Source organism: Pseudarthrobacter linnaei (genome assembly GCF_055412825.1).
This window is the reverse complement of record NZ_JBVAYX010000005.1, coordinates 1-55749: the sequence shown is the minus strand read 5'-3', so window position 1 is coordinate 55749 and position 55749 is coordinate 1. Positions and strand designations below refer to the sequence as shown.

Below are 55749 nucleotides of genomic sequence, written 5' to 3'. Positions count from 1 at the left end.
GCTCCCTGATCCGCGAACCCGCGCTGTACCTCTTGGACGAGCCCCTGAGTAATCTCGACGCCAAATTGCGGACGCAGATGAGGGCGGAAATATCCGCGCTGCATGACAGGGTCCAAAAGACCTTTGTGTACGTCACTCATGACCAGGTCGAAGCAATGACCATGGGGACCCGGATCATCGTGCTGAACGACGGCGTCGTTCAGCAATACGGGACGCCCAAAGAAATCTACAACAAGCCGGCCAATACCTTTGTCGCGAAGTTCATCGGTTCACCGCCAATGAACCTCGTTCCAGTAACTTTCACGGACGGCAACGCGGACATGTTCGGTAACGCCTTGCCGTTTGCATCCCCCGAAATTTCTGACGCCGGGGCAGTGCAACTCGGGATTCGTGCCGAAAAGGTCCGCATTCACACGTCCCGCAGGATCGACGGCCTGCCAGACTACCCCGCACGCGTCCTGACTGTGGAACATCTCGGCGCGGAAACGGTAGTGGGCTTCAAATTCGGTGCTGAACCGCACGCAGCCGAGGTCGGAGCAAAAGCGTCAAAGGACCTGTTCTACGCAAAGCTCGTCGGCGATGTAGTACTTGCCCACGGTGAGCGGGTCAGCATCTCGTTCGATCCGGAGGACGTTCTTTGGTACTCCGCGGACAGTGGAATACTCCTCGAACGCGCGCAGATGGCATCGAGTTAGTCGACGAGGACGGGCGTGGGAAATTTCGCATGATCAGAGAAAGAACGGCGGCGACCAAAGTGCCGGCGCTGCTGTGCATTGGGGAAACGATGGTTTTACTCACCCCCGACGAAGGCTCCCTGGAGCAGAACAGGCACGTTGGCATTCATGTCGGAGGAGCCGAAAGCAACTTAGCCGCCGGGCTGGCCCACCTGGGGCACGACGTCGAATGGTTCAGCAAAGTCGGGAACGACCCTTTCGGGAGGATAATCTGCGAGTTCCTGCGGGCGCGCGGTGTTTCTCTCGAGAACGTCGCGGTAGACCGGACACGCCCCACGGGCATCTACTTCAAAGATCGGGACGACAACGACAGCCACGTCTACTATTACCGGTCCGGATCTGCTGCGTCCGCCCTAGGCCCCGCGGACCTACCCCACCTGCGCCTGGAAAGCCGTACGCTCTGCCACGTTTCCGGTATAACGGCGGCCCTTTCGGCCAGCGCGAATGCCCTTATGCAGAGGTTGGTCATCGACCGTAATCCGGGGGACGGGCTGGTCAGTTTTGACGTCAATTACCGGCCCGCCCTCTGGTCGCAAGCCGACGCTGCCCCCCGACTGCTGGAGCTGGCCCGCGGTGCCGACATAGTCGTTGTGGGACGAGATGAAGCCCAGACTCTATGGGGCACGCCACGGGCCGAAGACGTTCGCGAAATTCTTCCCGACGCTGCTCACCTCGTAGTTAAGGATGCAGCTATCGGTGCGACGCATTTCGCTGAAGGTCTCGCAACATTCCAGCCTGCGCTGAAAACCGACGTGGTCGAACCTGTCGGGGCAGGCGACGCTTTCGCCGCCGGGTTCCTTTCAGGGCTCGTGCGCAAATTTGATATTCCGCGATCGCTTCGTCTCGGGCATCTCATGGCTGGGCTTACCCTGCAGCACGTAAGTGATTTGCCCTCGATGCCTGCTGCCGAGGACATCCTTGCAGTCAGCGCCGTGGAAGGTGAAGGTTGGGCGAACATCCGGCTGGGTCCTTCCCATCTCAACAACCTGCATCTGCTCCTACTCAAAGGAATTTCCCATGACGACTGAAGTCACCGACATCATCCATCGGCAGCCGGTAATGGCTATCCTCCGGAACATGGATCCCCATCGATCGGTCGCTCTAGCCACAAGGGCCTGGGATTTGGGAATCGATCTGGTGGAAGTGCCGATTCAATCCCCAGACGCGATCCCCTCTCTTGCCGCCGTCGTCAAAGCCGGCGCGGAGCGGGTCAAGATGGTCGGAGCGGGGACCATTATTTCGTCTGAGCAGGTCCTTAAATGTGTGCAGTTCGACGTTGCCTTTACCGTGGCACCCGGACTCGACGAGGAGATCGTCAAACTATGCAGGGAAGCAGGGCTGCCCCACCTGCCCGGTGTAGCCACGGCTAGTGAAATCCAGGCAGCTGTGCGACTGGGCTGCTCCGTAGTGAAGGCATTTCCGGCATCCGTCCTCGGACCCGCATGGTTCAAGGCGATGCTGGGCCCCTTTCCCGGTGTCTCGTTCGTGGCCACGGGCGGCGTCGACGCGTCGAACGCCACGGCCTTCCTTGACGCTGGAGCGGCAACCGTTGCTGTCGGCTCAGCCTTGGCCGACGAGCGGCAGTTAGACATGGTCGCTGAAATTATCGCTTCAAGGCGCTAACCCGGCGCTGAGTCTGTGGCAGGCCTGCACCAGGGTCCTCAGAGATTGAGTGAACCGTATCGACGTTGTCGGAGAGCTGCTCGATGTCCTCCGTGGTGATGTTGATAGCCAGCTCAACGGCGCCATTGTCGCCTCCGGCGGCTGGTCGACTCATTAAGGCAACGGCGCCCGAGGCTAGCGAAACGTGGACGCAATTTGCGCCTACACCAGCGGCCACGGGTACCGCATGCCGGTGCGGTCGACCGGCAGCACCGCTGCGTTCAGCAGGCGCTGCACACGCTGCTGCAGCGCAGCGACCTCGTCGTCGTCGAGCATCTCGGCCACCTCGGGTGGCACGGCCTCTGCGAGTGGAGCGATGTCCTCGAGCAGAGCATCGGGGATGGGGTTGCCGGCGAAGTCCCAGATCACGGTGCGCAGCTTAAACGCTGCCGAGAAGCACAGCCCGTGGTCGATGCCCCACACCCGTCCGTCAGCACCGCGCAGCACGTGCCCGCTTTTTCTGTCGGTGTTGTTGGCGACGTAATCGAACAGGGCCATGCGGGCCAGCTCGCCGTGGGTCTCGGGGGCGTCCTCGTACAGAGTGAAGTAATGCTCACGGAAGTCGCACTCGATGAACCACTGCAGCGAACCGATCCCCAGGGGCGCGTCCTCGCGGATGACTGTCGGCGGCACGAGTCCCCACTCCAGGGACTCGCTGAGCAGGTAAGCGGCGCGTTCCCGCCGGTGGAGCCCGGGCTCGAAATCGGACAGCGGCCGTTCCCCGGCCTCCGGCTTGTAAACCGCGTCCGCGGAATCGTCCCCGCAGGAGACCCGGACCAGGAACGTCTCGTTGCTGCTGCGCAGGATGCGGCCAAGCAACTCGACGCGGCCCTCGGCGAGCAGCGTCAGTTCCCGCTCGGACACCGTCTATTCCGTTTCACGGGCTGTTCTAACTTGCGCGGTACAAAATTCACGGTGCCCTCAGCCCGCTCAGCGGTTCCGACGTCGAATTCACCATGAGCACGGCGGGGTCCTGGCCCTCCACAAACGAGATGGCCGACACCGAACCCGGGCTGATCACGATCCGCTGGAACAGGTCCAAAGGCGTGCCCAGGGCGTGGGCGACGGCGGCCTTGATGGGATCGGCGTGGGAGAAGCACACAACGACGCCCCCGGCGTGGGCTGTGCGCAGTGCCTCCAGCGATCCGACGATCCGCTCCTGCATCTGCGGAAACCTCTCGCCGTTAGGGAAGCGGAACGCGGACGGGCTGTGCTGCACGGTCTGCCACTCCGGCAGGGCCGCCAGCTCGGCAATCACGGCGCCGGTCCAGTCGCCGAAGTCGCATTCAAGCAGGCCGTCGTCGTGTTTCACCTCCAGCCCCGTCTGGGCCGCCGTGGGCTCCGCCGTCTCGCAGGCGCGCTCCAGCGGCGAAGAATAGAGGGCATCCACCGGCAGGCCAGAGAGTCGCTCAGAAACCCGCTCGGCCTGGACCCGGCCCCGCTCGGACAGATGCAGTCCAGGCGCCCGCCCCGGCAGCACCGTGCCCGTCGTCGGCGTCTCCCCGTGGCGCACCAGAAGAAGGAGCGTGCCTTGCTCTCTGGACGGGGGCCCCAATGGTGCCGGCGACGCCGGCGGGATTGCTGCAGTCATCAGCATCCAGCGTATTCCGCACGGCGGGCCAATGCGCAGGAATCTGAAGAAATTCCTCGATTCCCCGCCGGGTAGAGGTCTACGGTGAAGGGGTGAGTGATCGCCCCGATGTCTTCACTGTTGGTGAACTGCGTGCCTCCGGCCACGTGCACAAGGACCTGCGCCGCGAAATCCGCGACAACCTGCTCTCCGCGCTCGCCGCCGGCCGCGACCCGTGGCCCGGGATGTTCGGGTTCAGCCGGACCGTGCTGCCCCAGCTGGAGCGGGCCCTGCTCGCCGGGCACGACGTCGTGCTGCTCGGCGAACGCGGTCAGGGCAAGACACGGCTCCTGCGTACCCTGGCCGGGCTGCTGGACGAGTGGTCGCCGGTGATCGAGGACTCGGAACTGAACGAACACCCGTATGAGCCGATCACGGAGCACTCCCGCGCCCGGGTCCTCACCGAGGGGGACCGGCTGCGGGTGGCGTGGCGGCACCGTTCGGAACGCTACGTCGAGAAGCTCGCGACGCCGGACACTTCCGTCGCCGACCTGATCGGCGACGTCGACCCGATGCGCGTGGCCGAGGGCCGCCGCCTGGGCGACCCGGAAACCATCCACTACGGCCTGGTCCCGCGCTCCAACCGAGGCATCATCGCCATCAACGAACTCCCCGACCTCGCCGAACGGATCCAGGTCTCGATGCTCAACGTGATGGAGGAACGCGACATCCAGATCCGCGGCTACGTGCTGCGGCTGCCGCTGGACGTCCTCGTCGTCGCGTCCGCCAACCCCGAGGACTACACGAACCGCGGCCGGATCATCACACCCCTGCGGGACCGCTTCGGCGCCGAGATCCGCACCCACTACCCGATCGAGCTCGACGACGAAGTCGCCGTCATCCGGCAGGAGGGGCACCTGGTGGCCGGCGTCCCGCCCGTCATCCTGGAGATCCTGGCCCGCTACACCCGCGCGCTGCGGCAGTCCCCGGCGATCAACCAGACCTCCGGAGTGTCCGCGCGGTTCGCCATCGCCGGTGCCGAAACCGTCGCCGCCGCGGCCCTGCGCCGGGCCAGTGTGCGCGGAGAGAACGAGGCCGTCGCCCGGATCATCGATCTGGACGCCGCCGTGGAAGTTCTCGCCGGGAAGATCGAGTTCGAATCGGGGGAGGAAGGGCGGGAACAGGACATCCTGGACCACCTGCTGCGCATGGCCACCGCGGAAGCCGTCCGGGCGCACTTCCACGGCATCGACATGGGCGCCCTGGTGGCGGCGCTCGACGGGCACACCACGGTGACTACCGGGGAACTGGTCACGGCGCGGGAGTTCCTCGAGAACCTCCCGTCGCTCAACGGATCGCACCTCTACGACGAAATCAGTGAGCGCCTGGGTGCGGAAAACGACGGGCAGCGCGCCGCCGCCGTCGAACTTGCACTGGAGGGTCTCTACCTCGCCCGGCGGATTTCCAAGGACTCCGACGACGAGGCGACCATCTACGGCTAGGCAGTCCTAAGGCCAGGCAGTCCAAAGCAGAGCACAGGAGGGCCCATGAGCGCTCACAACCGGTCCAGGTACGGCCGGTACGCGGGAGGACCGGATCCGCTCGCCCCGCCGGTGGACCTGGCCGAGGCGCTGGACGCCGTCGCCGAGGACGTTATGGCCGGCTACTCGCCCCGGCACGCCCTCCAGGAGTTCCTGCGGCGCGGCGGCCGCAGCCGGGAAGGGCTGGACGACCTCGCCGGCCGCGTCCAGCAGCGGCGCAGTGACCTGCTGGGCCGCCACCGGCTGGACGGCACCCTCAAGGAGGTCCAGAAGCTGTTGGACACGGCGGTGCTGGAGGAGCGCAAACAGCTCGTCCGCGACGTCCGGATGGACGACACCGACCGCGCCTTCCGGGACATGCAGCTGCAGAACCTGCCCAAATCCACGGCGGCGGCGGTCAACGAACTCGCCTCCTACGACTGGCAGTCCAGCACCGCCCGCGAAGCCTACGAACAGATCAAGGACCTGCTGGGCCGCGAAGTCCTGGACCAGCGGTTCGCCGGCATGAAACAGGCCCTCGAGAGCGCCACGGACGAGGACCGCGCGGCCGTGGCCGAGATGCTGCAGGACCTCAACGAGCTCCTCGACAAACACCGGCGCGGCGAGGACACGGACGCGGACTTCCAGGAGTTCATGGCCACGCACGGTCAGTTCTTCCCGGAGAACCCGCAATCAGTCGAGGAGCTGGTGGACACGCTCGCCCAGCGCGCGGCCGCCGCCCAGCGGCTCCTGCAATCCATGTCCGCAGAGCAGCGCGAGGAGCTGATGCGGCTCTCCGCCCAGGCGTTCGGCTCACCCGAACTCATGGCACAGCTGAGCCAAATGGACGCCACCCTCCGCGCCCTGCGCCCCGGCGAGGACTGGGACGGCTCCGAACGCTTCGAGGGGGAGGAAGGGCTCGGGCTCGGCGACGGCACCGGCGTCCTGCAGGATCTCGCCGAACTGGACGAACTCGCCGAGCAGCTCTCCCAGTCCTACGACGGCTCGCACCTGGATGACCTGGACCTGGACGCCCTCGCCCGCCAGCTCGGACAGGACGCCGCCGTGACGGCCCGCACCCTTGCCGAAATCGAGCGGGCCATGCAGGACGGCGGCTACCTCCGGCGCGGCGCCGACGGCGATCTCGGGCTCTCACCGCAGGCCATGCGGCGGCTCGGCAGGTCCTTGCTGCGGGACACCGCCAGGCAACTCTCCGGCCGGCAGGGGCGCCGGGACACCCGGGTGGCCGGGGCGGCCGGGGAGCAGACCGGCTCCAGCCGCCCGTGGGAGTTCGGGGACGCCGAACCGTGGGACGTCACCCGCACCATCACCAACGCGATCCGCCGCACGATTGCCGACGGCGGTGATCCGCGCCGCGGGCTGCGCCTGGCCGTGGACGACATCGAGGTGACGGAGACGGAGGCGCGCACGCAGGCCGCCGTCGCCCTGCTCGTGGACGTGTCCTACTCGATGGCCGCCGAGGGGCGCTGGGTGCCCATGAAGCGCACCGCGCTCGCCGTGCACCACCTCGTCTCCACCCGGTTCCGCGGCGACCGGCTGCAGCTGATCACGTTCGGCCGCTACGCGCAGTCCATGGACATTGGCGAGCTCACGGCCCTGCCCGCCCTGCGGCAGCAGGGCACCAACCTGCACCACGGCTTGCTACTGGCCGGCCGGTTCTTCCGCCAGCACCCGTCGATGCAGCCCGTCCTGCTGGTGGTGACCGACGGCGAACCCACCGCGCACCTGCTGCCCGACGGCGAACCCTGGTTCTCCTGGCCACCGGACCCGGAGACCATCCGCGTGACGGTCGCCGAACTGGACCGCCTCGGGCGGGCCGGCGCGCAGGCCACGTTCTTCCGGCTGGGCGATGACCCGGGCCTGGCGCGGTTCGTGCAGCGGATGGCCCGCCGGATCGACGGCCGCGTCGTGGCGCCCGAGGCTTGGGACCTGGGAGCCGCCGTGGTGGGGGAGTACCTCCGGGCGCACTTCCACGGCCGCCCCTACGACGACGCCGACTGGGCCCAGTAGGCGGTGCCGACCGCTTGTCAGGGCCACGCCCGGCGACGCCTAGGGCTCAACGAGCATCAGCATTGTTTCCGGACGGACACCGTCGAATTTCATCGCTTCGGCTGCCGCCTCGGACTCCATAATCCGCTGGAACGTTTCCATGTCGGGGACTTGAACGATCAGGCCTACACGGTGGCTTTTTGCCGGGTCGATGAACGTCCGCACCGTGATGCCGAGAGGTCCGAATACTTCTTTCCTTTTTGGTGAGCTGAGCCAGTGATCAACGTCGTCGACTTCATGGAAAATCACTAATGTTGGCATAGTTGCCTCTGCTTTCTGGGGTTATGCCAGGAGCCGGGCTGGACAGGGGCCGCGTCGGGACATCCTGATCACGCTGAACGTACCACGGCCTCGAATGCAGCGGTAGCGGGAAAACCGACAGTTCAGCCCCTCACAAAAGGGCCTCCCTCGCCCACCACGCCAATGATCCTTCCCAGTTCACCCACCAGCCACCAACACGCCCTCCAGCGTTTTCCCGCGACCAGCAGTCTTTTCACGCACCCTCTTGCCCGGCACGTCCCCCGGTGCCGGACGGAGAATCCCCTGTATTAAAGGAGTACCCGTGTTCGTGAAAAGCACCCTTGCCGCCGTCGCAGTCCTTGCCTCCCTGGCCGGGGCAGTAGCAGCCCCTGCCCAGGCAGAGGCAAGCAAGCCGGCTCCCGTCGTCGTCGGCCAGCCGCTCGCCCAGGCGCATGCGCACAACGACTATGAGCATGACCGTCCCCTCTTCGATGCGCTGGAGCATGGCTTCACCAGCGTGGAAGTGGACGTGTGGCTGGTGGGCGGCGAGCTGATGGTTGCCCACGACCTGGAGGATGTCCAGCCCGGCATTACGCTCGAGAGCCTCTACCTTGATCCGCTCCAGGACCTGGTCCGCGGCCAGGGCCACAACGTCTTCCCGAAGTGGGATGGCAGCCTGCAGCTTCTGATCGACATTAAGAGCGACGGCGACCCCACCTACGCCGCAATCGAGCAGGAACTGGCCGAGCACCGCAACATCATGAGCCGCTACAGCCATGGCACCACCAAGACCGGCCCGGTCACCGCGGTCATCAGCGGAAACCGCCCGCTGGCCACCATGGAGGCACAGGAGACGCGCTTCAGCTTCTACGATGGCCGCTCCGCAGACCTCACTTCCGGAAAGCCTGCCGACCTGATGCCGCTGGTCAGCGACAACTGGACCAAGCTCTTCACCTGGCAGGGCGTGGGCCCCATGCCCGAGGCCGAGCGCGCCAAGCTTCACGCCTACGTGGCCGAGGCGCACGCCAATGGCTACCGCGTCCGCTTCTGGGCCACCCCGGACATGCCCGGCACCGCACGCGACGCCATCTGGAACGAACTCTTCGACGCCGGTGTGGACCACATCAACACCGACGACCTCGCCGCGCTGCAGCAGTTCCTGGCCGTCCGCGCGGCCTAAGCCGCACGCCTCTTGCCCAACCCCGCAATGAAGAGGAACACCGTTATGCCTACAAAGACCATCAAAACGACGACGGCGGCAGCCGTTTTGGCGTTGGGCCTCATTGCGGCCCAGGCCGCCACCGCCGGCACCGCCGGCACCGCCGCCACCGCCGCCAACACCACCGCCGACACTCAGGCGTTCACGTTCGGCGTGATCGGCGACATCCCCTACGGCGAGGCCGAAATCGCGAAGTTCCCCGCCCGCATCCTGGACATCAACGCCGATAGCGCGCTGAAGTTCGTCGCCCACGTGGGCGACATCAAGAACGGCTCCTCGGTCTGCTCGGACGAGTACTTCGAGAACATCCGCACGCAGTTCGACACTTTCGAGCACCCTCTGGTCTTCACCCCGGGCGACAACGAATGGGTGGACTGCCACCGCACGAACAACGGCGCCTACAACCCGCTGGAACGGCTCGACAAGCTACGGGATGTCTTCTTCGACAAGCCCGGCAAGACCCTGGGCGCCACCATGCCGGTCAAGACCCAGGCGGACCTCGGGCTGCCGGAAAACGTCCGCTTCACCCAGAACCGGGTGGCGTTTTCCGTGCTGAATATCCAGGGCAGCAACAACTCGCTGCAGCCGTGGACCGGCCTGGGCGAAACCACAGCCACGCCCGAGCAGTTGGCCGAAGTTGAGCATCGGACGGACGCCGTCCTGGCCCAGGTCCGCGACACCTTCGCGGACGCCGAACGCCGCAACGACCGTGCCGTTGTCCTGATGACCCAGGCCGACATGTTCGACCCGTCCCTGCTCGACGCCGCAGCCGCCAACCCGGACACCATGTCCGGTTTCCGCGAAATCGTGCAGCTCATCATCGACGAAACCAACAGCTTCGACGCCCCGGTTTACCTCATCAACGGCGACAGCCACGTCTTCGCCGAGAACCAGCCGCTCGCGGAGGGCTCACCCTGGCTGGACATCTACGGCCAGCCCGCCGCCGATGACCTGCAGCGCATCACCGTGGACGGATCCGCCAACGCCACCAACTACGCCAGGTTCACCGTCGCCGGCAACAGCGCCGCTGGCGCGGACGTTCTGACCTGGGAAAGGGTCCCCTTCAGCCAGTAGGCACCAGACGGAAGCGGACGACGGCGGGAGGTCCCGCCGTCGTCCGCTTCCAGGTTCATTCCTGGGCGCTGAGTTTCCAGTGGACTCGGATGGCCTCAGCAAATGGGCCAGCGCTGACGTCGACCCGGAAAGCAACGGGCGCGGTCCCTGTCTCTTCGATGACCGAGTCACGGTACACGCGGCCGCATGAGGGACACAGGGTGTAGAGATCCTCATCCGCTGGCCATTCCGCCAGCCCGGCGGGAACAGGAATCTTGTCTCCGATGTAGACGGGGACGCCTTGTGAGTTGGCCTGAATCAACCCGTCCTGGCTGACGGTGTTGCCGCATATGCAGGTGATGGTGGTGACATCATGATCGATGACATCGGCGGTTTCAGAGTCCATGATGACCTTCCCGGCGCTGGAAGAGACGCTCTGGTATCAGGTTACGCCTGCCGATCCGTGTAGTCGCACTGGAGCGCCTACACGGGGCGGGCGTTGTCGCTGCGGGTGAGCTCTTGAAGCCTGAAGAGGCGAGTGGCCGTCCCGGGCTGTGGGCGTCACCCCCGGGGCAGGGTAGTGCGTGCGCCAGCCCGGCCGATACTAATCCAGTGGCAGTGTTACCGTCACACAGGTTCCTGCGGCGGCGGACGAATCAATGGTCATCTCTCCGCCAGCAAGGCCTACGGCCATTCGCATGAGGCGCAGTCCCATGCCGGAGTGCCGGCCAATCATGGCTGCCGGCACATCGAAACCTCCGCCGTCGTCGGTCACTTTGAGCTGAACGCCGTGGCTCACGCCTTGGGTGACGCAGCCCAGCCGGACCGTGACGGCTGATGCCTGAGCGAATTTGTAGGCATTACTCAGGAGTTCCTGCGCCGCCCGGTACAGAAGAGTTGCGGATTGCCGGTCTACTTCCATCCCGTGGTGCGGTGCTTCCAGGTGCACCAGGGTTCCGCGTTCGCGGAGGGGCCGCGTCAAGCGGTCAATTGCGCCGGCGACTCCAAGAACATGGAGGTCGACCGGGTGCGTATCGGTAAGGACGCCACGTACGGCGACGACTTCATCGCTTAGTAGTGATTTCATGCTCTTACTGTGCGCTTGCGTGGTTGGAGTTTTCTGGTGCCGCGCCGGGTTAGCGCGCCTGGATTCCTTCCGGATTGTGCCGGTGCCAGGAGGCGTCTGTTGAAGGACAGGAACGCCATGGCTGCCTGTGCTTGCTTCCGATCCATCGTGGCAAGCGTCGTCCCGCGTGCGGATACTGACTCGTGGTCGTCCCTGTCCCTTATGTCGGTCACACTTAGCATGTGCGTACTTTTGGTGTTGAGGAAGAATTTTTGATCGTGGATCCCGTCAGCGGGTATCCCCTGCCCCTGGCAGGAGAGATGCTGCGCCTGCACGATCCCGGGCAGGAGGTGGTGAACCACCCGTCACCCCTCCAGATGCTGGCTGCCGAGCTGCAGCAGGAACAGCTGGAAGTTATCACTCACCCGCATGACAGCCTGAGCGGACTCGCGGCCGAGATACGGGCGGGTCGGGCCTATGCCGACTCACTGGCCCGGAACGCGGGCGGGAGGATCGCTGCCCTCGCCACGTCGCCGCTGGCGGCCACACCGCATGCCACCAGGAACGACCGTTATGACGCGTTGATGGAAAAGCACGCGCTGACAGCCCGCGAGCAACTGACCTGCGGATATCATGTCCATGTTTCCGTGGGCTCCGATGAGGAAGGCGTCGCGGTCCTGGACCGGATCAGGTCCTGGCTGCCGCCGCTCATCGCGCTGAGCGCAAATTCCCCGTACTGGAATGGCACTGACAGCGGGTACTCCAGTTTCCGAACCCAGGCATGGAACCGGTGGTCCTCCGCCGGGCCAGCAGATGTCTTCGGCTCGGCGCAGGCCTACCATTCTCTGGTGGAAAAGCTGTCGGACACCGGGGTGGTCACCAGCCCGGATTTTGACGCGCGCCTGTCCAGCCGCCACCCGACCGTCGAGATCCGGGTGGCAGATGTTTGTCTTGACGCCCGCGACGCCACCCTGATTGCCGCATTGGTCCGGGCCCTCGTGGAGACCGCCGCCCGGGAGTGGGCGGCCGGAGAGCAACCGGACACGGTTCCCGCCGCAATCCTGCGTCAGGGAGCCTGGCGCGCCAGCCGCTGGGGTATGGACGGGGAGCTCCTTCACCCGGTACTGCACCGGCCGGCCACCGCGCGAGATGTCTTCGCCGCGCTCTATGGCCATGTCCGCGACGCCCTGGACGAGGCCGGGGATGCCGCCTGCGTCGCGGAGTCACTGCAAAGGATCCTCTCTCAGGGAACGGGTGCCAACCAGCAGCGGCAAGCCTTCGCCCGCCGCGGAAGACTCGCCGACGTCGTCGCCCACGCGACGGGCCTTACCCACCGGCAACCCGTCGATCCCTTCCCCCTCTGCGAACCGTTCCTGGACAGGGATGCGGAAAGCTCCGATTTGGCCGCCGTCGCCGGCTAACCCTGACGCGAGGCGACACCTCCGGCGGCGGAGCGCTTAGTCGAACAGACTCACCACGGCTTGTGCGAACGCCGCCGGATCCTCCTGCGGAACGTTGTGTCCAATACCCGGAAGGACCCTTTGGTGGTAGGGGCCCGTGAAGTAGTCTCTGCCGGCCGCCGCTGCGGGGCCGCCGACGCCGTCGTCCCCGCTTTCGAGCACGACCGTCGGGACGGTGATGCGCGGCTCGAGGGCGATCAGGTCCTCGAACCGCTGGTACCGGGGATCGCCGTCGGCCAGTCCGTAACGGTGGCGGTAGGAGTGGATGACGACGTCGACGAAGTCGGGGTTGTGCAGGCTCGGGGCGCTGGCGGGAAACGCCTGGCGTGCGCCACCCCAGGCGGGCGACCAGGTGCGCCAGAGCAGCTCGCACAGTTCGTCCCGGTTTCGTTCCAGCCCGCGGCGGCCCCGTTCCGAGTGGAAATAGTACTGATACCAGTAGCTTCGCTCCCAGTCCGGGAGGGCGGGCTCGCCGGACCGTGCGAGGTTGTGCATGTTGTAGCCGCCGACGGTGACGAGGCCGGTGACGCGTCCGGGGTCCAGCGCCGCCACGATGCACGCCGCCCGGCCGCCCCAGTCGTAGCCGGCAACGACTGCCTGGTCGATATTGAGGGCGTCCATGAAGTCGAGGAGATCCTGCCCGAGGGCGGCCTGCTGTCCCGAGCGGATTGTCGTGTGGTCGAGGAAGCGGGTCGGGCCGAAGCCGCGAAGGTACGGCGCGAGCACGAAGGCGCCCTGGCCGGCGAGGATCGGAGCGACGTCGTCGAAGGCCCGGACGTCGTACGGGAACCCGTGCAGGAGGATGACCGGGGTTCCGCCCGGATCACCCGCGGACTCGTATCCGATGTCTAGGACGGGGGTCTCGATGCGGCCGAAGGAGGAAAAGCTCATGCACCAATTCTCACCCGGACGGTTCCGGAAGATGGCGGCGCCTGGGGGTGGTTGAACAACAGCTGTAAAAAACAAACGCCAGCCCCTCGCAAAGGGGCTGGCCCTTGCCCGATTGTGCCGGCGTGGGCAACGATGTTCCGGCCGCCAGGTCGGAAGGGGATTACTTCGATGACAGTGCGCGTCGAAGTCCCGGCGCATTGGAGCGTCAACTTCGCCGTACGCGACGCCGACGCCACCGCCACCGCCGAGCATGCTGCCGCTCTAGGTGGCGGCATCGTCATGGCGCCCGCGGACACTCCGGGATTTCGAAGCGCCGTGATCAGTGACCCTCAAGGAGGCATCGTCGCGGTCAGTGCAACCTCCGGACGATAACGGTGTCCCGTCCTCACGGGGACACCCGAGCCATTGTCCGTCTCATCGACCAGCCCTTCACATAGGTAGAACGGGTCTGCCCCCCGGGAGTCCGCCAGCGCAACGCTGGGCAGCAACGCAATGGCAGGAGTCTCTGCGCGAAGGCGCACCGACTCCTGCCATTGGTGGGGTGTGCGGCCGCCTCGGAGAGGCGAGGAAGCGGCGTTGTTCTCAAGCTATCCCTGGGGCTCCAGTTTGAAGCTCACCAGCTTGGGTTCGTCCGTGCCTCCGAAACGGTAGGAAAATGAAACCCGCTTGTCGGCGTCGCATTTGATGAGACCTGCAACGTCGGCAGAGTTAGCGCCGTTGTTCGAGCTGACCTTGACGTCGTTGTAGGTCGGCTTGCAGGTGTCGTTCAGCCTGAGGCCCGCGATGCCACTGACAAATGATTGCTTCGGCATCTTGACGTGAAGTGCGGGGTCCAGATAGCCATAGGCCTCGTCGGTGTCGCCGGAAATGAGGAGCTTGTTGAACGCGTCCGCCCGGCCCGTGGCCTGGCTCGTGGCGCCGCCCACAAGGTTGACCAGGAAGATCACACCGATAATGACCAGGAGCAGTACTCCGCCTACGCTCCCCAAGATGATCCAGAGTTTTTTTCGGCTTTTGACGGGAGGCGGCTGACCGGGGAGGCCGGAAGGGCCCGAGTTGTATCCCGGAGCTGCATAGTAGGCGGCGGCAGGGTTCTGCCCCTGGGCCTGATACTGCCCCTGGTACTGCCCTTGCGGGGAAGGCTGAAATCCGGCGTACTGCGGCTCGGAGGGCAGCACTGGCTGTTGCTGCGGCGCTTCCGGCAGGTGCGGTGAGGGCTGTTGCCCGGCGTCGGGCTGTCCTGGCTGGTGCGGATCCTGCGGAGTGCTCAAGGTGGAGCCTTTCCGGCAGCACACGTTCTCACTGCCTCGTTGCAGGGACCCGCTGATCGTGCCCCCATCGATTCAACTTGGACAGCGTATACCGATATATGCCGGTGCCCGCACGGAACCAGCTAGACCGCCAAACCGGCTTGTGAAACCGCTATTCCGAACTAACAGCCCCAAAGATAACTCGAGCAAGTTCTTCGAAAGAGTGTCATCTCCGAAGTCGCCTGCACGGAATGTCACAAGCCGTCTGCACGCCGTCATTACCGCATGGCGTGACGTGAGGTCCTGCGGGGAGAACCGTTCCGGCGCGCGGCTGCACTCTTCTATCTGCCGGAGGGACGCTGGTCGGAGCGGGCGGCCACGGCCTATGGAATGAGTGCTTCTTCGCCGGAAAGTTGCTGATCCTCTGTCCGCGCGAATCTACGTTGTGCTGAGCGAATACACCGACAGTGACCGGCAGCGGTCGGACCGGCCCGCATTCGGAGGTATCTTTGTCCTGCACCGGTCGTCAGACTAGGTCGTCGGCATTTTCAGGACCCTGGCTGCGGCTCAGCCCGGAATGCTGGCGGCAATCCGCTCGCCGTTGAAGTATTCGAGCTGCCAGCCGTCGACGGTATGGTGGTGGGCCAGGTTGAGGACGGCGTTGTCGATGCTGTGCAGGGTGCGGCCGATCGCTCGGCTGAGGCTCACGCGGAGCAGGGACCCGTGGGCGACCACCAGGACGTGGCGGCCGCGGAACTCCTCGGCGAGGGCTTCCAGCGCGGCCAGCCCGCGGCGGGCCGCCCCGTCCTGGCTTTCTGCGCCACGGAACCCGTCCGGGATGCGCAGCGCGTCCAGTTCGGGGCCGTCCTGCAGGCCCTCGGCGGGGCCGAATCTGCGTTCGGTGAGTTCCGGGACGCGGCGGGCGGGGCCCAGTCCCAGTCCCGCCGCCATGAGGTCTGCGGTTTCCGCGGCACGGCTCAGCGGCGACGACACAATCGCATCCCACTCGTAGCCGGACAGGACGGCGACGGCGTCGCGCGCCTGGGCGCGGCCGACGTCGTTCAGCGGAATGTCGGTGGACCCCTGCAGCCGGCGCTGGGCGTTCCAGTCCGTCTGGCCATGGCGGACAAGGGCGAACGTCGTAAGGGTCATGCGTTCCATTCTCCACTGGATTCCGTTGCCGGCGTTGCTAGGCGGCCCCACCCGGGTACTCATCTCGACGCAAACGGACGACGGCGGGAGGTCCCGCCGTCGTCCGTTCACCGACAGGCCCTACGCCAGGGCCGATGCGCCACAGACCTCAGACGCGGCCCTTGAGGATCAGGTTCCAGTACATGAACGGCAACCCGTAGCGCTTGAGCAGCCACATGTCGCTGCGTTCCTTGGTGGTGTCGATGAAGGGGATGCTGGGGGCGGGCTGGAGGGTGTAGTCAAACTCAGCCAGCAGCATCTTTCCCCGCGCCGTGGTCAGCGGGCAGGAGGCGTAGCCTCCGTACTGGGCCGACGGGGTTTCGCCGTCGAGGGCGGCCAGCAGGTTCTCCACCAGCACCGGGGCCTGCTTGCGGATCGCCGCTCCGGTCTTCGAGTTCGGCGTGGATCCGGCGTCGCCCAGGGCAAAGATTTCCGGGTAGCGCTTGTGCCGCATGGTGTGCTTGTCGACGTCGACGTAGCCCGCGGGGTTGGCCGGATCCGCCAGCGGTGTGCGCTTGAGCCAGTCCGGGGCGGACTGCGGCGGCACAACATGGAGCAGGTCGTAATGCAGTGATTCCTCGGAGCCCGCTGCGTTGTCCCTAATCACTGCCACGCCGGCCGCCGGGTCCACCTGAGTCATTTCGCTGTTGAAGCGGACTTCGATGCCGTATTTTTCCACCACCCGCTCAAGCTCATCGGCGAACACCTTGACCCCGAACATCCCCGGCGTCGGCAGAACCATGACCACCCGGATGTCGTCCAGCACCCCCTGCTTGCGCCAGTAGTCGGCTGCCAGGTAGGCGATTTTCTGCGGGGCCCCGGCACACTTGATCGGGCCCGAGGGCTGGGTGAAAACGGCCGTCCCGGACTTCAGGCTCCTGATCATGTCCCAGGTCTTTGGTGCCAGGTCGTACCGGTAATTGCTGGACGCCGCCGGGGATTCCATGGCTTCGGCCATGCCCGGGATCTTGTCCCAGTCCAGCTGGATGCCGGGACAGACCACCAGATAGTCATACGTGACGGAACCGCCGGACGCGAGGGCGACACTGCGGTGCTCAGGGTCAATGTCCGCCGCGGAGTCCTTGATCCAGGCAACCCCCTGGGGCATGACGGATGCCTGGGGACGGACCGTTTCCTCCTGGCGAGCGACGCCTCCTCCGACCAGGGTCCACAGCGGCTGATAATAGTGCTGCTCGCTCGGCTCGATTACGCCGACATCGGTCCGCCCTGCATTTCGGAGCCGGGCTGCAACACTCAGCCCCGCGTTGCCGCCGCCGATGATCAGGATCTCGTGGTGCATAGTCATAAATATGACGCCTCTCTGGGATCGAGCGTCGCATCAGCGCGGACGCCGGACATGTTGGGGATGGATCGGGCCGGGAAGATCCGCGGAGCCGGTTCTGGCTGCCTCTTTGCCTGCGCGACCGGACCGCGGTGCCTTCATGCTGTTAAACACCGTGGTGATAATCACTCTATACCCCTAGGGGTATTTCTGTATACCACTATGGGTATCTGCTCGACTTCACGCTTCGCAGCTTCCTGCCCCACAGCGGGAGGTCCCGCCGTCGGCGACGGCGTCGGACCCAACGCACGCCCATCCCGTGCAGGACTTGGCCGTGCGTGCCCGATCCAGCCTTTTCACAAGTTGCGCGAGGCACTATCTGAGGAGGATTGAGCAGGCCATGACCTGAAGTAGAAAGGTGAGGAAGCGGCTGGCACGCCGCAGGACGGCTTGATCTCCGCCATTGGGTGCCGATGCGGTGATCCGCAACGGCATGCATCGCTCACCACTGAGGAGAGGTTATGACAACTCGCAGGGAAGTTCTCAAGCTGGGCGGAACGCTAGGGGCATTCAGCCTCGTGGGGATGAAAGGGGCCCCACTCACCGTTCCTCCACCCACCACACCACCCATCACGACGAGCCGGCTCGCGCCTCAAAACACGCCGGTTCCGTATGCCGGTGTCTTCCGGCGGCCGCCGGTGCTGGAGCCTTTCGAAACCGGTTTCGACGGCGGCGACCGCAGCCGCCCGTATGCCAAGTACGCGCTGACGCAGAAGCTCGGACAAGCCCAGTTCTTGCCGGGCCTCACCACCACTCTTGCCGGGTACAACGGCATGTTCCCCGGCCCCACTATCCGGGCTACCCAGGGGACCCGGGCGGAGGTGCGGATCCGCAATGACTTTCCGGCGCTGGGCCTGCTGCATCCGATGGCCTTCCATACCGTCACCCACCTCCACGGCGCGGCGTCGCTCCCGCAGTACGACGGGTACGCCAACGACACGACCCCGCCTGGATTCGTCAAGAACTACCACTACCCCAACTCGCAAACCGGGCGGACGCTCTGGTATCACGACCACAAGCACCACGTGACGGCCCAGAACGTGTACTCCGGGCTGGCCGGCTTTTACTCCCTGTCCGATGAATTCGAGCGTGACCAGCTGCCGCAGGGGGAGTTCGACGTGCCGCTGATGATCTCCGATGCCCTCTTCAATGCCGACGGTTCGTTCGGCTACAACGACAACGACCACGACGGCCTGTGGGGCGACATCATCATGGTCAACGGCGTGCCGTGGCCAACCATGAAGGTGAAGCCGCGCATCTACCGTTTTCGGGTCCTTGTGGCCTCAATCACGCGCTCCTACCGCCCCACGCTCTCCACGGGAGAGCCGGTCTACATCGTGGGCACCGACGGCGGCATGGTTCCGAAGGTCCAGGCAGTTAAGTCCTGGCGGCAGGGCACTGCCGAACGCTATGAGATCCTCATCGACTTCCGGAAGTACAAGCCCGGGCAGAAGATCCAGTTGCGAAATTTGAGCAATAAGAACAATGAAGACTTCGCCAATACGGACAAGATCATGCAGTTCGAGGTTGTGCGCAGCTCCGGCTCAGGGAAAGGGACAATCTCTTCGATTCCCAAGACGCTCGACGACGGCGGCTCGCCGAACGCGGCCCGTGGCGGGTTGCCCGCCATGAGCCTGACACCGGACCTGGTGGTCGCCAAGCGGGACCTGAGAGTGGAACGCCAGAACGGCGAGTGGGTCATCAGCGGCGTCACCTGGGCCGACGTGGAAAATTCAGGATTCACGAAACTGCTCGGTAATCCAGAGCCTTTTGACGTTGAAGAGTGGACCATCACCAACGGTTCCGGCGGCTGGTTCCACCCGGTGCACATCCATCTGGTCGACGCGAAGATCATTGGCCGCAACACCAACGGCGGGCAACCGTTCGCATGGGAGAAAGGGCCCAAGGACGTCTTCTATGCCGGGGAGAACGAGTCCATTACCTTGCTTACCCAGTTCGACACCGGAGCCCACACGGGCGGACGCTATATGGTGCACTGCCACAACCTGGTGCACGAGGACCACGACATGATGGTGCAGTTCTCCGTCGGTGACCTCCGGAACAATGATCCGATCACCTCGGACCCGTCCGTCCCGGACACTCTGCCGGCGAACTACTTCATCCCGAAATACCAGCCGGGCTACCCGGCGGGCACGTGAGATGCAAGCGACCGCTGTCGTCGTCTCGGTCGTGCTGGCCTCGTCCCTGGTGGCCGGCTGCACTGCCGGCGCGCCGCCGGGCTCACCTCCGTCAGGGCAGTCCGCTGCGGTTCTGTCGTCGGGGGCGGGCTCCGACCGGGGGAACAGCCGGCCCCCGGTGAGTTACGACGGTCTCATGGTCCGCCGGCGCATTGTGGTGGCCATCCACCCGGCTGCGGACGCGGACCTGGGCAAGCTCCGCGCAGCTCTCTCCTCGGCTGCGGGCAGCCTTGGCCTGGCCGTGTCGCAGATTTCGCCGGACGTTTTGGGTGCCAGCGTGCTGCAGCACACGGTGCCGGAACTTATCGTTGCCTTGCCCGGTGATGCCACCACCGCCGATGGGGGTGAACTGGTGGACCTTGCATTCGGCCAGGATCAGGCCTTTCAGGGGCTGGACCACGTGCATGTGGCCCAGGTGCTGGTGCACGACCTCCGGTTCACCGTCAGTAGGGCAACCCCGGAGGCCCTGGCCGAGGCCATCGCACTGGAAGGCATCCTCGCCGATGCGCTTGGCAACTATGACACCCGGACCGGCGATGGCGAACTCGAACTGGGCTACACCGGCCCGCTGCTCAGCGACAAGACGGTCGAGGCTGTCCGACGCGGGATTGCCCGCGCCGCAGGGAACGCCGCCGACGACGTCAAAGTGGCTCCTCGGTCGGAAACCGGAACGGGTGTGGACATGGCCAAGGAGCCGGCGGAGGCCGCCGCTGCCGAAGAACCCGTGCACGGCCATTGACCCGGTCGGAACCACTGCACCTTAGATAGAGACCTGGATCGCGACGACGGGCCAGGCCGGCTGAGACAGCATCCCAGCCGGCCTGGCCCTCGCTTATCCCCCCTTCGGGTGTCCCCGGCAGGGTGTGCCCCTGCACACCGGCGCCAGCCACGGCGGGAGGCCCGGCACTTTGAGGTGCCGATATGCACAGCGAAGGGGGTGGCCGATTGGCCACCCCCTTCACTTGCCAGCCTCAACGGCTAGCTGAACTGCTCGACTCCTATCTCGGCGTCGTGCTGCCGGACCGTGCGGATTCCGGTCCGGTGCCCACCGCGTTGATGGCTACCACCACGAAGCGATAGGTGTTGTTGGTGAGGGTCATCTCCAGGGTCCTGGCCGTCGCCGGAAGGACTGCGGAGTCCGTCCGTGAAACCACGGTGGCGTTGACTGCGGCGGAACTCATCCGCAGGGCCGTAACCTTGTAGCCCGTGATCGCGGATCCGCCTGTTGCCGCTGGCGGCGTCCAGTTGATGCTGGCCGTTATTGGTCCGCGCTTGGCTCCCTGCCGTTCCCGTCCGATCACCGGCGCGCCCGGTGTATTCGGCGTAGTGATCGCATTCGACGGTGCAGACCTCGCGCCGGCTCCGGCGGCGTTGACGGCCCGGACCACGAAGGTGTACTGGGTGCCGTTTGCCAGACCGGTAACCACCTGGCTGGTGGCCGCGTTGGCGAAGGAGACGGTGGTGACCACCGTGGTTCCCGTGCGGACCTCGATCTGGGACCCGGTGATCGGGGACCCTCCGTCATTGGCCGGCGCCGTCCAGGTCACGGTTGCCGATGCGACACCCGCAGTTGCCGTGGCCGCGGTCGGTGCACCCGGAGCCGCAGCGGACGGTGTGACCTCGTTGGATGCCGCGGACAGCGGCCCGGCGCCGAACTGGTTCACCGCGCGCACCTGGAAGGTGTACAAGGTGCCGTTGGTCAGTCCGGGGACGGTGGCGCTGGTGGCCGAGGCCTCAATGCCGGTGACCGTCAGAACTGCCGCGCCGCCGGTGGTCACGACGACCTCGAAGCCCGTAATCGCCGAAGAGCCGTTGGTGGCAGGTGCCGTGAATGTCACCGTGGCGGAGCTGTTGCCTGCGGTCGCCGAGCCCATGGCCGGAGCGCCGGGCACCTGCACTGTGACCACCTGGTCGGTGAACTGCAGCCGTTCGATGTTTCGCAGGGTGTCGATCCCATCGCTGGCCTGCTGGCCAACCACATTGGCGCCGGTCTGGGTGACCGTCACCTTGGCCAGCTCGGTTGCCGTTGCAGCCGTAGACACGATGGAGTAGTTCGACAGCGGCCCGGAGAACACTGCCGTGTCGGTGCCACCGGTGCCCGCCAGGATCTCGCGGACTGCGACGATGTTGCCCGGGTTCACGGTTCCTGCGAACACTGCTTCCTGGAGGGTGGTTCCGGTGAGGTTGCCGGCGCCGTCCCGCAGGTACTGCGTGGTCATTCCGGCCGCGCTGCCAATCTCGGTCGCCGCGTTGTTCGCGTCCGTGCGGACGCTGAGCCGGACGCTGAAGTACTTGTCGCCGTCGATGATGTCATCGGCGCCACGTCCTTCGATCAGGTCGCTTCCGCCGCCGCCGAGGAGGATGTTGCCGTCGCCCCAGACGTTGCTGCCGGGGACCAGCAGCGGGCAGTTATTGGATGCCGATGCCGCGATGACCGTGTTAGCGGGAGTGTTGAGCGCAGGTACCAGCGGGTCGAGGCCCGCGATGCGGTCTAGGCCCGCCTGGTCCAGCACGTCGCAGCCGATGAATCCGGCACCGCCGACGGCGCTGGGAACCACGTCGTCGCCCCGAAGGATGTCATCGAGGTTCGCACCGGAGAGCGCCTCAAGTTCGTTGAACTTGTCGCGGACCCCCACCTGCAGGATGTCCAGCGGCGGGATCGGGAGACTCAAATCGGCGTCCTGTGCCTGCGGATCCTGAAGGCCGATTTCCCAGTCATATCCCGAGGCTCCGGCGACCTTCTCGATGCCGGGTCCTGCGAGACCAACGTCGTCGCCGCCCTCCATATCGTAATCGTCGTCACCGCCCTGGCCGATGAGGATGTCATGGCCCGGCTTCTGGGAATCGTCCAGGAAGAACAGGTTGCCGCTGTCCCCTTGGAGGAGGTCCGGCTGATCGCCGCCCTCCTGCCAGTCATCGCCGCTGTCACCAAACACTACGTCTTCTCCCTGCCCGGCGATGATGAAGTCATCACCGGCGCCGGCGAAGGTTTCGTTGATGTTGGCTCCGCCGTTGGAGAAGTCCTTGCCGTCGCCGCCCATCACAATGTCCAGGCCGGGTCCGGCATCGATCGCATCGTTGCCGGGGCCGCCCTTCGGGACATCGTCACCGGCAAGATCGGTGATGATATCGTCACCTTCCCCGCCGAGGGCGATGTCGGCGCCGTCGCCACCTTCGATGACATCGTTGCCGAGGCCGCCCCAGAACGTGTCGCTGTCGTTGCCGCCGTAAATACGGTCGATGCCGGCGGTGCCGTTGTAGACGCTTTGGCCGTTGATCCCGGAGGGGTCCACGGCGTTCCGCGCACGGTACTTGATGGTGCCGTCGGGCATGCGGATCAGAAGGGCTGACTCCTTGCATTCCGACGCCGCGTCATCCGCCACTGTGTTACCGAATGACGTGAAGCCGGTGGTGGTGCCAGCAAGGTTCTTCAGTTCGAACTTGCAGTCCGCCGTGGCGAAGGAATCCGCCTTGAGTGACTTGACGTTGGTGTTCCGCATCATCATCTCAGCGAATGAGTTGCCCTCCAGCTGTGCCCGGAGGTTCATGCCCGGTGTCCGCGCCAGGTAGTAGAGGCGGTCGCCGTTCTGAAGGTCGGTGAGCTGGTTCTCGAAGACGTAGTTGAAGGTGCTGCCCAGCAGTCCACCGAAGACGTTCGTTATCTCGGCAAGGCCACCGACCCAGAGGTCAATGTCGTCGACGCCGGTCACCGACGTGGTGCCGGTGTTGACCCAGTCGCCCGTGCTGTTCATGAACGCGGCAGCGTCAGTCGGAGCAACGTCCCCGGCAAGAACGTCAGGGTTGACCAGGAGCCGTGCGGCTTCCCGCCGGGAGGCCAGGGTTGCCGGAACGTCGTCACCATTGCCCAGGATCTTATCCGGACCAGCACCGGTGATTGACGGGTGCTGGCCGTAGGCCGCCACGAAGTTGATCAGTGACGTCGGGTTCTTGAGGTTCTCGCCGAAGTCGACCCAGTTGATGTAGGGCTTCAGCGCGCTGTCGTTGGTCGCGTTGAAGATCTCCCTGCGGAGTGGGTTGAGGCGGGGGATGCCCTCGGACCGTGCCCTGGTCATGTTGACTGTCGCCAGGTCCAGGGGCAGGCCCAGCAGGTTGTTGCGCAGGGTCTCCGTCACGAATTCGTCCAGCTCGTTGCCGACCTGGTCCGACATGCCGGCGATGATGCTGCCGGCGGCTTCCTCGGACGTCAGCGGGCCGGCCGGGCCGCCGTTGGTGTACTCCGGCGGGTTGAGGAAGCCCTTGAGCAGCGAGATGTCATTCGTGCTCCCGCGGACGTCATCGGACGTGCCGAACACGTCATCGGCGCCGGGCTGGTCCTCGTTCCGGCGGGAGATGGTCTCCGTGAGCATGGAGTGACCGAAGCGGTACACGGCGTGCGCAAACTCGGCCTTGACCGCCGGGTTCAGCTCGGTCTGTGTGAAGGCGAACGGCTGGAAGGGGTTGATGGCCGGCTGGACCTTGCGGGCGAACTCCTCGAACACCAGGTGCTGGTATTCCATCTCGGTGATGAACCGTGCTGCCTGGAAGAGTCGTTCTCCGTTCCAGCCGGCTGCGCCCGTCACGGACTGCCATTCGGCCAAGGCGGCGACCCCGCGGGAGGAGGTGTCGTTCGTGAGGGTTGTCTTGATGTCGCCGACGAGCCGGTCGTGCTCCGAGTGGAACACCTGGTGGATTGCCGTCAGGCCGATGTTCTCGTTGACGCGCCCGTCGCCTGCGGCGAAGTGGGCATCGAGCATCTCGTCGTCGTAGGTCCCCGCCGGCTGGCTGGCGAAGTCGGCCGAGGCCGAGCCATTGTCGTCGGGAGTCAGGCAACCGGCTGGCTGAGGCCCGACACCGATAGCGGAGCGGCAGGCCTTGCTCGGGTCCGCGTTATGGGCGATGTCGGTCAGGAAGGGCGTGTCGAAGTACTTCACGTCGGCGGGCACCGGCTTCGGGGCGGCGAGGTCGCCTTCCTCCAGTCCGTCCGCCGTGACGTACTGCGGCAGTCCGTTGGCGCCAGGGATGAACTTGCCGTAGGCGTCCGCTGCGATCATGGGGATGTTTACCGCGTCCGCGTCCTCGAGCTGGAGGCCGAGAAGCGTTCTTGCCTGCTCCTTGACCGTTGCCCACGTGGCCATGCCGCCGGTGGTGGGACCGGGGTTTCCGTTGCTGTCCAGCGGGCCGCCGAGCAGCTTGCCGGTGGAAACCGGCTTGCCGTCGACGTTGGTCGTGTACTCCCGCAGGAACACCTGGTGGGAGGAATGGGACGTGTACGTCTGGCTCTGGTCGACCAACGGTGAGTCCGTGTTGAGCGCGTCCTGGACGTCGTCGGCGCTTTCGTCGGCAGGTGTCGCGGGGTCGTCTCCGGCGATATTGTCCGGGCCGGGCTGGTTCTTGCCCCGGGTCAGCACCATGAAGCGCGAGTTCACGTTCAGGTCGTCGGTGTTGCCGAAGATGTGGTCCGGGCCCGCGACGAGCGGATCATCGTCCTTGAGGGGAACAAATACGGTTCCGCCGCCCTTGACCGTCTGATCCACGCCGTGGTCAAAGAACTGGCCGAACAAGGTGAAGAGGGAGTTGTAGGGCGGGGAGAGGCCGACGTCTGTGGTGACGTTCGGGATGAACAGGGTTTCCCCCGCGGGGACACAGTCCGCGACCGGGGGAGTCGGCTGTGGAACCGGGCACGGGACGACGCCTTCGTTGCCCTGGGTCCGTACCGGGTTGCCGGCCGCCTCAATCGCCGAAGGATTCGTCGCGGTCTGGTCGACGATCAGGTTGCTGACCGTGCGCGGCTCGGAGTCGAAGACCAAACCCTTCTTTTGAGCATACGAACTGTTACCTGGCGGGCCGAAGCCTGCGGGAACAGCTTCGGCGGCGTTAAATACCGGCGTCGTCAGGCGGGGGAAAACCTGGTCGGCGGCGCCGAACGTTTCCTGGCCGGGCACGAGGTTGTTGCAGGAGCCGTCCACCGTGCGCAGCCCCTGGGAGACCAAGGGGCTCGGCAGCTGGTTGGGGCCGGTGCCGATCAGCGCACCGCAGGGGCCCGTCTCGGACGTTGTGTTGGCGACGTGCGCCTCGGCGATCTTGATCTGCTGCAGGATGAATGCCAGGTCGGCGGGGCTCACGGTGAACCCTTGGCCAACCGGGGCCGTGACGGCGTGGGCTGCAATGGGCAGGCCCATGCCCACGGGCATGGCGATGGCCGCGATGGCCGCGACCATCCGCACGCCCGCGGGCCAGGCTGCTGCTGTGCGAGCGGCGGCGTGCCGGCCGCGCGGGGCGTGGAAACTGCTTTTTTCAGTACTTGGGCGCGGGGACGCCTTACCGCCAGCCGAGCCCAGGGTCAACCAAGTGGAGGGTCTCATGAGATGCCTGCCGTTAGGAGGGATGGAGTGACGCCATAGTGAACCGCGCTCCTTGTAGCAACCTTGTGAAGGTCCGAGCATGACAAAGAGTGGCGTCCTGGGAGGAACCGACGAGTCGTACACAAGTGCATCTGACGGACAAAAGACCAGTAGTCGCTACTCGTGCCCCCTGCTCGCCCAATAGCGACGATTGACCAAAGTTTCGCGACTGATAGCAGGTCTCTCATTGTCCTCAGTAGATTTGGCAGCATCAGACCAACCCTTACCGCCCGTCCTAACGCGGCCAGGCCCTTGCCGACTGGATGCAAGAATCATCGGACCCCTTCGGATCCGGCGCGGAGATGCGGTCCTCGGATACGGGGAGCTGGGCGGCCCAAAGCCACGGCAAATTCTCGAACTCCTTCTGTTGAACCTGGGCGTACCCGTTTCCAAGGACCGCCTCATCGATATCCTCTGGGCCGGGCAGGCGCCGCCTGAGGCGCTCCCCACCCTGGAAAGCTATGTCAGTGTGCTGCGGCGCCATCTACAGCCCGGAATGGGCAAGGATGGCCCGCTGCGGACCGTGACCGGCGGCTACATGCTGGACAGATCGCTGGTGGATCTGGACCTGGACCGCTTCGAGGCCCTGGTGCGACGGGCCGAGTCCGCAGCGCCGCAACGCGCGATTGTGCTCCTCCGGGAGGCTCGTGGCCTGGCTTCGGGTCCGTTGATGGGCGATGAACTGATGCCATCCTGGGCAGAAGCCGAGCGGACGCGCCATGCTGCCCGCGTTTTCCATGCCCGGATGCTGGCGGCGGAGTCTGCCCTGGCGTCGGGCCAAACCCGGCTGGCTGCTATTTGGGCAAGGGAATCCGTAACGAATGATCCTCTCAGCGAGCGGGCCTGGACGGCACTGGTCCTTGGCCTTGAAAAGAGCGGCCAGCCCACGGAGGCATTGCGGGCCTTTGATCAGTGCCGGCGGATCATGGACCGGGAGATGGGCTGCGCCCCAGGTCCCGTTTTGCGGTCCATCCATGCCAGGTTGCTGGAGGCCACGGCCGACACCTCCTTCCCCGTCGCCGGGGCCACGCCGGGCCCACCCAGAATCCGCGTTATGACCATCAACCGCCACCGGACGTTCACGGAACTGCTGGCCGGCGCCTTGGACCGGGAACTGGACTTGCACAGTGTGGGAGCCGCGGACTCAGCACAAGCGGGTGTTGACCTGGTCCGCAAACTGGCACCCGACGTCGTCATCATTGACTACCGTCTGCCTGATGAGGACGGCATAGCTGCAGCGCTGCGTATTCTTGCGGCTGCACCCCAGACCCGCATTGTGATGCTGGCGGGAGCGCCGACGCCGGCAGCCGAACGGCGGGCGGCCGCCGCGGGCATCTGCGCGTTCCTGCCCAAGGACGGTTCACTGGCCACCTTGTTGGACGCCATCAGGCAGAAAACCACTGATGCCCAGATACGCTGATCGCCGCCACGCCGGACCGCAGCCGGATGACCACCAATCAGGGGAGCATTCCGAGGTCCGCACCGCCGTCGTGAAGTTCCTACTGATGGGCGTCCTCGCCCTGGTACTTGTGGCGCTCCCTGTAACGGTCTGGATCCACGCCGCCGCAGAAAAACTTACGCTGCATGATGCGATCGTTGTCACTCAGCGGCTGGCAGACCATACAGCGGGTCCTTTCGTCACTGCTGAACTTCTGGCCGGTGACCCCGCCGCGATTTCGGACCTGGACCTGAACTTTAGGCCGTGGCTGGAAAGTGAGGGTGTAGTGCGGATCAAGGTATGGACCCCTAATGGCAAGCTGGTCTATTCGGACCAGAGTGCCCTGATTGGCCAGGCATTTCAGTTAGCGGACACGGAACGCGTGTTGCTGGAGAGCGGCGAAGCGACGGCCGCCATTGGCCACCAGCAGGAATTCGAGAACCAATTCGAGTCAGCGGCCGGCGAGCTCGTAGAGGTGTATGTCCGTTTCGTCGCCGCAAACGGGACTCCACTGATCTTTGAGGCCTACTACGACGACGAACCACTGCGAGAAGCACAGGAAGAAGTTCTCTTCGGAATGATTCCCCCATTCCTCCTCGCCCTGTTCGCCCTGCAGCTGGCGCAACTGCCAACCGCTGTCGGGCTGGCCCGCAAGATCCAGGCGAACAGGACTACCAGCCATCGCCTGCTCAAGAACGTAGTGGAGGCTTCGGACATGGAGCGCAGGAGAATCGCCAGGGACCTCCATGACGGCGTGATCCAGGACCTTTCCGGCCTGTCCTACGTCCTCGAGTCCGAGCAGTTGCATGGCCAGGGCAAGGTGAAGGTGCTCACCGAAGCGCGCGCCATCGTGGATCACAATGTCAGGAAACTGCGGGAAATGACCACCGAACTGTATCCGCCCGACCTGGAACAGTGTGGTTTGGCGGCCGCGTTGGCGACGCTCGCAGGCGCGGTCCAGGACCGCGGCATCTCACTCCAGCTGGATGTCCCGGCGGAAATCGATCTGGACCGGGACCAGTCAGCCCTGTTATACCGGGTTGCCCGGGAGTTACTGGCGAACGTTGCCAAGCACTCCCATGCAGCCAACGTGCTGGTCAGCCTCAATAGCGACCCCCGCGGGGCCGAGATTTCCGTCTCCGACGACGGCATCGGCTTTGACGAAGCCGACGGATCATCGGAAGGACATAGTGGCCTGCGAATGCTGCGGGACACCTTTAAGGCTACGGGCGGGACCCTGGAGGTCCGGACCGCGCCGGGGGCCGGCACCACTGTCAAAGCATGGCTGGAAAGCCCGTCGGCTGCCCTCCAGTAGGAGCCGCTCGACGCGAGCCAGGAGGCTGCAACCTTTGTGGTGGAGACCCCGCGGCTGCTTTGAATTCCACTCGAAGCGCGCAGGGGCCTTTGGTGTTCCGAGCCATGCCGTCAGGATCCGTTGCAACCCCGTCAGGGAAGAAGTGCTCGATCTCCGGGGGGCTTTCGGCCGAATGCGGGGAAGCCGCGCGTATCATCGGTAAGATCCGTCCCTCTGGAGAGTGGAGCAACACATGCAGCTCGGCGCCTTTTCCATCAGCCTCACGGTCAAGGACATCGCGGCTTCCGCTGCGTTCTACGAGAAGCTCGGTTTCAGTAGATTCGGTGGCGACATCACTCAGAACTGGCTGATCCTGAAGAACGGCGAGACGGTCATCGGCCTCTTCCAGGGCATGTTCGAGAAGAACATGCTCACCTTCAACCCGGGCTGGAACCAGAACGCGGAGGCGGTGGACCCTTTCACCGATGTCCGTGAGCTCCAGCAGGAACTGAAAGCCAAGGGCATCGAGTTTCTCTCCGAGGCAGACGAGGGGACAAAGGGGCCCTCGAGCTTCATCGTCCTGGATCCGGACGGCAACCCGGTACTCGTCGACCAGCACGTCTGACCCGCATGGTGGATAAGTCCGGCTGAGCCTTTCAGGCACGGCGCCGGGCCCGCCGGACGACGGCAGGAAGTTCCGCGCAGCATTCGGGTACAAATCCTCATTGTGGTGTCAGCGTGACTGCGCCACCATGATCGTATGGACGCTACGACACCAGAAACACCCCAGGCGGCGGAACTGAGCCTTCCCCAGGCATTCCTGCTCCTGGCCACGAACGACGACGACGGCAAACCTGCGGTGCCGGTGTTCGCGCTCAGGACCACGGTGGCCGGGGCAATACTGGCCGAGCTGGACCTGCTTGGTGCCATCGAGCTGCAGGGCAAGAATGTCAGGGCGACGGGGTCCGCCCCGCAAACGGACTTCCAGCGTGAGCTGGAGCTCATCCGTGGCAAGTCCCGGCCCCACACTCCCAAGCGGTGGGTCTCCATGCTGGAAGGCCGCGCCGAGGTGCAGCGTGTCTACGAGGGGATGGCCTCACGGGGCATCCTGGAACAGGTCGGCGAAAAACACCTTGGTCTGTTTAAGTCCGCGCGGTACCCGGAAAAGGACCACGGTCCGGAAGCTGCGCTCATGCACAGGATCGAAGCGGCACTCGGCGGTCCGCAGGCGGAGCCCGCGAAGGCCGAGCCCGAGACGCCTGATGCCAAGACTAAAACTGAGGCGGCCGATGTCGAGTCGCCTGATTCCACTGGTGCAGAGGCGCCCGGTGCCAAGCCTGAGCCCAAGGCCCCTGTTGCCAAGGCCACCGATGCCAGGACCACGGCGCTGATCGCCCTGCTTCACGCCGCCGGGCTGTTCGGCAAACTCTTCCCGGCGGCAGATCGAACCCGGGCAGGCGAACTGGCGAAGGACTATTGGCCTTCCCGCGCGGTGGAGGACGAACTTCGGATGATCAGGCTGGCGCAGGAGGAAGCCGCAACCTTGTGATGTTGCCTGGTCCGCGCGGGAGTTTTCGGTCGCCCGGGCGCCCGGGTCCGCACTGCCCGGCCGCCCGGCCTTCTATGACCCGACGGACCCGGCCGCCAGGTTTCGCTTGAGGATTTTCCCGCTGGGCCCGAGGGGGAGTTCCGTGAGCAGCGAAATGACACGCGGATACTTGTAGGCGGCGAGCTGGGCACTGGCGAATTCCATCAAGTCGTTTTCGGTAGCGGCTGCCCCCGCGTCGAGCACGATCGCGGCCGCAATTTCCTGGCCGTGGACGTCGTGCGGGATTCCGTAGACCGCGGCGCTGACGACCTCCGGGTGGGTAAGGAGGATTTCCTCCACCTCGCGGGGGTAGACGTTGTAGCCGTTGCGGATGATCATGTCCTTTTTGCGGTCGACGATGGTCAGGTAGCCGTCGTCGTCCTTCGTCCCAAGGTCGCCGGTGCGGAACCAGCCGTCGACGATCGCCTCGGCGGTGGCCTCGGGCCGGTTGAGATAGCCCTTCATCAGCAGGTGCCCGCGGATGACGAGCTCGCCAAGTTCGCCAGGGGGCAGCAGCTCGATGCTTTCAACCGTTTCGGCGCGGGCGATTTCGATGTCGACGCCCCAGATGGCCACCCCGATGGTGCCGGGCCGGGGTGGGGTTCCGACATGGTTGAACGCGGCGACGGGGGATGTCTCGGTCAGGCCGTAGCCTTCGTGGATTTCCACCCCGAAGACATCGCGGAATTTGTCCATGACGGCCAGTGGGAGGGACGCGCCGCCCGAGATGCCGTAGCGGAGGGCAGTCGGGCGGACATCCGTGGCCTTGGCCGCTTCAAGAAGCCCCACGTACATGGTCGGCACTCCCAGGAAGATGTTGACCTTGTGCCGGGCCATCAGCTGGAGGGCGCCCTCGCCGCTGAACCGGGGCATCATGACGATGGTGGCGCCCGCCCGCAGCCCCGCGTTGAGAACTACTGTCTGGCCGAAGGTGTGAAAGAGCGGCAGCCCGCCAAAGAGGACATCGCCCGGCTTGAAGTCCATGACGGATGTCAGTATGACGGAGGTCTGTTCCACCAGGGCGAAGTGGGTGCCGAGGGCTCCCTTGGGTTTGCCGGTGGTGCCGGAGGTGTACAGGATGGTGGCAGTGTCCGAGGGCCGGCAGGGGACACAGCTGCGGATCGGCTCGGCCGCGGCGGCCTCGGCTTCCAGCCGCGGCAGCCCGCCGTCGTCGGGCGCCATCACGGTCAGGAGATCGGTTCCGGTGCTGGCGGCACCCGCAGCGCCTTCCTTCAGGAGCGGAGCGGCGCAGATCAGCATCCTGGCGCCGCTGTCCTGGAGCACGTATTCGATTTCACGTGCCTTGAGCAGGGCATGCACCGGAACCACAATGGCCCCCAGCGAAAGGACGGCGTAGTACACCCGGGCGAAGTCCGCAACGTTGGGAATGAGCACGGCGACGGCATCCCCGGGGCCGATGCCGCGGGCCCGCAGTGCCCCGGCGTAGGCGCGCGTCTCATTCCAGAGGTCGCCGTAGCTCGTTTCTTCCTCACCGACGATCAGTGCGGTGCGGTGCGGGGTCCTTCGAGCGGACTCGGCCAGGATGGCAGCGACGGAGATGGTTCCGAAGCCCTCTTCGGGATTGGTGGTGTTCATGGCCTGCTTCTTCGTAGGGATAATCATGCCTTCAGGATCAGGGCGTCGCCCTGGCCGCCGCCGCCGCAGAGCGCGACGACGCCGGTGCCTCCGCCCCGGCGCTTCAGCGCCAGCGCCTGATGGAGGACCAGCCGCGCGCCCGAAGCCCCGACCGGATGCCCGAGCGCAATGGCGCCGCCCTCCGCGTTGATGTCCTCCGGCTCGAGGCCCAGGTCCCTGGCGGACTGGATGAGCACGGAGGCGAAGGCTTCGTTGATCTCGACGAGATCGAGCTCCTGCGCGGTGAGGCCCTCCCGCTTGAGGGCGAGTTCAATGGCACGGGCGGGTTGGGAATGCAGGGATCCGTCCGGTCCGGCCGTCTGGCCGTGCGCACCGATTTCGGCAATCCACTCGAGCCCTGCCGCTTCGGCTGCGGCCTTGCTGGCGATCACCAGTGCGGCTGCACCATCCGAGAGCGGGGAGGAGGATCCTGCGGTGATGGTCGCCGCTTCGTCTTTCGAGAACGCGGGACGCAGCTGTGCCAGGGATTCGGCGGTGGTCTCGGGGCGGATGCCCTCATCGTGCGTGAGAGTCAGCGCGGGCCCCTTGCGTTGGGGAATGTCGATCGGGGCGATTTCCTCGGCGTACACGCCGGCGGCGCGGGCCTGTTCGGCACGCTGGTGCGACCGGGCCGCGACGGCGTCCTGCTCGGCGCGGGTGATGCCGCGTTCGGCGTTCCCGGCGTCCGTGGCTGCGCCCATCAGCAGGCCGCTGACCGGATCCTGCAGCCCGTCCCGGTTCAGCGAGTCCAGCATCGGGGCTTCCCCGATGGCGACGCCGGCGCGGAGCCCGGGCACGAGGTGGGGTGCGTTGGTCATGGATTCCTGGCCGGCCGCAACGATGAAGTCTGCTTCCCCCGCCCGGATCATCCGTGCGGCATCAATCACGGCTGTCAGGCCGGAAAGGCAGAGCTTGTTGACCGTCACGGTGGGTACGTCCCAACCGATCCCGGCGGCCAGGCTGGCCTGCCGCGCGGGGCCTTGGCCGGCACCGGCCTGGATGACCTGGCCGACGATGACTGCCCCGATTTGTTCGGGGGCGACGCCGGCGCGGTCCAGGGCGGCGCGGATGGCGTGCGCGCCCAGGTCGCTGGAGGAGAAGGGAGTGAGGCCGCCGCGGAAGCGGCCGAAGGGGGTCCGGGCACCGCCGAGGATGACAGGGATGTTGGCGTTCGGGTTCAAACCGGGTTCTACGGGCGACGTCGTCGTCATGTGTTTGTCCTCTGTCTTGGCGTCGGGACCTGATCGCCCGCGGGCTGTGGCTCACACCACATCGACTAAGGATGCAATGAAACGCGGTTCCACGTCAAGAAACTCAGTTTCACTAGGGAGCGTCGACGTTAGTGCAGCGCGGCGCGGACCGCCTGCACTATCGCGTCCTCGTCGGCGCCCGCGGTAAGGACGGTCACGACGACGGCCGGGGACGCCTGCGCTGAGGTGCCGGGCCCGAGCAGCGCCGGCCGGAAGATCCCCGAGAGGGCCCGAAGCTCATGCGCGAGTGCAGCAGACCTGTCCCGGTCAGCCGTCACTGCTTCCCTGCCTGCGGGTGCAGTGCGTAGCCACCCCCGAAGGAAGGCGTTGTGCACGGCGACCGCGGCTGCAGCGAAGGAGACAGCCTTGTACTCACGATGCTCGACGTCGGGCAGTCCATCCAGCAGGTGCTGCACGAATGCCCTCTCGTACCGGTGGGACGTGACCAGTTCGCGGTCCCGGAGTGCAGGCACGGCCTGCATGAGCTCATAGCGCGCGCGGGACGTTTCCTGGTTCCGCAAGTGGTGATTGAAAACCAGCAGCGCCGCATCCTCGATCGCTGCAAGCGGTTCCTGAATCGTTTCCGCCAGACGGTCGGTTACCTGCCGAAGGATCCGCTCGTGGTCAGCGAAGACCACGTCCTCCTTTGACCCGAACTTCCGGAAAAACGTGCTGCGGCTCATGCCGGCGGCGTCCGCGAGGTCGTCAACAGAGGTTGCGTCATAGCCCTGCCTCGCCAGGAGCCCGATGGCGGCGGCAGCGGGTGCATCGGCATGGTGGCTTGGCAGGTGCGGGATCATGGGCCGAAATGTAGCACAACCGCTCGTGCCGCCTTCGCCTCAGTCGGCCTGGACTCCAGCAGCCCGCCGCTGGCCCAGCGGCGCACCGCGGACTTCTCGACGGCGTCGAACTCCAGCAGGGCCACCCGGCAGAGTTCCTCCACGTTCGCGGTCCAGGCTGCTGCCAGATCTGCTGCCGCCGGCTCGTCGGTGAGCAGGAAATTGGCGTAGGCGAGACCCTGAAGGACGAAGTTCACGGCGTTGCGTGAGACCGGCTGGCCCGCGCTGACGCAGTCATCCCTTACCAGCCGGGATAATTCGGTGCGGTTGAGCTGATGCTCCCGAAGCCTGGCCGCCATGGCCAGGAACACCTGCCGGAACTGGGCCGCCGACAGTGCCGGAACATCCGTCACCCGGGTGACCTGCTCCTCGATGCCGGGCTGCAGGTCCGCCGGGGCAGGAAGATCCTCGCTCGAAAACCGCTTGGCGTCCCAGACCCACCCGCCCCGCGCCGGGGAATATCCGACGCTTGGGCCGATCTGGGCCACCCAGGTCCCAAACTTTCCGAAACCGCCCCAGTCCGTCTTCAGAGACGGGTCTGCAGTGAGGGCCCGGTGGGCCACGATCGCGCCGGCCGCCGGGCCCGGAGCGGTGCGGATGAACGCCAGAACCTCACGGACCGCGGGCGAGCCCGCCTTGGTCTTAGGCTTCGCCGCGGCCGGGCCGTGCTGCTGCTTCGGGAACGCCACCGCATGAATCGGCTCCGCCGTGGTGCCGTTGAGGATGGCGACGAAGTCGTGGGACTCCACCACGTGGTCCGCCATTTCCCGGTAGGCGAAGGCCACGGCTCCGGCTGCGATGACTGTGGTCATCCGGTCCGCGGCGCGGAACCGCTGGATCAGGGACGTGAAGTCGGCGTCGGCCGAGGCGATGACGAACTCGTCGAGGCCGCCGCTGCCGGATAGCGCGTCCATGGCATCCAGCACCAGGTTGATGTCCGTGCTGCTCTTTCCCCGTTGTGTCAGCGACGGGCAGTCGATCACGCGGAACCCGGCCCGCGTCCAGTAGGTCCGGTACTTCGAGTACACCACCGGGTTGAGATAACAGTTGCGGATCAGGAAGCGCCGGGATTCCTCGCCGGCACCGCCGTCGGCCAGCGCCTCCGTCCAATGCTTGGGATCCTCGGCGAACCGTTTGGCGGCGGCCGGGTCCAGGGCCAACAGGCCGGTGTAGACGTTGTCGAAGTCAACGAATATCGCGGCGCGGATGCCGGGACGCCCGGGCCGGGGGAGAGGATCACTCATCGGCTCAGTGTGCCAGCAGGAGCGCTGCACGTGCCGGATTTGGTCCCCTTGGTGTTGTGCCCTTTTACCCCGACCGTCCGGGGGCCCGCTGACGCCGCGGCTGCGGGCGCCGCTGGCGGGCGGCCTGGTAGGAGGGCGCCCGAAGCTGGGCCGCCCATCCGTAGGTGCCGGCCCCGGGCAGGGGACGCCTCAGCGGGTCGAACCGCGTGTTGAGGTCTGTCTGTTCCGGATCGAGGGTCAGCAGGAGGGTGCCGAACCGGACCCAGGGCCCGGTGGGCCGCGCATGGTAGAGGCCCAAAGTCCAGGCCCCGGCGGCCAGCGACTCGCGGAATGCCTCGGGGGTGGCCGAAAGTCCCCTTCCGGTTGCCTCCGGGCGGGCTGCCAGCAGAACCGGCCCCGCGGATCCCTTGTAGGGCATGAGTGAGGTCAGCTTGCTGTTGCTGGCATAGCGGTGCGCGGTGAGCATAAGTCGGCCAGGCCAGGACATGGCTGTTGATGCCAGCAAAATGTCCGCCGGCCCGGACTCCGTGGTAACCCGCAGCGCCAGGCCGAGGATGTCGGGCCAGCCCGAGGGCATGCCGATCGACCGCGATAACCGGGCGCTCACCGCCGCAGGGCCGGGGGAATCTATCCACAGGATGCCGCTTTCCACGCAGCCAGGCCGCCGTTCGATGGTTCCGGTGAGGGCCACGCCCGTGGGGTGAATGGGCCGGTTGGGACGCAGCGCCTTGAGGGCCTTGAAGGCGGCAGCGAGAGCCTGCCCGGCCGCACCGCTAAAAGAGATTGTCATGCCGTTTGCCTTTTCAGGCTGCGCGCGCCGCGCTGATGGAGAAGCCACCCTGCTCCGATGAGCAGCACGCTGACGAGCAGGAAGCCGATGTCCCAGGACAGCGGTCCCCCAAGGTCATCCCTGACATGGTGCACCTGAAGGATGTGGTGATCGATCAGGCCTTCAGCGATGTTGAATGTTCCCCAACCCATAAGAACGAGCCCGAAGTGGAAGCTCCAGTTCGGCGCCAACCGCCCCCGGCGCCATGCGGTGATCGTGGATACTGACGCGGCCAGCACCAGCAGCCACATCGCCAGATGGAAAAAGCCGTCCGCAAGCGTGTTGACCTCAAGGCCCGCAAGCGTCGTAACCGGGTTATCCGGGGTGTCGCTGAGCATGTGGTGCCACTGGAAGATCTGATGCAGGACGATGCCATCAACGAAACCGCCCAGCCCCATCCCGTAGAGCAAGCCGGCAAGCCTTGTGGGCCGCGTCCGGGCGGCAGCGGGCACAGCCCGTGGAGTAGCCATGGCCACGCGTTACCGCTGAGCCGGGCGGGAACGGGCGCTGCCGGCTTTCACCAGGCCACCGCCTTCTTCTGCCGAGAGTTGATGGCGGACGTCTGACCGCAGTTCGAGCAGGTGATCCGGTAGCTCCGGGACGTGGTGAAGATCGGGATGAAAAACATCGTGAACTTGGTGGCGCGTTCCTGGAGGTGGTGGTGAGCGGACCGGCCGCAATACTGGCAGGTTGCCGGCCGTCCGGGGAGGTTGTTGAGGACGGTCTTGAGGCCGAAGAGGAGGAACACGGTTGGTGCCTTTCAGAGAGTTCGCCGGTCAGGGCCGCGGAGAGCACGATCTTCTTGCTGAGCCGCGCCTTCGGTCCCGGGGACGAAGGCAAACCGGGATTTTCTGCGGGGGACAGAGGCTTCCACTAACGAAGTAGTAAGCATGCTTGCTTGTGTCCGAGTCTACCTGCAATGTCTGCATTGCAGATAGGGGAAGAGAGGTTTCCCCGGATTGTGGTCGGAACCGGATGGCCGTCACCTCCGGCACATATCGGCCGCAGATCGCCCGCCGACCCCGGCGCGTTCGCCCGGTATGCGCCAACTGCCACGCCGGCAGGCACCTGCTGGCCGGAGATCCAGAGGATCAGAGGATCATGTCGCCGCCAGGACCGCCACCGCCCGGCACTGGCCCTTCAACTCAACACATGACAAGCACTCGCCGCGCCCGCAGACTGGGGAGCTTTTCATAGACGCGGCGACGAGCAATAATCAAGTGGTCAGCATACTTATTATTTCTACTGAGCGGAGTACGGCATGAGAGCACTTACCTGGCAGGGAAAGCGGTCGGTCAGCGTAGAGGTGGTTCCGGATCCGGTGATCCAGGAGGCCACGGACGCCATTGTGAGGATTACATCCTCGGCAATCTGCGGTTCCGATCTTCACCTGTACGAGGTGCTCGGGCCGTACATGAAGTCCGGCGACATCCTCGGACACGAACCCATGGGCATAGTCCAGGAGGTGGGGACCGCAGTAACGAACCTTGTGCCCGGTGACCGCGTGGTCATCCCATTCAACATATCCTGCGGACATTGCTGGATGTGCAGGCAGGGGCTGCAATCCCAGTGTGAGACCACGCAGGTCCACGACCACAACAGCGGCGCGAGCCTCTTCGGATTTTCCGAGCTCTACGGGTCAGTCCCCGGTGGCCAGGCAGAATACCTGAGGGTGCCGCACGCAGATTACGGACCGATCAAAGTGGGCCATGAGCTGCCTGATGAACGCTATCTCTACCTCTCCGATATCCTGCCCACTGCCTGGCAGGGGGTGACTTATGCCGATGTCCCCGAGGGTGGCACGCTGGCAGTCTTCGGCCTCGGTCCAGTGGGTCAGTTCGCCAGCCGAATCGGCCGCCACCTCGGCCAACGGGTCATTGCGATAGAACCGGTTCCGGAACGCCGCCGCATGGCAGAACGGCACGGAGTGGAAACCATGGACTTTACGGAAGACCTCGGCGACCAGCTACGCGAGATGACCGGGGGTCGGGGCCCTGATGCGGTGCTCGACGCCGTCGGCATGGAAGCGCACCATTCGCCCGTTGGCGCGTTCGCCCAGCATGCAGTGGGTCTCTTGCCGGACGCGCTGGCTAAGAAAGCGATGGAAACGGCCGGCGTGGACCGCATGACCGTCCTGCACGCAGCCATCGATGCAGTACGGCGCGGCGGCACGATCTCGCTCAGCGGCGTCTACGGAGGCACGGCTAGCCCGATGCCCCTGCTCACCATGTTCGACAAGCAGATCCAACTCCGGATGGGCCAGTGCAACGTGCGGAACTGGACTGACCACCTGATGCCCCTCGTGGAAGACCCGAGTGACCCGCTCGGCGTGATGGACCTCAAGACCCACGAAGTTTCCCTGGACGGCGCCGCGGCCGCCTACGAAATCTTCCAGAAGAAAGAAGACGGCTGCATCAAGGTGATCCTGAAGCCCTGAGCACGGTCGCGCAGAAGTCAGTCTGGCCAGACCCAATCCGAGAACAACGAAAGGCAAGCCGATGAGCACCTATCATCCCGAAAACGATCCCGCCAACCCCGACCCGCCGCGGGCGGACGGCGGAAAAAATCCGGGCGTGCGTAAATACTCAATCCCGAATCCGGCCGCGTCAGGCGACCCTGATGCGGGGGCCTCGGCCAACCCGGATCCGCTCAACGGCAAGATCACCGGGTTGGAGCCGGGTGGGGGAGTGCCGCCGGGAGAGACGCCTCCGGCCGAGGACCAGATGAGCCGCGATCAAGGGCACAGCGAGTAGCCGCTAAGCGGCCCCAGGAAAGCATGCCGGCAGCCGGGCCCCGGCCCATTATGGGGCGGTGCCCGGCTTCACCGTTGGTCTCCCGGTCAGCCCTTCCGGCCTTCGGTGGCCGCGCCTTCGAGGAAGTGGCGTTGTCCGAGCGGAGTGAACCAGCATGGGCATGGTGATAAGCAAGGTGGCGGCTGTGACGTATACGCCGTCGCTGTGGTGCTAGGAGGAGACGGACTCGAGACCGGCGGCGCCGTGGTTGAGGCTCAGCGTGAACGTGCTGGGCCCGCTGGCGTGGACCGCGATGTTGCTCTTCGGGGTGTTGTGGCGGACCGAGAGGTCGTGGATCAGGGAGTCCAGTTCGTGGTGCATCGTGGAGCGGTCCCAGAGCTTGTGCGTGACAGAGGTGGCAGTTTCAAACGTCATTGTTCAGTGCTTCCGTTCATGTATCCGGGTGTCCGGCCGCCGCACCGATGCGGAGCCGCCGTAGGGGCCATACCGGGAACGCTCCGGGACCGCTGGCGGCTCTGCGAGCTCACCGGTTTGGCCTCATTGCGTCCACCAGGATGGGTAAAACTTTTGCCGCCGGGAAGTTTCCGTCCCTGCCGCGCCTTTCCATAGTGCACAGCGCGGCGCAGTCGCCTCAAGCTTATTTCGCATTATTGTCCGTGAGACTCATCACAGGCGGACGCCGAGGAGGCGCCGGCCGGGGCCAGCGCTGACTAGGGACGGGCCCGCTTGGGCCGGAAACGGGGGAGGGGCATGTGCTTTCGGCTCAGCCCCCGGGCAGGCGCGGGCGTGACCGGCACCGGGCCGCCGGGCTCCGGACCCGCTGCGGCTGCTGCCCGTGCCCGGGCTTGGCCCAAAGTCCTAGGAGAGGACGCAGGCCTTCGCCGGACCAGAACCGGGTGACGCCGGCAAGGGTCGAAACGCGACCCGGGAACAGTTCCTCGTGATTCTTGCGCGCTGCTTCAGTAGGAGCCATGGCTGTCCTCGCGTTCTCTGACGGTGGGCTGGGCGGCGGTGGGCTGGGCGACCGTGTCGGTGGCCGGCGTGCAGGCGGCGGGGGCGGCCGACACGGCGAAGCCCGCGGCAACTCCGGCGGCTGTGGGCTGGGCACATCATTTCGGCTGGTCAGGGGTGCAGGCTACGGCTGGTGGAGGAACCGTGGGAGGGCCTGACAGTGCACCCCTCCGGGCGCCGGTCACCCTGTTGGGGTCTCAGGCTGCCTAACTATTGAGCTCACGGTGGAGTCTGCTCCGAGCGCTGTTTTCGATCAGCGTCGGAATGTAGGTCCTGATCCGCCCGGTTTCCAGGGAGTCGTATTCCTCCGCGACGATTCCTTCAATGCGGTGCCGTGGCATCGCGGGGAAGCGGGGGGCGAGGCGGTCCGCAACCTTGCGGATGGTCGGTTCCCTCTCGGCGTCGCTCATTTTTTTATTGTGATTCAGGCCGTTTTCGGCGACAAGGGACTTTTGCCCCGCAGTGGCGGGGCCGCGGTTGCCCGAAGCCTGCTTTTCTCTCCCGGGCCGACGTTCCCTGTGGGGCCCGTTCATCCGCCGTTAATCGGGCGCGCATACGCTGGAGATGACTCATCTCTCCGTTCACGGGAAGGCGCCGCCATGAGCTTCGAAGGAAAGTCTGGGAGGAACGTTCACGGGAGTGAACTAAAGCGCGGGCAGGAGGTCCGCGTCCGTCTCGGCGACCAGGATCTGGGCGTCGGTATCGTCGATGAAGTGACCGGCGACGGCGGCGGTGCCGTGTGGATCTTCTTCGCAGGGACCGTGCCGCGCCGCATCCCGACCGACCGCGCCTCGACCGAATTCACCGTGCTGGAGTCCGAAGCCCGTTTCGCTTAAGTGACGCGTAACCGGGGCCGGCTGAAACTCGGCGCCCTGGAACGCAGAGCGGACGACGGCGGAAACCTTCCGCCGTCGTCCGCTCTGTTCAGGTACCGCCTCAGACGGGGAATCCAGGATGCTACCCGTGCTGTCCCGTGGGGGTGGCCGCGGTGAGGGCGGTGAGGGCGCCGGTGTCCACATTCTCCGACGGGCCCTGCAGGTACCGCGCCAGGCTGTCATCCATGGCATTGATCCAGCGCGTGTGGTGCCGCGCTGCCATCGTGCCGGTCATCACCGAGCGGTGCACATTGTCCCGGTAGCCGAGGATGTTGTCCTGCTTGTCGCGCATCCACTGCTTGAACAGTGCGGAAACGGTGTCCAGATCGAACTCCGGGTAGTCCGTCAGCGCGATGAGGTCGCGCAGGTAGCCAGTCTGGTAATCCGCCTCGGCATCGTGGCTCGCCAGGGCTGCCTGCCGCTCCAGCCAGAGGGTGATGTCAGCTGTCCGCTCCGCGGCGTCCGGCAACTCGATGCGGCCAAGCATCACATCGCGGGCGAACCATGCCTGCGCGTCGAACATGTTGAAGGTGTAGTACTGGTCCTGCGCGCCGAGATAGAACAGGTTGGTGTTGTCCTGCCAGACCACGCCCTTGTAGAGGTGGTCCGGGTAGAGCACATTGCGCGACGTCAACGACAGCTCACTCGGCAGGAACGGGTACTTGTGCTGATAACCGGTGCAGAGCACGACGGCGTCGAAGGCGCCGGTGGTGCCGTCGCTGAAATGCGCAGTGCTGCCCTCAAAACGCGTCACCAGGGGGCGTTCCGTCGCGTTCTCGGGCCAGTCGAAGCCCATCGGGGCGCTGCGGAAACTGAATGTCACGGATTTCGCGCCCATTTTGTGGGTCTGCATGCCGATGTCTTCGGCGGAATAGCTGCTGCCGATCAGCAGGATGTTCCGGCCGGCGAAGCGTTCGGCGCCGCGGAAATCGTGCGCATGCAGCACCTCGCCCGGGAATCCGCCGATGCCCTCGAACTCGGGGACATTCGGGAAGGAGAAATGGCCGGTGGACACCACCAGCTTGTCAAAGACGTGGGTCTCGGTGGTCTCGGTGACCAGATCCTCGACGGTCACGGTGAATTCCTGTGCCTGTTCGTCATAGGAAACCCAGCGGGCCGCCGTATTGAAGCGGACGTACTTGCGCACGTCGGACTTTTCCACCCGGCCCTTGATGTAATCGAAGAGGACCTCGCGCGGGGGATAGGACGAGATCGCCCGGCCGAAATGCTCATCAAAGGTGTAGTCCGCGAACTCCAGGCACTCCTTCGGTCCGTTGGACCACAGATGCCGGTACATGCTGCTGTGGACGGGTTCGCTGAAGGCATCCAGGCCGATCCGCCAGCTGCTGTTCCACTGGCCGCCCCAGTCGCCCTGCTTTTCAAAGCACGTGATTTCCGGGATGCTGGCTCCTGCCTGCCGTGCCGACTCAAACGCCCGCAGCTGTGCCATACCGCTGGGGCCAGCCCCGATGATTCCGACTCGCATAGACATGCCTACTCCTGTTCGTTGGATCTTCTCCATCAGATTCGACGCTCGGAATGCACGAGGTGGCCGTGAGGCAAACCTGCCGTACCGCAAGACGGCGCAAGACGCACGGCGGTTATCGGCTTCATCAATGACACTGCCGGCGCGGCTGCGAGCCGGGCCTCGATAATCAATCCCTGCGGGCCTGTGCCGGCAACGGGAGAAAGGGCAGTGGGTGTCTGTTGTCAGCAGGAAAATGGTCCTGCATGACTGTTCCGAGCGGTCCGCCTACGATCCAAAAAGGTCGGCGGTCCTCTTGTATTATGCGCACCCAGGCTGTGGATAAGTCAAAAGGAGGGACCTGCGGCAGCCGGGAGGGCCGCCGCAGAGTCGGCGTGCCGGCCCGGAGCCGGCATCGATGTGCGCGGCCCTGCCGAAGTGCGCGGCACTGTCGAAGAACCGGTCGCCGAGCCTGTGGAATCCGGGGTCCGTCATTTCGGGCTCAGCCCACGCTGATCCTGTGGGGCGCCCGCGACGGCGTGCTGCCCGGGCCGGCCCCGCAGCCGAAAAGCAGTGGCGGAACCCACTGTGCCGGAGCAAGATGCAAGGCATGGAGACTGTGGATAAATCTATGGCAAACGAGAATGTGGTCAACCGACTGATCGCTTGCATCAACGACCGTCGGGTGGAGCTCATGGATGAGCTGTTTCATGATGACGCGGTTATGCACTGGCCGCAGTCCGGGGAAGTCGTGCGCGGCGCCGAGAACCGAAGGGGAATCTACAACTCCTTCCCGCAACTGCCGATCATAACGCCCCGCAGGCTGGTCAGTGGCGGCGATCTGGTGGTGGCCGAGGCGTCACTGGATTATGGGGGCCCGACGTATGAAACGGTCTTCATCTTCGAGTTCCGGGACGGCAAAATTGCCAGGGAAACGGCGTACTGGAGTGAGGCCTTCGACGCGCCGGCCTGGCGCGCCCAGTGGGTTGAGAGAACCTAGAGGGGACGCCACTGCGTAGCCTGCTCCCAGTCAGCAAAGATTCTTGCAGGGCCGAAAGGTGGGGATCGTTATGACGGTGGACCAGTGTGCCGCGTTGGCGGCCTGCACGGTTCTGGCCTGCCTGGCCGTCTTTCAGGGGGCCCTGATCGGCGGAGCGCCGTGGGGACGGCTGGCGTGGGGCGGGCAACACGAGGTCCTGCCGGCCGGGCTGAGGATCGGCAGTGCACTGTCAATAGTCCTCTATACCGTCTTCGGGTACGCCGCGGTGGCCAAATCCGGCCTGGTGCTGCCCCTGGTCAATGAGAGTGTCACTTCGACCTCGATCTGGGTGCTGACGGCGTACTTCGCCCTCGGTGTGATCATGAACGCGATCTCCCGGAGCAAACCGGAACGCCTTGTCATGACGCCCACCGCGGCCGTCCTCACGGCCCTCTACCTGATCTTGGCGCTCGGATGATTCCCGGCCCCGTCAGCAGGCGGCATTCAGCGGCTCCACGATGTCTGTCCGCAGGACATCGACGATGGGCCGAGCGCGAAGCCGTTCCACGATCATTCCCAGGGCGACGTCGTTTGAATTTGAGTACTCAAAGCCTTGGGCGATGTTCCGCTCCGGTGACCTGCTCGGGCGGGGCGCAAAAAGGCTCTCGAAGCCGGGAAGTACCCGCTGACTGGTCCGCAAGCCCGGGCCGTTCCTCCGCGACCATCCGTCGACGCTGCCATTAGCGCCGCAGTAACGGCGGGCCAGATGGACCAGGACGCGCGCATCCATCCACGGGACATGGCACAAGATCCTTAGCTTGTCCTTGATTCCGGCCAATCAGCGAAGCGGGATCGGCTGGCCGGTCCGAGGCAACGAGTACTCCTCAGGCCGGTTCAAACCGCCTAGCTGGTGACGGCTTCGGAAGAGTGGACCAGCTGCGGCGGAGGCCGGAGCGGCGTAGCCGGCATTCGCTCGGCGGCTTCGATGCGGTGCACGCGCATGGAACCTGGCGGACCCGGGTGTAAAGACGCGAAACTCACATCATTACGGGCCGCCGGTCCCCGGGGTGGGGCATCGGCTACGGTAATGGACGCCGGCCTCGGGCTGTTAGGGTTGCCGAGCGGGCATCCGCTCATCGACAAGGGCAAACCGGGTGCGAATCCGCGACGCAAAGCTACGGGACCCTCGCGGTCGGCCGGGCCGCCGATTAACAAGGGACCCATTTTGCTTTCGAATTCTCTTAGCCTCAGCCATGCTCGAACCGAGTCCGGTGATGGATCCGGGCAGCGGAGCCTCCGTCTACGACACCGGACCGCGGTGGGAACCGCCATGTTTGCTTCGGCGCTGCTGGCATCGGCCTTAGTGGGCCAGGCTCCGGCCTACGCCGCTGACGCCCCGGTGGGGCTGGGGACGGCTGCTTCCTACTCCGTCCTGGGCGGAACAACGGTCACCAACACCGGACCGACAACGTTGGCCGGAGACCTCGGGGTGAACCCCGGAAGCGCGATCACGGGCTTTANCAGGCCGGGCCATGACCGCCAGTGTCGCCGGTGACCTGGTCGGGAAAACCCTGACCCCGGGCGTCTACAAATCCTCCGGCCCGCTCTCCGTCAGCGGCGCGCTGACCCTGAACGGACAGGGAAACCCGAACTCGGTGTTCATCTTCCAGGTCGCCTCAACCCTGACGACCGCCACGGCAAGCAGCATCGTCCTGACCAACAGCGCCCAGGCCTGCAATATCTACTGGCAGGTCGGCAGCTCCGCCACCCTGGGTACGGCGTCAACGTTCAACGGCAACATTCTGGCCCTGACCTCGATCACGGCGACCACCGGCACAACGGTCCAGGGCCGGGCACTGGCCCGGAACGGGCAGGTGTCGCTGGATACAAACGTCTTCACCATGCCCGGCTGCGCCACAGCGTCGCCCTCGGCCTCCACAACCCCGACAGCCTCACCGACGCCCTCCGCAGCCGCCACGGCATCGTCAGCCCCGACAACTTCGGCGTCGCCCATGCCCGCCGCTGGGTCCGGGAGCGCCAGCCCGGGCACCGGACAGGACGCCGGCCAGGACACCAGAACGGGCCGTGGTGTGAATATTGATACCGCGGCAGAGACCCCCGTTTCAAACGCCGGGATGGTGCTTGGTGCGGCAGCCACGGCGGGGCTGATCGGGGTGTGGATGCTGACCAACGGAAGGCGCCTGTTCCGACGGAACAAGTGACGCTGCAGCGACAGCTTGCGCGGACAGCCACGGCGGCGACAGGAACGTCTTCCGGTGGATGACCAGGCCGCAGCCGAAGGCTCGCCCGGCGTGCGGTCCGTCCGCCGCCGGCCACGAACCGGGATGATATTCGGAGGGGCCCTGACTGCGGCTGCGCTGGCGGCTGTGGTCTACCTCACGTCTGGGCTGGCTTCGCCCCCTGCCGCGGCGGGACCCGTCCCGGTGACGGAACCGCTGGCACGCACGGAGCCCCCGTTGACTGCGGAGGCGACCACCCCGGCAGCCCCAGGATCCCCGCCGCTGCGCATCACCTATCCGGTCATCGGTATGGACCAGGACGTGGTGCCCCTGACACCCCAGGACCTGGGACCGCAGGCGACAATCGTTCCCCCGCTGACCGCGGACGCGTACTGGCTCACCCCTTACGGCAGCCCGGGTTCCACCGACACGACGTACCTCATCGGCCACAGCTGGGAGGGCCGCGACTCGGCCTTCAACCATCTCAGCAGCCGGGCAAAACCGGGAAACCAGCTGATCGTCACCACAGCGGCCGGACCGGCAACCTACACCGTCAAATCGGTCACCACGGAGAACAAAAACACGCTCAGAGACAGCCCCATCTGGGACAGGATCCCCAACCGGCTCATTCTGGTCAGCTGCTACACCGCCGACCTCCAGGGAACCAACGTCATCGTCACCGCTGATCTGGAACCGCTTCCCTGACGGTGCCCGCGCGGAAACCGGCGGTGGGGTTCGGCCGCGCGTAGGCGTCGGCACCCGCCATCTACCGGTGTCCGTGGCAGACTCTCGGCCATGGAGCCCATGGATTGTCTGGTCATCTCCGGGCGCCACGCCGTCGTCGGCGCCGCACTGTCCGTGCATCCGTACGAGTCGCCGGCGTTCATGACCTTTCCGGTCGATAGCAGTCTGCCGGACGGAACAGGCCCGCTGTAACCGGATGCCGTCCGCCGGTCGTACCCGGGCTGATCGGTGCTCCCTTAGAAAAGCCTGACGCCGGTGAGCTCGGCGAGTGTGTCGGTGAGCCTGTCCTGGAAGGTGGTGTCGGTGACCGCCGGGGCCGGCTTCTGCGGCCGGCGGTGGTGCCAGTATTTGCCGGAGACCCGGGCGGCGGTGTCCTCGCTGGCGGCGAGCCAGGTCTGGGTGTCGCCGCCCATGGCCAAGTCGTCAGGGGCGCTGGCGCCGCCCATCCTGGTGGGCACCCAGCCGGGATCAACGGAGTTGCTGAGCACGTCGGGCCAGTGGCGGGCGACCGAGGCGGAGAGCGCAGTGATGTGGAGTTTGCTCTCGGAGTAGGCCGCGCCGGCATTCCAGCGCCGCGCGGTCCAGTCGATGTCGCGAAGGCTGCGGCTGGCCCCGCGGTGCATGCCGCTGCTGAGGTAAATCAGCCGGGCGGGCCGCTCGATCAGGGCGGTGAGGATGTATGGGGCGAGCACGTTGACTGCGAGGGTGCGGGAATGTCCCTCCGGGGTCGCGACGCGCCCCGGCGAGAGGTAGACGCCGGCGTTATGGATAATGGCATCCATCAGCCCGTGCGCGTTGACCTGCCCGGCGAGGTCCCGGGTTTCTGCGGCGCTGCTGAGGTCACCAATCACGATGCCGGCCGCGTGCGGGGCGAATTTATCGAGCGCGGCGGCGCGTTCCCTGGTGCGGGCGTGCAGCAGGACCTCATGGCCCTCATCCAGCAGGGTCCGGGCGCTGGCGAGGCCTAGCCCGTCGGTCGAGCCGGTGATAAATACGCGAACCATGCGCTGATCCTAGCCGGATCCACCCGTGACCGGACACGGTCCCCGCTTGATCGTAACGGTGCCGGCGTCGCCGCCGACGCGGATCCCCGCCGGGTCCGCCAGGTGGTGCTGACCGGACCCACGGACCGGTCACGCCGTGGAGGGACATCCTGTTCAGAATCCGGTCGGCATCCGCAGGGTGTAGGGCTTTTCGAGCTGTTGCGCCTGTTCGTCTGCGAGCTGGATGTCGAGGGCCGCCGCGGCGTCCGCGAGGTGCCGGGTTTTGGTGGCTCCGACGATGGGGGCGGTCACCGCGGGGTTGCGCAGCACCCAGGCCAGCGCGACCTGGGCCATAGGTACCCCGAGCGCCTGGGCGACGCGCTGCACGGCGTCGGCGATGGGCCGGTCATCGTCGCTGAAGAAACGGCGCTGCATGGGGTCGGCGTCGGCTCGTTTCGTTTGTTCGCCCCACGGCCGGGTGAGCCGTCCCTTGGCGAGCGGGCTCCAGGGGGTGCTGCCGAGGCCCTGGTCGGCCAGGAGCGGGAACATTTCGCGTTCTTCTTCCCGCTGCATGAGGCTGTACTGGTTTTGCATCGAGACGAACCTCGTCCAGCCGTGCCGGTCTGCGCTGTGCTGCATCTTGGCGAAGTGCCACGCCCACATGGATGAGGCCCCGAGGTAGCGGGCCTTGCCGGCCTTGACGACGTCATGCAGGGCTTCCATCGTTTCCTCGATCGGCACGTCCGGATCGAGGTGGTAGAGGTCGACGTAGTCGGTGCCGAGACGGGTCAGTGACGCATCGATCTGTTCCATGATGGCTTTGCGGGACAACCCGGATCCGCCCGGGCCGTCGTGCATCCTGAAGTGCACCTTGGTGGCAAGGACAACGTCTTCACGGCGCGCGTATGTCCTGATGGCGCGTCCGACGATCTCTTCGGACGTGCCGAAGCCGTAGACGTTGGCGGTGTCCCAGAACGTGATGCCCAGTTCCACGGCCTGCCGCAAGATCGGCTCGGCTTCCTCGTCGCCGAGCGACCATTCGTTGAAGCCCCGGGACGTGTCGCCGAAACTCATACAGCCCAGGGCGATGCGGCTGACCTTCAGGCCGGACTGGCCCAGCCGGGTGTACTCCATGGCTTAGCCCCCGATGCCCGTGCTGAGGCTGAAGTCCCGCCAATGGACCAGGTCCGTGCGCTCCGCCCGGGCGACGGCGTCGTAGGCGTCCCGGCCGAGCACCAGCAGCGACGGCGGGTTGGGACTTTCGACGATCGCCAGGACCGCTGCTGCGGCCTTGGCCGGATCGTCTTGCTGGGTGCCGTGGACCGTGTCGTGCTCCTTGCGCCGCTTCCCGGCCGTCTCCGCGTAGTCCTCGATCGCCGTCGCGGACTGGGGTCAGTGAGCGGCCGGCGAAGTCCGTGCGGAATCCGCCGGGCTCGATGACGGTGACGTTGATGCCCAGCGGCTGCAGTTCCTTGCGCAGCGAACCCGACAGGCCTTCCAGGGCTGCCTTGGTGGCTGAGTAGTACCCGGATCCGGCCGGCGAGATCCGCGCTCCGATGGAGGAGATGTTCAGGATGGAGCCTGCCCTGTTCGCGAACACGAGGCGATCCTCCAGCGGGAGGGACTGGTGATACAGGTAGTCCCAGTGCCTCCCGCGCGCGGTTGCCGGCTTCTAGGGATACCGGCGCATGGTCGGGTTGGCCCCGGCGGGACGGTGCGGCACCCCGGACGGGTCGGCACCGTCCCGGCATCCTACTTCTACGGCGAACTGGCCCCGGCAGTGATCAGGGGGCAGGCGCCGGACCGGCGGCGTCGTTGGCGTCGTTGGGAAACGTATCCGCGGTGACAAACGCTAAGGCTGATTTGAAATCGGCGGCCAGCCGCGGGAGCGCGCCGGCGTGGGGTATCCGGTGTCCGCGGAGTTCCGTTTCCAGCCCTGTGCAGTAGAGGGTCAGTTGCTCCGCTCCGAGCATTGCCGAGCTTGCCTTGAGGCTGAGGACGGCGTTCAGGGCGGCCGCGGGGTCCGCCGTTGTCAGTGCTGCGTCCACCCGGGTGAGGCGGTCCTGGAACAGGTTGAGGAAATCATGCGCGAACCTGGCGGCGGCAGAACGCCCGGCGTGTTCGATCAGGGCCTGCATGGCAAGGGGGTTCAGGGCCGGTGATGCTGTGGGACCGGTGCCAGAAGGCAGCTGTGCGGTCCGGTGATCGGGCTTGAGTGCCTCGGGCAGTGGTTTGTTCATAGCGTCCCCCAACGTCATGTCGTCAAGCCTAGTCTGTGGCGCGGGTCAGTCCTAACGGTCCGGTTGCACGGACTTGCCCGCGGCCCCGCCGCCCGCAATCCGCAGCCGGCCCGCGCGCTCGCCAAGGATCCGCCGGGCCTCGCCGGGCAGGCCCTCGTCGCTGATGAGCTCGTCCGCGTCCTCCAGGTCGGCGATGGTGCTGATGCCGAAGGTGCCCCACTTCGTATGGTCGGCCAGCACCACCAGCCGGCGGGCAGCGGCCACGAAGGCGCGGTCCGTCTCGGCTTCCAGCACGTTGGGCGTGGTGAAGCCCGCGTCGGCATCGACGCCGTGAACGCCCAGGAACAGGACATCCAGGTGCAGCTGTTTCAGGGCCGAGGTGGCCAGCGGACCGACCAGGGCATCCGAGGGCGTGCGCTCGCCGCCGGTCAGGATCACGGTGGACGGGGACGAGCTTTGCTGGAAGACGTCGGCGACGCGCACCGAGTTGGTCACGACCGTGATCCGGGGCCCGGCGGAGAGCAGTTGCGCCAGCGCCCAGGTTGTGGTGCCCGCGCTGAGCCCCACCGCCATGCCCTCGCGGACCTGGGCGGCGGCCTCGTGCGCGATCGCCATCTTCTCTTCCTGCAGCTGGGTCACCTTCAGCTCAAAGCCGGGCTCGTGCGTGCTCACGCCGCCGGGCAGCTTGGCGCCGCCGTGGATCTTCTCCACGGCGCCCGCCGCATCCAGCGCCTCGATGTCCCGCCGGACGGTCATAAGGGACACACCCAGCATCTGGGCGAGGTCCGCGACGCGGACAATCCGCTCGCGCTGGACCTCCGCGATGATGGCGGAGTGGCGGGCTGCGGCAAGCATTCTGCATCCTTAGGTGTGCCGGCGGGGAGAGCGGGGGAGTGGACGGCGGCGGCTGCGCAGGCTTCCTCCTGCACATCCTAACGTCCACGCACGGCAATGAGCACATACTCTATGCTTCATTTTGTGCTTTATTGTTTGAAAATGTTATCTCGTGTACAACTGGAACCATGACGCGAACCACCATGACCCGGCTGGCCGACGGGCGCGAAATCCTCTACTTTGACGACGCCGGCTCCGCCGAGCGGCCCGCAGCCTCCCTTGTGGACCACCGCGAGCTGCCCGCCCGCCCGGAACCGGGCCAGCTGCGCTTCGATGCGCTCAGCCGCGAATGGGTAGCCGTCGCCGCGCACCGGCAGTCCCGGACGCACCTGCCGCCGGCGGACCAGTGCCCGATCTGCCCGACGACGCCGGCCAACCAGACCGAGATCCCCGCGCCGGACTACGACGTCGCCGTCTTCGAAAACCGATTCCCCTCCCTCGGGCCGGACGCGCACGCAGTCCCCGCCGCGCCGGGCTGGGGGTCCACCGCGCCCGCCGTCGGCCGCTGCGAAGTCGTCGCCTTCACCCCGCAGCACACCGGATCCTTCGCCGAACTGGGCTGGCGCCGCACCCGCACGGTGATCGACGCGTGGGCCCACCGCACGGAGGTGCTCAGTGCGCTGCCCGGCATCCAGCAGGTTTTCCCCTTCGAAAACCGGGGCGCGGACATCGGCGTCACCCTGCACCACCCGCACGGACAGATCTACGCCTATCCGTACGTCACGCCGCGCGCCGCGGTCCTGGCCGCCGCGGCCGGTGCCTACTTCGAGACCTCGGACGGTACGGGGACACTGTCGTCCTCCCTGCTTCGGGCCGAGCGCGGCGACGGCAGCCGCATGGTGCTCGAGGGCGAGCACTTCAGCGCCTACGTCCCCTTCGCGTCGCGCTGGCCGCTGGAAGTCCACCTCGTCCCGCACCGCCAGATCCCTGACCTGGCCGCCCTGGACGGGGCCGAGCGCGACGAACTGGCGCAGCTCTACCCCGAGCTCCTGAAGCGCTTCGACGCTCTGTATCCCACGCCCACTCCCTACATCGCGGCCTGGCACCAGGCGCCGCTGGAGCCGGCCCTCCGCCGGTCCGGTCACCTGCACCTGCAGCTGACCTCGCCGCGCCGCGCCGCGGACAAGCTCAAGTATCTGGCGGGCTCCGAGGCGGCCATGGGCGCGTTCATCAACGACACCACCCCCGAATCCGTCGCCGCCCGGCTGCGCGAGGTGGCCAGTGAAGTAGCCGTTTAATGCGCTGCTGAACCTGCCCCCCACCGACCGTCCACGCCAGCCGCCCCGCCCTGACCCCGGAAGGCGCCCCCGCGTAATGACCCACCCGCACCGACGCAGGGCCGGCGGCCTGCCCTTCGCCATCGAGTGCGCCGTCGTGACAGCCCCGAACGAGCTCACCACCCCTGACTTTCCATCGACTGCTCCACGACGGCCCTTTTGAGCACTCAAAACGGCCGTTGTGGAGCAATCGATGGAGTCCGGAGCCCAAAGGGTGAGCCCGTGGGGGTGTGTCCTAACGCTGCAGCGGCAGGAACAGCACCGTGTAGATGCCCAGTCCGGCCAGGGCCACCACGCTGCCGGCAATGGCCGCCGTCCCCCTGATATTCGCGGCCATCACCGCTCCGCCGATGCCGCTGGCGTGGTGGTGGTAGCGGCGTCGCTGAGTGAGGGCGATGCCCAGGGCGACCAACAGTGAAGCCGCCACCAGGGTTCCGGCAAACCAGCCGTAGTGGGGTACCCAGCGTAGGAAAATGCAGGCCGCCGTGATCAGGGTCAAGGAGGTCCTGCGCCAGGCGAGGTCCGTACGCTCCGGCTGCAGCCCCGGGTCATCGTGCACCGCCACGGCCCTGGTTTTCCCCACGGCTAGGCCGGCCGTCCGATCACAAAAACGATCAGCACGGCCGCAACAAGAGAACCGCCGGCTGCCAGGATCGGCGCGAGCAGGGGCGCCGGGAGCGGAGTCTGGTGCCGCATGGCCCGTTCCACATTGAGCCAGCGGAAGAACGAGCCGCCGCCGGTCACCAGCCCCAGCAGGAGCAACAGTACGGCGACGGTCTTGCGCAGTTCCGGGCCCAATAGGCCCGTGGTGAAGGCCTCCACGGCGATACCGCCGGCCACCATCGCCAGCGAGGTCCGGATCCAGGCCAGGAACGTGCGCTCGTTGGCCAGGGTGAACCGGGGATCCGGGTCGGTTCCGCCGCTCAGCGCCCGGGCCAAGATTCCGCGGCGGCCCAGGTCTGCGCCTGTAACGGCCCCGGCAGCCTCCGCCCCGGCAGCCCCCGCAGGCTGAACCTCGCTGCCGGATTCCCCGGCGTTGCGTGCCTGACGGTCGGGTGTCTGACGGCCGGGTGCCTCTGGGCCGGTGTGTGACGAGTCGGGGGTCTCTTCGTGTGCGGTCATGATGCTCTCAGGATGCCACCCCACGGAATAATTCCCCACTATCCTGGCCGCGGCCCGGAACCCGTCAGTTGTTCACGGCGGCGTACAGGTTCAGGCTCGCCGAGAAGATGAGCCACGAAACGTAGGGCAGCATCAGCACTCCGGCCGTCCTGCTGATGGGCCCGAAGAAGAGCACAGTCAGGGTCGCCACCGCGGCGTGGGCACCAATAACGAGCAGTGCCAGCCACAAGGCGGCGGCCCCCAGCATCGGGTACAGGCCGAAGAACATCAGCGGCCACGCCAGGTTCAGGAGCAGGAGAACCCCGTAGACCGTGAACGCGGCCCTGCGGGGAAAATACCGCTGCCGCCACACCAGCCACGCAGCGACGGCCAGGGCGGCGTAGAGCAGCAGCCAAACGGAGCCAAAAATCCACCCCGGCGGTGTCCACGGGGCCTTCTCGGCCAGGGCGTACCAGCCGGCGTTCATCCGGATCGGCAGGGAGCCCAGCAGCGACACGATCCAGGACACCGCGAGAAAGCCGGTCAGTGCCGCGGCCTGCCGCCGCCAGGAGCGACCGCCCGTCAGCGCGGGGCGCGGCAGACTTCTTTCAACGTTGGCAAGCACTGACTCACTGTGGACAATCGGAGGCTGGTACGTCAAACGGCGGCGGTCCGCGGAACCGGTCAGGCCCCCGGCACCCGCAGCACCTCGACGGCAGCCAGCAGATACGGCACCGGATCCGGGTCCGTGCCCGCAGCCCACCGCATCCACCCTTCAAAGGTGGCCGCCAGATACGCGGCACTCAGGTAGCTGGCTGTGTCCTCGGGAACGCCGAGGACAATCAGGTGCCCCCGGGCCTGCTCGCGCTGGGGCGCCATGGACTCGTAGCTCCGGCTGGCGAGATCGGGATGTTCGGCGATCAGCCGCAACCGTCCGCGTGAGACCGAAAGATCGGGAATGGCCGCCACGCCGGCGACGGCGGCGGCGCGCAGCCCCGCCATGAGGTCCTCGCTGTCTTCCCGGCCGCCGCGGGCCCCTTTGAGGGCCAGTCCTGAGGCCGCGATCACCGGTTCCATGCCGCCCCAGATGAGGTCGGCCTTGCTGGAGAAATACCGGTACAGGCTCTTGCGCCCGATGCCTGCCGCGCGGGCGATGTCCTCCATCGAGGTCCGTTCGTAGCCGTTCTCGGCGAAGAGCCGCAGCGCGAGGCTGGCGATGGCGTCCGGGTCGATGGTCACGGGACGCCCGGCGGAACGCATGCCCGAAGGCGTGGGATCGTGCGGGGGCATCCCACCAGTATTCACCCTTTCATAATGACACAGCGTGTCATAAGGTGGAAGGCGTCAGCACTGGAAACATTCGGAAGGACATCATGGGCAACGAAGCTGCATGGCAGGAATCCATCACGGCGGGCCGCTTCGCCGGCAAAACCGTCATCGTCACGGGTGCCGGTTCGGGCATCGGCCTGGCCACGGCCCTGCGCGTTGCCAAGGAAGGCGGCCGGGTCATCGCCGCCGAGATCAGCACCGAGCGGCTGGACGCCCTGGTTGCCGGGAACAGCGGCCTGGACGTGGTCCCCGTGGCCGGTGACATCTTCGACGAGGACACCGTCGCCGCCGTCGTCGCCGCCGCGGGCGGCAGGGTCGACGGGCTCGCGAACGTCGCCGGGATCATGGACCACTTCGCCCCGATCCACGAGGTCGACGACGCCACCTGGGACAGGGTATTCAGGATCAACGTCACCGCCCTCATGCGCCTGACCCGCGCCGTGGTGCCGCTGATGCTCGAGGCGGGTTCAGGCTCCGTGGTCAACGTCGCCTCCGAGGCCGGCCTCCGCGGTTCCGCCGCCGGCGCCGCGTACACCGCGTCCAAGCACGCCGTCGTCGGCCTGACCAAGAACTCCTCGGTGATGTACGGGCCCAGGGGCCTGCGCTTCAACGCAGTGGCCCCCGGCGCCACCATCACCAACATCGAGGCGACCTGGGGTTCCCAGCTCGCCGCCGAGCGCCTCGGCCCGCTCATGGGGGCGAACATCCCGGCCCCTGCCACCGCGGCCCAGCTGGCGGCCTCGATCACGTTCCTGCTCAGCGACGACGGCACAAACGTCAACGGCGCCATCCTGGCCTCCGACGGCGGCTGGTCCGCGGTCTGAGCGCGGTCACGCGCACGCAGGAGGACGACGGCGGGAGCTTCCCTCCGTCGTCCTCCCGTGTTGCCCCGCTGAGCGGCAGCGGGATGCCCGGCTGGTTCCGTGGGTTGGTTTCAGTGCCGTCCGCCAGACTGCGACGGCCTTTGCGACGTTGAAGGCCCAGGCGGCAGACGGGAATAACGAACGGGGAGCTGCAGCTGGACCCACGCAGAGCGGGGCGGTTTACGAAAACGGGTTCTTGAAGCCGCTGGTTGAATTACCGGAATCCTGAGTCCATATTGCCGAGAATGCGCCGGCGCAGTCCGGTCGATCGTCAATGGCTCGCTGCTGTTCCCATGGTGAGTTTACAGATTTTCTCCCGACTGGGTGATGTTAGCCGCTCTTTCTCGACGCGAAAACGACACTTCTCCTTTTTAGCCTTTCGTCTGTCTTTCCTGGCGAAGAAAAAACGGTCATGGAATCTGTGATTCACCTCCCGGGTGTCCGCTGAACTGCAGCCGGGATCCCATTTCCCCCTCATCCGCAGCCGCCGGTTCAACGCCGGTGAGACCGCCGTGTACGCCGGCTCTGGACCATGCCATCGCGTCGGCGGGACCGTTCAGGTATGGTGTTAAACCAGCTGAAACTCAACGAAAAATGGCTGCATTGCTGCTGACCGAGTACATCTTTCAGGAATGACTCAGAGTTCCCGAGTAGGCCACACCGGAGACCCAAGTAGAGCCGCTGGAGCCATGCAGGAAGTGGAACAGACAACCAAGTAACAACCACTCGTGACACAACTTTGGGTGAACTTTAGGCTTTAGGCAGGGCCACCATTCAGTGGCTGCTGGGGTATTGGGTTTACGCACAGTATGGACGGATCTCTTTGAATTTGTCCGCTAGGTTCTCATTCGCTAAGGGCCACGCCTTTGGCGTCCTAAATTTCATGAAGTGGTGAGGCTTTTGTCTATTTCAAATCTGGCCCCGAATTCGTCGTCCGAGCGAGTTTCCGCCTCACCGAGGGCTTCGGTGAGCGTGGTTATTCCGACGCTTAATGAGGAAATGAATTTGCCC

General features: G+C 65.9%; 54 protein-coding genes, 1 pseudogene and 1 riboswitch (1 of these 56 only partly in view). Of the genes and pseudogenes, 25 read left to right on the top strand and 30 right to left on the bottom strand.

Features of this window, described 5'->3' with window-relative positions; all coding sequences use genetic code 11:
• The 3 genes in view from ACZYZ3_RS06730 to ACZYZ3_RS06720 are tightly spaced (at most 29 nt apart) and all read left to right on the top strand, a layout consistent with a single transcriptional unit that may run on beyond the window.
• Positions 1-695: the 3' portion of an ABC transporter ATP-binding protein gene (locus tag ACZYZ3_RS06730; protein WP_463963055.1), read on the top strand. Its footprint begins 490 nt before the window's first position; the window shows 695 of its 1185 coding nt (coding positions 491-1185); its start codon lies off the left edge, out of view; it ends in the stop codon at positions 693-695.
• 29 nt (positions 696-724) lie between these two features.
• On the top strand, positions 725-1762 hold the full coding sequence (locus ACZYZ3_RS06725) for a sugar kinase (RefSeq protein ID WP_463963054.1): 1038 nt from the start codon (positions 725-727) through the stop codon (positions 1760-1762).
• Positions 1752-2357, top strand: coding sequence for a bifunctional 4-hydroxy-2-oxoglutarate aldolase/2-dehydro-3-deoxy-phosphogluconate aldolase (locus ACZYZ3_RS06720; RefSeq protein ID WP_463963053.1), 606 nt, complete (start codon positions 1752-1754; stop codon positions 2355-2357). The genes ACZYZ3_RS06725 and ACZYZ3_RS06720 overlap by 11 nt, the downstream gene beginning before the upstream one ends.
• A gap of 201 nt (positions 2358-2558) precedes the next feature.
• Here the strand turns inward: ACZYZ3_RS06720 and ACZYZ3_RS06715 are convergent, their stop codons facing one another.
• A complete protein-coding gene (locus ACZYZ3_RS06715) occupies positions 2559-3260 on the bottom strand; it encodes an SCO1664 family protein (RefSeq protein WP_463963052.1) in 702 nt (233 codons plus the stop codon).
• Positions 3261-3306: 46 nt separating this feature from the next.
• Positions 3307-3987, bottom strand: a complete 681-nt coding sequence (locus tag ACZYZ3_RS06710) for an MSMEG_4193 family putative phosphomutase (RefSeq protein WP_463963051.1) — start codon at positions 3985-3987, stop codon at positions 3307-3309.
• Positions 3988-4079: 92 nt separating this feature from the next.
• On the opposite strand from ACZYZ3_RS06710, the gene ACZYZ3_RS06705 reads away from it, so the two are divergent.
• Together ACZYZ3_RS06705 and ACZYZ3_RS06700 are read left to right on the top strand one after the other, a co-directional pair.
• A complete protein-coding gene (locus tag ACZYZ3_RS06705) occupies positions 4080-5468 on the top strand; it encodes a sigma 54-interacting transcriptional regulator (RefSeq protein ID WP_463963050.1) in 1389 nt (462 codons plus the stop codon).
• 45 nt (positions 5469-5513) lie between these two features.
• On the top strand, positions 5514-7517 hold the full coding sequence (locus ACZYZ3_RS06700; RefSeq protein WP_463963049.1) for a vWA domain-containing protein: 2004 nt from the start codon (positions 5514-5516) through the stop codon (positions 7515-7517).
• A gap of 39 nt (positions 7518-7556) precedes the next feature.
• Here the strand turns inward: ACZYZ3_RS06700 and ACZYZ3_RS06695 are convergent, their stop codons facing one another.
• Positions 7557-7805, bottom strand: coding sequence for a hypothetical protein (locus ACZYZ3_RS06695; RefSeq protein ID WP_463963048.1), 249 nt, complete (start codon positions 7803-7805; stop codon positions 7557-7559).
• A gap of 313 nt (positions 7806-8118) precedes the next feature.
• Between ACZYZ3_RS06695 and ACZYZ3_RS06690 the strand changes: the two genes are divergently transcribed.
• Together ACZYZ3_RS06690 and ACZYZ3_RS06685 are read left to right on the top strand one after the other, a co-directional pair.
• A complete protein-coding gene (locus tag ACZYZ3_RS06690) occupies positions 8119-8976 on the top strand; it encodes a phosphatidylinositol-specific phospholipase C/glycerophosphodiester phosphodiesterase family protein (RefSeq protein ID WP_463963047.1) in 858 nt (285 codons plus the stop codon).
• Between the two features lie 45 nt (positions 8977-9021).
• A complete protein-coding gene (locus ACZYZ3_RS06685) occupies positions 9022-10089 on the top strand; it encodes a metallophosphoesterase family protein (protein ID WP_463963046.1) in 1068 nt (355 codons plus the stop codon).
• A 55-nt stretch (positions 10090-10144) separates the two neighbouring features.
• Here the strand turns inward: ACZYZ3_RS06685 and ACZYZ3_RS06680 are convergent, their stop codons facing one another.
• Both ACZYZ3_RS06680 and ACZYZ3_RS06675 read right to left on the bottom strand, forming a co-directional pair.
• A complete protein-coding gene (locus ACZYZ3_RS06680) occupies positions 10145-10474 on the bottom strand; it encodes a hypothetical protein (protein WP_463963045.1) in 330 nt (109 codons plus the stop codon).
• A gap of 198 nt (positions 10475-10672) precedes the next feature.
• Positions 10673-11155 (bottom strand): sensor histidine kinase, encoded by a 483-nt coding sequence (locus ACZYZ3_RS06675; protein WP_463963044.1) that lies wholly within the window; start codon positions 11153-11155, stop codon positions 10673-10675.
• Positions 11156-11376: 221 nt separating this feature from the next.
• Here ACZYZ3_RS06675 and ACZYZ3_RS06670 point away from each other — a divergent pair, with 221 nt between their 5' ends.
• Positions 11377-12555 carry a glutamate--cysteine ligase gene (locus ACZYZ3_RS06670; protein ID WP_463963043.1) on the top strand — a complete coding sequence of 393 codons (1179 nt, stop codon included), beginning with the start codon at positions 11377-11379 and terminating at the stop codon, positions 12553-12555.
• A 36-nt stretch (positions 12556-12591) separates the two neighbouring features.
• Here ACZYZ3_RS06670 and ACZYZ3_RS06665 read toward each other — a convergent pair whose 3' ends face one another.
• On the bottom strand, positions 12592-13485 hold the full coding sequence (locus ACZYZ3_RS06665) for an alpha/beta fold hydrolase (protein ID WP_463963042.1): 894 nt from the start codon (positions 13483-13485) through the stop codon (positions 12592-12594).
• A gap of 168 nt (positions 13486-13653) precedes the next feature.
• Here ACZYZ3_RS06665 and ACZYZ3_RS06660 point away from each other — a divergent pair, with 168 nt between their 5' ends.
• A complete protein-coding gene (locus tag ACZYZ3_RS06660) occupies positions 13654-13857 on the top strand; it encodes a VOC family protein (RefSeq protein WP_463963041.1) in 204 nt (67 codons plus the stop codon).
• Positions 13858-14072: 215 nt separating this feature from the next.
• Here the strand turns inward: ACZYZ3_RS06660 and ACZYZ3_RS06655 are convergent, their stop codons facing one another.
• The 3 genes from ACZYZ3_RS06655 to ACZYZ3_RS06645 form a co-directional block, all read right to left on the bottom strand.
• On the bottom strand, positions 14073-14756 hold the full coding sequence (locus ACZYZ3_RS06655) for a hypothetical protein (protein ID WP_463963040.1): 684 nt from the start codon (positions 14754-14756) through the stop codon (positions 14073-14075).
• 546 nt (positions 14757-15302) lie between these two features.
• On the bottom strand, positions 15303-15887 hold the full coding sequence (locus ACZYZ3_RS06650; protein ID WP_463963039.1) for a histidine phosphatase family protein: 585 nt from the start codon (positions 15885-15887) through the stop codon (positions 15303-15305).
• Positions 15888-16035: 148 nt separating this feature from the next.
• Entirely contained in the window at positions 16036-17232 is a 1197-nt protein-coding gene (locus ACZYZ3_RS06645; RefSeq protein WP_463963038.1) for an NAD(P)/FAD-dependent oxidoreductase, read from the bottom strand.
• A gap of 497 nt (positions 17233-17729) precedes the next feature.
• Between ACZYZ3_RS06645 and ACZYZ3_RS06640 the strand changes: the two genes are divergently transcribed.
• Both ACZYZ3_RS06640 and ACZYZ3_RS06635 read left to right on the top strand, forming a co-directional pair.
• A complete protein-coding gene (locus ACZYZ3_RS06640; RefSeq protein WP_463963037.1) occupies positions 17730-19427 on the top strand; it encodes a multicopper oxidase family protein in 1698 nt (565 codons plus the stop codon).
• A 1-nt stretch (position 19428) separates the two neighbouring features.
• Entirely contained in the window at positions 19429-20205 is a 777-nt protein-coding gene (locus tag ACZYZ3_RS06635) for a hypothetical protein (RefSeq protein WP_463963036.1), read from the top strand.
• A 259-nt stretch (positions 20206-20464) separates the two neighbouring features.
• On the opposite strand, the gene ACZYZ3_RS06630 is transcribed toward ACZYZ3_RS06635, so the two are convergent.
• The gene (locus ACZYZ3_RS06630; protein WP_463963035.1) at positions 20465-25684 is read right to left on the bottom strand and encodes a peroxidase family protein; all 5220 of its coding nucleotides are present in this window, start codon (positions 25682-25684) and stop codon (positions 20465-20467) included.
• A 370-nt stretch (positions 25685-26054) separates the two neighbouring features.
• On the opposite strand from ACZYZ3_RS06630, the gene ACZYZ3_RS06625 reads away from it, so the two are divergent.
• The 4 genes from ACZYZ3_RS06625 to ACZYZ3_RS06610 all read left to right on the top strand — a co-directional run bounded on the left by ACZYZ3_RS06625 (position 26055) and on the right by ACZYZ3_RS06610 (position 30148).
• On the top strand, positions 26055-27287 hold the full coding sequence (locus ACZYZ3_RS06625) for a BTAD domain-containing putative transcriptional regulator (protein ID WP_463963034.1): 1233 nt from the start codon (positions 26055-26057) through the stop codon (positions 27285-27287).
• On the top strand, positions 27271-28620 hold the full coding sequence (locus tag ACZYZ3_RS06620) for a sensor histidine kinase (protein ID WP_463963033.1): 1350 nt from the start codon (positions 27271-27273) through the stop codon (positions 28618-28620). Before ACZYZ3_RS06625 ends, ACZYZ3_RS06620 begins: the two co-directional genes overlap by 17 nt.
• Positions 28621-28852: 232 nt before the next feature.
• A complete protein-coding gene (locus tag ACZYZ3_RS06615; RefSeq protein ID WP_463963032.1) occupies positions 28853-29224 on the top strand; it encodes a VOC family protein in 372 nt (123 codons plus the stop codon).
• 135 nt (positions 29225-29359) lie between these two features.
• Positions 29360-30148 carry a GOLPH3/VPS74 family protein gene (locus tag ACZYZ3_RS06610; RefSeq protein WP_463963031.1) on the top strand — a complete coding sequence of 263 codons (789 nt, stop codon included), beginning with the start codon at positions 29360-29362 and terminating at the stop codon, positions 30146-30148.
• A gap of 72 nt (positions 30149-30220) precedes the next feature.
• Here the strand turns inward: ACZYZ3_RS06610 and ACZYZ3_RS06605 are convergent, their stop codons facing one another.
• The 7 genes from ACZYZ3_RS06605 to ACZYZ3_RS06575 all read right to left on the bottom strand — a co-directional run bounded on the left by ACZYZ3_RS06605 (position 30221) and on the right by ACZYZ3_RS06575 (position 36732).
• Positions 30221-31783, bottom strand: a complete 1563-nt coding sequence (locus ACZYZ3_RS06605) for a long-chain-fatty-acid--CoA ligase (protein WP_463963030.1) — start codon at positions 31781-31783, stop codon at positions 30221-30223.
• Positions 31784-31806: 23 nt separating this feature from the next.
• On the bottom strand, positions 31807-33033 hold the full coding sequence (locus tag ACZYZ3_RS06600) for an acetyl-CoA C-acetyltransferase (RefSeq protein ID WP_463963029.1): 1227 nt from the start codon (positions 33031-33033) through the stop codon (positions 31807-31809).
• A gap of 128 nt (positions 33034-33161) precedes the next feature.
• On the bottom strand, positions 33162-33872 hold the full coding sequence (locus ACZYZ3_RS06595; RefSeq protein ID WP_463963028.1) for a TetR/AcrR family transcriptional regulator: 711 nt from the start codon (positions 33870-33872) through the stop codon (positions 33162-33164).
• The gene (locus ACZYZ3_RS06590) at positions 33869-35155 is read right to left on the bottom strand and encodes an NYN domain-containing protein (RefSeq protein ID WP_463963027.1); all 1287 of its coding nucleotides are present in this window, start codon (positions 35153-35155) and stop codon (positions 33869-33871) included. Before ACZYZ3_RS06590 ends, ACZYZ3_RS06595 begins: the two co-directional genes overlap by 4 nt.
• Positions 35156-35219: 64 nt before the next feature.
• Complete coding sequence (locus tag ACZYZ3_RS06585) at positions 35220-35945, bottom strand: hypothetical protein (protein ID WP_463963026.1); 726 nt, start codon at positions 35943-35945, stop codon at positions 35220-35222.
• Positions 35942-36394, bottom strand: coding sequence for a DUF2243 domain-containing protein (locus ACZYZ3_RS06580; RefSeq protein WP_463963025.1), 453 nt, complete (start codon positions 36392-36394; stop codon positions 35942-35944). The genes ACZYZ3_RS06585 and ACZYZ3_RS06580 overlap by 4 nt, the downstream gene beginning before the upstream one ends.
• A 107-nt stretch (positions 36395-36501) precedes the next feature.
• The gene (locus ACZYZ3_RS06575) at positions 36502-36732 is read right to left on the bottom strand and encodes a zinc-ribbon domain-containing protein (protein ID WP_463963024.1); all 231 of its coding nucleotides are present in this window, start codon (positions 36730-36732) and stop codon (positions 36502-36504) included.
• A 513-nt stretch (positions 36733-37245) separates the two neighbouring features.
• On the opposite strand from ACZYZ3_RS06575, the gene ACZYZ3_RS06570 reads away from it, so the two are divergent.
• Both ACZYZ3_RS06570 and ACZYZ3_RS06565 read left to right on the top strand, forming a co-directional pair.
• Entirely contained in the window at positions 37246-38421 is a 1176-nt protein-coding gene (locus ACZYZ3_RS06570) for a zinc-dependent alcohol dehydrogenase (protein ID WP_463963023.1), read from the top strand.
• A 61-nt stretch (positions 38422-38482) separates the two neighbouring features.
• Entirely contained in the window at positions 38483-38737 is a 255-nt protein-coding gene (locus tag ACZYZ3_RS06565) for a DUF6480 family protein (RefSeq protein WP_463963022.1), read from the top strand.
• Positions 38738-38947: 210 nt separating this feature from the next.
• Here the strand turns inward: ACZYZ3_RS06565 and ACZYZ3_RS06560 are convergent, their stop codons facing one another.
• A complete protein-coding gene (locus ACZYZ3_RS06560) occupies positions 38948-39151 on the bottom strand; it encodes a hypothetical protein (protein WP_463963021.1) in 204 nt (67 codons plus the stop codon).
• 803 nt (positions 39152-39954) lie between these two features.
• Complete coding sequence (locus ACZYZ3_RS06555; RefSeq protein WP_463963020.1) at positions 39955-40158, bottom strand: three-helix bundle dimerization domain-containing protein; 204 nt, start codon at positions 40156-40158, stop codon at positions 39955-39957.
• 189 nt (positions 40159-40347) lie between these two features.
• Here ACZYZ3_RS06555 and ACZYZ3_RS06550 point away from each other — a divergent pair, with 189 nt between their 5' ends.
• The gene (locus ACZYZ3_RS06550; RefSeq protein WP_463963019.1) at positions 40348-40584 is read left to right on the top strand and encodes a hypothetical protein; all 237 of its coding nucleotides are present in this window, start codon (positions 40348-40350) and stop codon (positions 40582-40584) included.
• A gap of 121 nt (positions 40585-40705) precedes the next feature.
• On the opposite strand, the gene ACZYZ3_RS06545 is transcribed toward ACZYZ3_RS06550, so the two are convergent.
• On the bottom strand, positions 40706-42115 hold the full coding sequence (locus ACZYZ3_RS06545; RefSeq protein WP_463963018.1) for a trimethylamine monooxygenase: 1410 nt from the start codon (positions 42113-42115) through the stop codon (positions 40706-40708).
• A 604-nt stretch (positions 42116-42719) separates the two neighbouring features.
• Here ACZYZ3_RS06545 and ACZYZ3_RS06540 point away from each other — a divergent pair.
• The gene (locus ACZYZ3_RS06540; protein WP_463963017.1) at positions 42720-43088 is read left to right on the top strand and encodes a nuclear transport factor 2 family protein; all 369 of its coding nucleotides are present in this window, start codon (positions 42720-42722) and stop codon (positions 43086-43088) included.
• A gap of 70 nt (positions 43089-43158) precedes the next feature.
• Positions 43159-43545 (top strand): hypothetical protein, encoded by a 387-nt coding sequence (locus ACZYZ3_RS06535; RefSeq protein WP_463963016.1) that lies wholly within the window; start codon positions 43159-43161, stop codon positions 43543-43545.
• Positions 43546-43557: 12 nt separating this feature from the next.
• Here the strand turns inward: ACZYZ3_RS06535 and ACZYZ3_RS06530 are convergent, their stop codons facing one another.
• Positions 43558-43767, bottom strand: a complete 210-nt coding sequence (locus ACZYZ3_RS06530) for a hypothetical protein (protein WP_463963015.1) — start codon at positions 43765-43767, stop codon at positions 43558-43560.
• Between the two features lie 434 nt (positions 43768-44201).
• A riboswitch (cyclic di-GMP riboswitch) is annotated at positions 44202-44276 on the top strand.
• Between the two features lie 323 nt (positions 44277-44599).
• Between ACZYZ3_RS06530 and ACZYZ3_RS06525 the strand changes: the two genes are divergently transcribed.
• From ACZYZ3_RS06525 to ACZYZ3_RS06515, 3 genes are all read left to right on the top strand, one after another.
• Entirely contained in the window at positions 44600-45289 is a 690-nt protein-coding gene (locus ACZYZ3_RS06525; RefSeq protein ID WP_463963014.1) for an ice-binding family protein, read from the top strand.
• A gap of 255 nt (positions 45290-45544) precedes the next feature.
• Positions 45545-46012 (top strand): class F sortase, encoded by a 468-nt coding sequence (locus ACZYZ3_RS06520; RefSeq protein WP_463963013.1) that lies wholly within the window; start codon positions 45545-45547, stop codon positions 46010-46012.
• A 90-nt stretch (positions 46013-46102) separates the two neighbouring features.
• Positions 46103-46243 carry a hypothetical protein gene (locus tag ACZYZ3_RS06515; RefSeq protein ID WP_463963012.1) on the top strand — a complete coding sequence of 47 codons (141 nt, stop codon included), beginning with the start codon at positions 46103-46105 and terminating at the stop codon, positions 46241-46243.
• 44 nt (positions 46244-46287) lie between these two features.
• Here the strand turns inward: ACZYZ3_RS06515 and ACZYZ3_RS06510 are convergent, their stop codons facing one another.
• The 5 genes and pseudogenes from ACZYZ3_RS06510 to ACZYZ3_RS06490 all read right to left on the bottom strand — a co-directional run bounded on the left by ACZYZ3_RS06510 (position 46288) and on the right by ACZYZ3_RS06490 (position 50129).
• A complete protein-coding gene (locus ACZYZ3_RS06510; RefSeq protein ID WP_463963011.1) occupies positions 46288-47055 on the bottom strand; it encodes an SDR family NAD(P)-dependent oxidoreductase in 768 nt (255 codons plus the stop codon).
• Positions 47056-47208: 153 nt separating this feature from the next.
• Entirely contained in the window at positions 47209-48168 is a 960-nt protein-coding gene (locus tag ACZYZ3_RS06505; protein WP_463963010.1) for an aldo/keto reductase, read from the bottom strand.
• A 328-nt stretch (positions 48169-48496) separates the two neighbouring features.
• Positions 48497-48634: pseudogene (locus ACZYZ3_RS06500) on the bottom strand (SDR family NAD(P)-dependent oxidoreductase); the annotation flags it as partial.
• Between the two features lie 184 nt (positions 48635-48818).
• Positions 48819-49274 carry an Hpt domain-containing protein gene (locus ACZYZ3_RS06495; protein ID WP_463963009.1) on the bottom strand — a complete coding sequence of 152 codons (456 nt, stop codon included), beginning with the start codon at positions 49272-49274 and terminating at the stop codon, positions 48819-48821.
• 51 nt (positions 49275-49325) lie between these two features.
• Positions 49326-50129, bottom strand: coding sequence for a DeoR/GlpR family DNA-binding transcription regulator (locus tag ACZYZ3_RS06490; protein ID WP_463963008.1), 804 nt, complete (start codon positions 50127-50129; stop codon positions 49326-49328).
• A gap of 167 nt (positions 50130-50296) precedes the next feature.
• Here ACZYZ3_RS06490 and galT point away from each other — a divergent pair, with 167 nt between their 5' ends.
• Positions 50297-51406, top strand: a complete 1110-nt coding sequence (gene galT, locus ACZYZ3_RS06485) for a galactose-1-phosphate uridylyltransferase (RefSeq protein WP_463963007.1) — start codon at positions 50297-50299, stop codon at positions 51404-51406.
• Positions 51407-51680: 274 nt separating this feature from the next.
• On the opposite strand, the gene ACZYZ3_RS06480 is transcribed toward galT, so the two are convergent.
• From ACZYZ3_RS06480 to ACZYZ3_RS06465, 4 genes are all read right to left on the bottom strand, one after another.
• Positions 51681-52010 (bottom strand): DUF202 domain-containing protein, encoded by a 330-nt coding sequence (locus ACZYZ3_RS06480; RefSeq protein ID WP_463963006.1) that lies wholly within the window; start codon positions 52008-52010, stop codon positions 51681-51683.
• Between the two features lie 20 nt (positions 52011-52030).
• On the bottom strand, positions 52031-52402 hold the full coding sequence (locus ACZYZ3_RS06475; protein WP_463963208.1) for a YidH family protein: 372 nt from the start codon (positions 52400-52402) through the stop codon (positions 52031-52033).
• A 229-nt stretch (positions 52403-52631) separates the two neighbouring features.
• A complete protein-coding gene (locus ACZYZ3_RS06470) occupies positions 52632-53171 on the bottom strand; it encodes a TspO/MBR family protein (RefSeq protein WP_463963005.1) in 540 nt (179 codons plus the stop codon).
• Positions 53172-53230: 59 nt separating this feature from the next.
• On the bottom strand, positions 53231-53836 hold the full coding sequence (locus ACZYZ3_RS06465; protein ID WP_463963004.1) for a TetR/AcrR family transcriptional regulator: 606 nt from the start codon (positions 53834-53836) through the stop codon (positions 53231-53233).
• Between the two features lie 83 nt (positions 53837-53919).
• Here ACZYZ3_RS06465 and ACZYZ3_RS06460 point away from each other — a divergent pair, with 83 nt between their 5' ends.
• A complete protein-coding gene (locus ACZYZ3_RS06460) occupies positions 53920-54699 on the top strand; it encodes an SDR family NAD(P)-dependent oxidoreductase (RefSeq protein WP_463963003.1) in 780 nt (259 codons plus the stop codon).
• Positions 54700-55749 lie beyond the last annotated feature (1050 nt).

Bases quoted from the DNA above. Each gene is read 5' to 3' on its own strand.
- ACZYZ3_RS06605 (WP_463963030.1), bottom strand. From the start codon at position 31,783: ATGAACACCACCAATCCCGAAGAGGGCTTCGGAACCATCTCCGTCGCT.
- ACZYZ3_RS06515 (WP_463963012.1), top strand. From the start codon at position 46,103: ATGGAGCCCATGGATTGTCTGGTCATCTCCGGGCGCCACGCCGTCGTC.
- ACZYZ3_RS06650 (WP_463963039.1), bottom strand. From the start codon at position 15,887: ATGACCCTTACGACGTTCGCCCTTGTCCGCCATGGCCAGACGGACTGG.
- ACZYZ3_RS06510 (WP_463963011.1), bottom strand. From the start codon at position 47,055: ATGGTTCGCGTATTTATCACCGGCTCGACCGACGGGCTAGGCCTCGCC.
- ACZYZ3_RS06700 (WP_463963049.1), top strand. From the start codon at position 5,514: ATGAGCGCTCACAACCGGTCCAGGTACGGCCGGTACGCGGGAGGACCG.
- ACZYZ3_RS06630 (WP_463963035.1), bottom strand. From the start codon at position 25,684: ATGGTCGCGGCCATCGCGGCCATCGCCATGCCCGTGGGCATGGGCCTG.
- ACZYZ3_RS06645 (WP_463963038.1), bottom strand. From the start codon at position 17,232: ATGACTATGCACCACGAGATCCTGATCATCGGCGGCGGCAACGCGGGG.
- ACZYZ3_RS06570 (WP_463963023.1), top strand. From the start codon at position 37,246: ATGAGAGCACTTACCTGGCAGGGAAAGCGGTCGGTCAGCGTAGAGGTG.
- ACZYZ3_RS06560 (WP_463963021.1), bottom strand. From the start codon at position 39,151: ATGACGTTTGAAACTGCCACCTCTGTCACGCACAAGCTCTGGGACCGC.
- ACZYZ3_RS06610 (WP_463963031.1), top strand. From the start codon at position 29,360: ATGGACGCTACGACACCAGAAACACCCCAGGCGGCGGAACTGAGCCTT.
- ACZYZ3_RS06540 (WP_463963017.1), top strand. From the start codon at position 42,720: ATGGCAAACGAGAATGTGGTCAACCGACTGATCGCTTGCATCAACGAC.
- ACZYZ3_RS06555 (WP_463963020.1), bottom strand. From the start codon at position 40,158: ATGAGCGACGCCGAGAGGGAACCGACCATCCGCAAGGTTGCGGACCGC.
- ACZYZ3_RS06590 (WP_463963027.1), bottom strand. From the start codon at position 35,155: ATGAGTGATCCTCTCCCCCGGCCCGGGCGTCCCGGCATCCGCGCCGCG.
- ACZYZ3_RS06635 (WP_463963036.1), top strand. From the start codon at position 19,429: ATGCAAGCGACCGCTGTCGTCGTCTCGGTCGTGCTGGCCTCGTCCCTG.
- ACZYZ3_RS06525 (WP_463963014.1), top strand. From the start codon at position 44,600: ATGACCGCCAGTGTCGCCGGTGACCTGGTCGGGAAAACCCTGACCCCG.
- ACZYZ3_RS06725 (WP_463963054.1), top strand. From the start codon at position 725: ATGATCAGAGAAAGAACGGCGGCGACCAAAGTGCCGGCGCTGCTGTGC.
- galT (WP_463963007.1), top strand. From the start codon at position 50,297: ATGACGCGAACCACCATGACCCGGCTGGCCGACGGGCGCGAAATCCTC.
- ACZYZ3_RS06665 (WP_463963042.1), bottom strand. From the start codon at position 13,485: ATGAGCTTTTCCTCCTTCGGCCGCATCGAGACCCCCGTCCTAGACATC.
- ACZYZ3_RS06675 (WP_463963044.1), bottom strand. From the start codon at position 11,155: ATGAAATCACTACTAAGCGATGAAGTCGTCGCCGTACGTGGCGTCCTT.
- ACZYZ3_RS06615 (WP_463963032.1), top strand. From the start codon at position 28,853: ATGCAGCTCGGCGCCTTTTCCATCAGCCTCACGGTCAAGGACATCGCG.
- ACZYZ3_RS06550 (WP_463963019.1), top strand. From the start codon at position 40,348: ATGAGCTTCGAAGGAAAGTCTGGGAGGAACGTTCACGGGAGTGAACTA.
- ACZYZ3_RS06685 (WP_463963046.1), top strand. From the start codon at position 9,022: ATGCCTACAAAGACCATCAAAACGACGACGGCGGCAGCCGTTTTGGCG.
- ACZYZ3_RS06660 (WP_463963041.1), top strand. From the start codon at position 13,654: ATGACAGTGCGCGTCGAAGTCCCGGCGCATTGGAGCGTCAACTTCGCC.
- ACZYZ3_RS06460 (WP_463963003.1), top strand. From the start codon at position 53,920: ATGGGCAACGAAGCTGCATGGCAGGAATCCATCACGGCGGGCCGCTTC.
- ACZYZ3_RS06600 (WP_463963029.1), bottom strand. From the start codon at position 33,033: ATGACGACGACGTCGCCCGTAGAACCCGGTTTGAACCCGAACGCCAAC.
- ACZYZ3_RS06640 (WP_463963037.1), top strand. From the start codon at position 17,730: ATGACAACTCGCAGGGAAGTTCTCAAGCTGGGCGGAACGCTAGGGGCA.
- ACZYZ3_RS06495 (WP_463963009.1), bottom strand. From the start codon at position 49,274: ATGAACAAACCACTGCCCGAGGCACTCAAGCCCGATCACCGGACCGCA.
- ACZYZ3_RS06535 (WP_463963016.1), top strand. From the start codon at position 43,159: ATGACGGTGGACCAGTGTGCCGCGTTGGCGGCCTGCACGGTTCTGGCC.
- ACZYZ3_RS06565 (WP_463963022.1), top strand. From the start codon at position 38,483: ATGAGCACCTATCATCCCGAAAACGATCCCGCCAACCCCGACCCGCCG.
- ACZYZ3_RS06720 (WP_463963053.1), top strand. From the start codon at position 1,752: ATGACGACTGAAGTCACCGACATCATCCATCGGCAGCCGGTAATGGCT.
- ACZYZ3_RS06490 (WP_463963008.1), bottom strand. From the start codon at position 50,129: ATGCTTGCCGCAGCCCGCCACTCCGCCATCATCGCGGAGGTCCAGCGC.
- ACZYZ3_RS06545 (WP_463963018.1), bottom strand. From the start codon at position 42,115: ATGTCTATGCGAGTCGGAATCATCGGGGCTGGCCCCAGCGGTATGGCA.
- ACZYZ3_RS06505 (WP_463963010.1), bottom strand. From the start codon at position 48,168: ATGGAGTACACCCGGCTGGGCCAGTCCGGCCTGAAGGTCAGCCGCATC.
- ACZYZ3_RS06620 (WP_463963033.1), top strand. From the start codon at position 27,271: ATGCCCAGATACGCTGATCGCCGCCACGCCGGACCGCAGCCGGATGAC.
- ACZYZ3_RS06680 (WP_463963045.1), bottom strand. From the start codon at position 10,474: ATGGACTCTGAAACCGCCGATGTCATCGATCATGATGTCACCACCATC.
- ACZYZ3_RS06595 (WP_463963028.1), bottom strand. From the start codon at position 33,872: ATGATCCCGCACCTGCCAAGCCACCATGCCGATGCACCCGCTGCCGCC.
- ACZYZ3_RS06585 (WP_463963026.1), bottom strand. From the start codon at position 35,945: ATGACAATCTCTTTTAGCGGTGCGGCCGGGCAGGCTCTCGCTGCCGCC.
- ACZYZ3_RS06710 (WP_463963051.1), bottom strand. From the start codon at position 3,987: ATGACTGCAGCAATCCCGCCGGCGTCGCCGGCACCATTGGGGCCCCCG.
- ACZYZ3_RS06465 (WP_463963004.1), bottom strand. From the start codon at position 53,836: ATGCCCCCGCACGATCCCACGCCTTCGGGCATGCGTTCCGCCGGGCGT.